The 57,671-nt window shown below is 44.4% G+C and carries 62 protein-coding genes and 3 pseudogenes (2 of these 65 cut by a window edge); 56 read left to right on the plus strand and 9 right to left on the minus strand.

Features of this window, described 5'->3' with window-relative positions; translation table 11 throughout:
- From tssB to HGT71_RS05785, 18 genes and pseudogenes are all read left to right on the plus strand, one after another.
- Positions 1-75: the 3' portion of a type VI secretion system contractile sheath small subunit gene (gene tssB / locus HGT71_RS05705; protein WP_092677993.1), read on the plus strand. The gene continues 453 nt to the left of window position 1, outside the view; the window shows 75 of its 528 coding nt (coding positions 454-528); its start codon lies beyond the left edge, outside the window; the stop codon is at positions 73-75.
- A 13-nt stretch (positions 76-88) separates the two neighbouring features.
- Positions 89-1,591, plus strand: a complete 1,503-nt coding sequence (gene tssC, locus HGT71_RS05710; RefSeq protein WP_092677991.1) for a type VI secretion system contractile sheath large subunit — start codon at positions 89-91, stop codon at positions 1,589-1,591.
- Positions 1,592-1,715: 124 nt separating this feature from the next.
- Entirely contained in the window at positions 1,716-2,201 is a 486-nt protein-coding gene (locus HGT71_RS05715; RefSeq protein ID WP_092677989.1) for an Hcp family type VI secretion system effector, read from the plus strand.
- A 54-nt stretch (positions 2,202-2,255) separates the two neighbouring features.
- Positions 2,256-2,804 (plus strand): type VI secretion system lipoprotein TssJ, encoded by a 549-nt coding sequence (tssJ, locus tag HGT71_RS05720; RefSeq protein WP_092677987.1) that lies wholly within the window; start codon positions 2,256-2,258, stop codon positions 2,802-2,804.
- Positions 2,791-4,137 (plus strand): type VI secretion system baseplate subunit TssK, encoded by a 1,347-nt coding sequence (gene tssK / locus HGT71_RS05725; RefSeq protein WP_092677985.1) that lies wholly within the window; start codon positions 2,791-2,793, stop codon positions 4,135-4,137. Before tssJ ends, tssK begins: the two co-directional genes overlap by 14 nt.
- A complete protein-coding gene (gene icmH, locus HGT71_RS05730; RefSeq protein WP_214217320.1) occupies positions 4,137-5,501 on the plus strand; it encodes a type IVB secretion system protein IcmH/DotU in 1,365 nt (454 codons plus the stop codon). The genes tssK and icmH overlap by 1 nt, the downstream gene beginning before the upstream one ends.
- A 10-nt stretch (positions 5,502-5,511) precedes the next feature.
- Entirely contained in the window at positions 5,512-9,288 is a 3,777-nt protein-coding gene (tssM, locus tag HGT71_RS05735; protein WP_214216969.1) for a type VI secretion system membrane subunit TssM, read from the plus strand.
- The gene (locus HGT71_RS05740; protein WP_214216970.1) at positions 9,285-9,971 is read left to right on the plus strand and encodes a hypothetical protein; all 687 of its coding nucleotides are present in this window, start codon (positions 9,285-9,287) and stop codon (positions 9,969-9,971) included. Before tssM ends, HGT71_RS05740 begins: the two co-directional genes overlap by 4 nt.
- A 51-nt stretch (positions 9,972-10,022) precedes the next feature.
- Positions 10,023-12,287, plus strand: coding sequence for a type VI secretion system Vgr family protein (locus HGT71_RS05745; RefSeq protein WP_214216971.1), 2,265 nt, complete (start codon positions 10,023-10,025; stop codon positions 12,285-12,287).
- Positions 12,288-12,335: 48 nt separating this feature from the next.
- On the plus strand, positions 12,336-12,599 hold the full coding sequence (locus tag HGT71_RS05750) for a PAAR domain-containing protein (RefSeq protein WP_092676442.1): 264 nt from the start codon (positions 12,336-12,338) through the stop codon (positions 12,597-12,599).
- A gap of 2 nt (positions 12,600-12,601) precedes the next feature.
- A complete protein-coding gene (locus tag HGT71_RS05755; protein ID WP_214216972.1) occupies positions 12,602-13,405 on the plus strand; it encodes a TagK domain-containing protein in 804 nt (267 codons plus the stop codon).
- Positions 13,406-13,442: 37 nt separating this feature from the next.
- Positions 13,443-13,928: a type VI secretion system baseplate subunit TssE gene (locus HGT71_RS05760; RefSeq protein ID WP_214216973.1), complete on the plus strand. Its 486-nt coding sequence runs from the start codon at positions 13,443-13,445 to the stop codon at positions 13,926-13,928.
- A 424-nt stretch (positions 13,929-14,352) separates the two neighbouring features.
- Positions 14,353-15,414 (plus strand): glycosyltransferase, encoded by a 1,062-nt coding sequence (locus HGT71_RS05765; protein WP_214216974.1) that lies wholly within the window; start codon positions 14,353-14,355, stop codon positions 15,412-15,414.
- A gap of 98 nt (positions 15,415-15,512) precedes the next feature.
- Positions 15,513-15,698: a LysR family transcriptional regulator gene (locus tag HGT71_RS05770; RefSeq protein ID WP_177173130.1), complete on the plus strand. Its 186-nt coding sequence runs from the start codon at positions 15,513-15,515 to the stop codon at positions 15,696-15,698.
- 169 nt (positions 15,699-15,867) lie between these two features.
- Positions 15,868-16,515, plus strand: a pseudogene (locus HGT71_RS05775) (alkylhydroperoxidase domain protein); the annotation flags it as partial.
- A gap of 291 nt (positions 16,516-16,806) precedes the next feature.
- Complete coding sequence (locus tag HGT71_RS15760) at positions 16,807-16,986, plus strand: hypothetical protein (protein WP_241595487.1); 180 nt, start codon at positions 16,807-16,809, stop codon at positions 16,984-16,986.
- Between the two features lie 404 nt (positions 16,987-17,390).
- The gene (locus HGT71_RS15765; RefSeq protein ID WP_241595485.1) at positions 17,391-17,732 is read left to right on the plus strand and encodes a hypothetical protein; all 342 of its coding nucleotides are present in this window, start codon (positions 17,391-17,393) and stop codon (positions 17,730-17,732) included.
- Positions 17,733-17,955: 223 nt separating this feature from the next.
- The gene (locus HGT71_RS05785; RefSeq protein WP_214216975.1) at positions 17,956-18,498 is read left to right on the plus strand and encodes a DUF3916 domain-containing protein; all 543 of its coding nucleotides are present in this window, start codon (positions 17,956-17,958) and stop codon (positions 18,496-18,498) included.
- Positions 18,499-19,272: 774 nt separating this feature from the next.
- Here HGT71_RS05785 and HGT71_RS05790 read toward each other — a convergent pair.
- The 7 genes and pseudogenes from HGT71_RS05790 to HGT71_RS05815 form a co-directional block, all read right to left on the minus strand.
- Entirely contained in the window at positions 19,273-19,719 is a 447-nt protein-coding gene (locus HGT71_RS05790) for a hypothetical protein (protein WP_214216976.1), read from the minus strand.
- A 9-nt stretch (positions 19,720-19,728) separates the two neighbouring features.
- Positions 19,729-20,223, minus strand: coding sequence for a lysozyme (locus HGT71_RS05795; protein ID WP_214216977.1), 495 nt, complete (start codon positions 20,221-20,223; stop codon positions 19,729-19,731).
- Between the two features lie 480 nt (positions 20,224-20,703).
- Positions 20,704-21,069, minus strand: a pseudogene (locus HGT71_RS05800) (winged helix-turn-helix domain-containing protein); the annotation flags it as partial.
- Between the two features lie 399 nt (positions 21,070-21,468).
- On the minus strand, positions 21,469-22,968 hold the full coding sequence (locus tag HGT71_RS05805) for a reverse transcriptase domain-containing protein (protein ID WP_214216979.1): 1,500 nt from the start codon (positions 22,966-22,968) through the stop codon (positions 21,469-21,471).
- Between the two features lie 313 nt (positions 22,969-23,281).
- Entirely contained in the window at positions 23,282-24,442 is a 1,161-nt protein-coding gene (locus HGT71_RS05810; protein ID WP_214216980.1) for an Arm DNA-binding domain-containing protein, read from the minus strand.
- Positions 24,400-24,609, minus strand: a complete 210-nt coding sequence (locus HGT71_RS15770) for an excisionase (RefSeq protein WP_244986423.1) — start codon at positions 24,607-24,609, stop codon at positions 24,400-24,402. Before HGT71_RS15770 ends, HGT71_RS05810 begins: the two co-directional genes overlap by 43 nt.
- Positions 24,610-24,780: 171 nt before the next feature.
- Positions 24,781-25,440 (minus strand): S24 family peptidase, encoded by a 660-nt coding sequence (locus tag HGT71_RS05815; RefSeq protein WP_214216981.1) that lies wholly within the window; start codon positions 25,438-25,440, stop codon positions 24,781-24,783.
- An 85-nt stretch (positions 25,441-25,525) separates the two neighbouring features.
- Between HGT71_RS05815 and HGT71_RS05820 the strand changes: the two genes are divergently transcribed.
- From HGT71_RS05820 to HGT71_RS05870, 11 genes and pseudogenes are all read left to right on the plus strand, one after another.
- The gene (locus tag HGT71_RS05820) at positions 25,526-25,732 is read left to right on the plus strand and encodes a transcriptional regulator (RefSeq protein ID WP_214216982.1); all 207 of its coding nucleotides are present in this window, start codon (positions 25,526-25,528) and stop codon (positions 25,730-25,732) included.
- Between the two features lie 37 nt (positions 25,733-25,769).
- On the plus strand, positions 25,770-26,309 hold the full coding sequence (locus HGT71_RS05825; protein WP_214217322.1) for a YmfL family putative regulatory protein: 540 nt from the start codon (positions 25,770-25,772) through the stop codon (positions 26,307-26,309).
- A gap of 184 nt (positions 26,310-26,493) precedes the next feature.
- Complete coding sequence (locus HGT71_RS05830; RefSeq protein WP_214216983.1) at positions 26,494-26,676, plus strand: DUF4222 domain-containing protein; 183 nt, start codon at positions 26,494-26,496, stop codon at positions 26,674-26,676.
- On the plus strand, positions 26,673-27,548 hold the full coding sequence (locus HGT71_RS05835; RefSeq protein ID WP_214216984.1) for a conserved phage C-terminal domain-containing protein: 876 nt from the start codon (positions 26,673-26,675) through the stop codon (positions 27,546-27,548). Before HGT71_RS05830 ends, HGT71_RS05835 begins: the two co-directional genes overlap by 4 nt.
- Before the next feature lie 1,045 nt (positions 27,549-28,593).
- Positions 28,594-29,031, plus strand: a complete 438-nt coding sequence (locus HGT71_RS05840; protein ID WP_214216985.1) for a hypothetical protein — start codon at positions 28,594-28,596, stop codon at positions 29,029-29,031.
- Entirely contained in the window at positions 29,012-30,214 is a 1,203-nt protein-coding gene (locus HGT71_RS05845) for a hypothetical protein (RefSeq protein WP_214216986.1), read from the plus strand. Before HGT71_RS05840 ends, HGT71_RS05845 begins: the two co-directional genes overlap by 20 nt.
- A 451-nt stretch (positions 30,215-30,665) precedes the next feature.
- Positions 30,666-31,580: an HNH endonuclease gene (locus HGT71_RS05850; RefSeq protein WP_214216987.1), complete on the plus strand. Its 915-nt coding sequence runs from the start codon at positions 30,666-30,668 to the stop codon at positions 31,578-31,580.
- A 131-nt stretch (positions 31,581-31,711) separates the two neighbouring features.
- Entirely contained in the window at positions 31,712-32,380 is a 669-nt protein-coding gene (locus tag HGT71_RS05855; RefSeq protein ID WP_214216988.1) for a hypothetical protein, read from the plus strand.
- Between the two features lie 126 nt (positions 32,381-32,506).
- The gene (locus HGT71_RS05860; RefSeq protein ID WP_214216989.1) at positions 32,507-33,385 is read left to right on the plus strand and encodes an ORF6N domain-containing protein; all 879 of its coding nucleotides are present in this window, start codon (positions 32,507-32,509) and stop codon (positions 33,383-33,385) included.
- A 452-nt stretch (positions 33,386-33,837) separates the two neighbouring features.
- Positions 33,838-34,188 (plus strand): annotated as a pseudogene (locus HGT71_RS05865) (DUF968 domain-containing protein); the annotation flags it as partial.
- Between the two features lie 25 nt (positions 34,189-34,213).
- Entirely contained in the window at positions 34,214-34,588 is a 375-nt protein-coding gene (locus HGT71_RS05870) for an antiterminator Q family protein (protein WP_214216991.1), read from the plus strand.
- A gap of 30 nt (positions 34,589-34,618) precedes the next feature.
- Here the strand turns inward: HGT71_RS05870 and HGT71_RS05875 are convergent, their stop codons facing one another.
- Positions 34,619-35,134, minus strand: a complete 516-nt coding sequence (locus HGT71_RS05875) for a hypothetical protein (RefSeq protein ID WP_214216992.1) — start codon at positions 35,132-35,134, stop codon at positions 34,619-34,621.
- Between the two features lie 17 nt (positions 35,135-35,151).
- Positions 35,152-36,219, minus strand: coding sequence for a hypothetical protein (locus HGT71_RS05880; protein WP_214216993.1), 1,068 nt, complete (start codon positions 36,217-36,219; stop codon positions 35,152-35,154).
- Between the two features lie 570 nt (positions 36,220-36,789).
- Here HGT71_RS05880 and HGT71_RS05885 point away from each other — a divergent pair.
- The 27 genes from HGT71_RS05885 to HGT71_RS06015 form a co-directional block, all read left to right on the plus strand.
- Positions 36,790-37,860, plus strand: coding sequence for a DNA-methyltransferase (locus tag HGT71_RS05885; protein WP_214216994.1), 1,071 nt, complete (start codon positions 36,790-36,792; stop codon positions 37,858-37,860).
- 52 nt (positions 37,861-37,912) lie between these two features.
- On the plus strand, positions 37,913-38,296 hold the full coding sequence (locus tag HGT71_RS05890) for a phage holin family protein (RefSeq protein WP_214216995.1): 384 nt from the start codon (positions 37,913-37,915) through the stop codon (positions 38,294-38,296).
- Complete coding sequence (locus tag HGT71_RS05895) at positions 38,283-38,561, plus strand: phage holin family protein (RefSeq protein ID WP_214216996.1); 279 nt, start codon at positions 38,283-38,285, stop codon at positions 38,559-38,561. The genes HGT71_RS05890 and HGT71_RS05895 overlap by 14 nt, the downstream gene beginning before the upstream one ends.
- Before the next feature lie 3 nt (positions 38,562-38,564).
- Positions 38,565-39,176, plus strand: coding sequence for a glycoside hydrolase family 19 protein (locus HGT71_RS05900; RefSeq protein ID WP_214216997.1), 612 nt, complete (start codon positions 38,565-38,567; stop codon positions 39,174-39,176).
- Between the two features lie 3 nt (positions 39,177-39,179).
- The gene (locus tag HGT71_RS05905; protein WP_214216998.1) at positions 39,180-39,719 is read left to right on the plus strand and encodes a hypothetical protein; all 540 of its coding nucleotides are present in this window, start codon (positions 39,180-39,182) and stop codon (positions 39,717-39,719) included.
- A gap of 209 nt (positions 39,720-39,928) precedes the next feature.
- Positions 39,929-40,468 (plus strand): Rha family transcriptional regulator, encoded by a 540-nt coding sequence (locus HGT71_RS05910; protein ID WP_214216999.1) that lies wholly within the window; start codon positions 39,929-39,931, stop codon positions 40,466-40,468.
- Positions 40,469-40,723: 255 nt separating this feature from the next.
- Positions 40,724-41,221 carry a DUF1441 family protein gene (locus HGT71_RS05915; RefSeq protein WP_214217000.1) on the plus strand — a complete coding sequence of 166 codons (498 nt, stop codon included), beginning with the start codon at positions 40,724-40,726 and terminating at the stop codon, positions 41,219-41,221.
- Positions 41,222-43,342 carry a phage terminase large subunit family protein gene (locus HGT71_RS05920; protein ID WP_214217001.1) on the plus strand — a complete coding sequence of 707 codons (2,121 nt, stop codon included), beginning with the start codon at positions 41,222-41,224 and terminating at the stop codon, positions 43,340-43,342. It begins immediately after the preceding gene.
- On the plus strand, positions 43,339-43,554 hold the full coding sequence (locus HGT71_RS05925) for a hypothetical protein (RefSeq protein ID WP_214217002.1): 216 nt from the start codon (positions 43,339-43,341) through the stop codon (positions 43,552-43,554). The genes HGT71_RS05920 and HGT71_RS05925 overlap by 4 nt, the downstream gene beginning before the upstream one ends.
- A gap of 8 nt (positions 43,555-43,562) precedes the next feature.
- Positions 43,563-45,083 (plus strand): phage portal protein, encoded by a 1,521-nt coding sequence (locus HGT71_RS05930; RefSeq protein WP_214217003.1) that lies wholly within the window; start codon positions 43,563-43,565, stop codon positions 45,081-45,083.
- Positions 45,031-47,076, plus strand: a complete 2,046-nt coding sequence (locus tag HGT71_RS05935; protein WP_214217004.1) for a ClpP-like prohead protease/major capsid protein fusion protein — start codon at positions 45,031-45,033, stop codon at positions 47,074-47,076. The genes HGT71_RS05930 and HGT71_RS05935 overlap by 53 nt, the downstream gene beginning before the upstream one ends.
- Before the next feature lie 72 nt (positions 47,077-47,148).
- Positions 47,149-47,499, plus strand: a complete 351-nt coding sequence (locus HGT71_RS05940) for a DUF2190 family protein (protein ID WP_214217005.1) — start codon at positions 47,149-47,151, stop codon at positions 47,497-47,499.
- On the plus strand, positions 47,499-47,858 hold the full coding sequence (locus HGT71_RS05945; protein WP_214217006.1) for a head-tail joining protein: 360 nt from the start codon (positions 47,499-47,501) through the stop codon (positions 47,856-47,858). Before HGT71_RS05940 ends, HGT71_RS05945 begins: the two co-directional genes overlap by 1 nt.
- Position 47,859: 1 nt before the next feature.
- A complete protein-coding gene (locus tag HGT71_RS05950; protein ID WP_214217007.1) occupies positions 47,860-48,516 on the plus strand; it encodes a hypothetical protein in 657 nt (218 codons plus the stop codon).
- A gap of 12 nt (positions 48,517-48,528) precedes the next feature.
- On the plus strand, positions 48,529-49,068 hold the full coding sequence (locus HGT71_RS05955; RefSeq protein WP_214217008.1) for a hypothetical protein: 540 nt from the start codon (positions 48,529-48,531) through the stop codon (positions 49,066-49,068).
- Positions 49,061-49,678, plus strand: a complete 618-nt coding sequence (locus HGT71_RS05960; protein WP_214195415.1) for a phage baseplate assembly protein V — start codon at positions 49,061-49,063, stop codon at positions 49,676-49,678. The genes HGT71_RS05955 and HGT71_RS05960 overlap by 8 nt, the downstream gene beginning before the upstream one ends.
- A gap of 36 nt (positions 49,679-49,714) precedes the next feature.
- Complete coding sequence (locus HGT71_RS05965) at positions 49,715-51,178, plus strand: phage tail sheath C-terminal domain-containing protein (protein WP_214217009.1); 1,464 nt, start codon at positions 49,715-49,717, stop codon at positions 51,176-51,178.
- On the plus strand, positions 51,178-51,684 hold the full coding sequence (locus HGT71_RS05970; protein WP_214195413.1) for a phage major tail tube protein: 507 nt from the start codon (positions 51,178-51,180) through the stop codon (positions 51,682-51,684). The genes HGT71_RS05965 and HGT71_RS05970 overlap by 1 nt, the downstream gene beginning before the upstream one ends.
- A gap of 54 nt (positions 51,685-51,738) precedes the next feature.
- Positions 51,739-52,044 carry a phage tail assembly protein gene (locus HGT71_RS05975; RefSeq protein WP_214217010.1) on the plus strand — a complete coding sequence of 102 codons (306 nt, stop codon included), beginning with the start codon at positions 51,739-51,741 and terminating at the stop codon, positions 52,042-52,044.
- 93 nt (positions 52,045-52,137) lie between these two features.
- The gene (locus HGT71_RS05980) at positions 52,138-53,919 is read left to right on the plus strand and encodes a hypothetical protein (RefSeq protein WP_214217011.1); all 1,782 of its coding nucleotides are present in this window, start codon (positions 52,138-52,140) and stop codon (positions 53,917-53,919) included.
- Positions 53,919-54,392 carry a phage tail protein gene (locus HGT71_RS05985; protein ID WP_214217012.1) on the plus strand — a complete coding sequence of 158 codons (474 nt, stop codon included), beginning with the start codon at positions 53,919-53,921 and terminating at the stop codon, positions 54,390-54,392. The genes HGT71_RS05980 and HGT71_RS05985 overlap by 1 nt, the downstream gene beginning before the upstream one ends.
- Positions 54,367-54,582: a tail protein X gene (locus HGT71_RS05990; RefSeq protein ID WP_214217013.1), complete on the plus strand. Its 216-nt coding sequence runs from the start codon at positions 54,367-54,369 to the stop codon at positions 54,580-54,582. The genes HGT71_RS05985 and HGT71_RS05990 overlap by 26 nt, the downstream gene beginning before the upstream one ends.
- Positions 54,573-55,694, plus strand: coding sequence for a contractile injection system protein, VgrG/Pvc8 family (locus HGT71_RS05995; RefSeq protein WP_214217014.1), 1,122 nt, complete (start codon positions 54,573-54,575; stop codon positions 55,692-55,694). Before HGT71_RS05990 ends, HGT71_RS05995 begins: the two co-directional genes overlap by 10 nt.
- A 34-nt stretch (positions 55,695-55,728) precedes the next feature.
- Positions 55,729-56,079, plus strand: a complete 351-nt coding sequence (locus HGT71_RS06000; protein WP_214195407.1) for a GPW/gp25 family protein — start codon at positions 55,729-55,731, stop codon at positions 56,077-56,079.
- On the plus strand, positions 56,063-56,962 hold the full coding sequence (locus tag HGT71_RS06005) for a baseplate assembly protein (RefSeq protein ID WP_214217015.1): 900 nt from the start codon (positions 56,063-56,065) through the stop codon (positions 56,960-56,962). Before HGT71_RS06000 ends, HGT71_RS06005 begins: the two co-directional genes overlap by 17 nt.
- 7 nt (positions 56,963-56,969) lie before the next feature.
- On the plus strand, positions 56,970-57,521 hold the full coding sequence (locus tag HGT71_RS06010) for a phage tail protein I (protein WP_214195405.1): 552 nt from the start codon (positions 56,970-56,972) through the stop codon (positions 57,519-57,521).
- Positions 57,514-57,671: the start of a phage tail protein gene (locus HGT71_RS06015; RefSeq protein WP_214217016.1), read on the plus strand. It continues 1,570 nt past the right edge of the window; the window shows 158 of its 1,728 coding nt (coding positions 1-158); the start codon lies at positions 57,514-57,516; the stop codon falls past the right edge of the window. The genes HGT71_RS06010 and HGT71_RS06015 overlap by 8 nt, the downstream gene beginning before the upstream one ends.

The raw sequence follows: 57,671 nt of genomic DNA on the forward strand, positions 1-57,671 counted from the left end.
AATGCGTTACTACAGGCTCTGGCTGCAGAGCCAAAGAAAAAAAACGATGCTGCTGAAATACAGCAAGAAGATTAGTTGAGAGGGAAATATGTCAGAATCTCAAAATGAAACCTGGCAGCAGGCGGCTGCAAAAGATATTGCCTTTGATGATTTTAATCACTTATTAACCAAAGAGTTTAAGGCAAAATCTGAGCAGACTAAATCTGCGGTGGAAGGTGCAGTCAAAACACTGGCACAGCAAGCGCTGGCAAATAGTGTTACGGTATCTGACGATGCTTATAAAAGCATCGCCTCTATTATAGCCGAGATTGACCGTAAGCTTTCTGAGCAAATCAACCTGATTTTGCATCACAGCGAATTTCAGACGCTCGAAAGCGCGTGGCGGGGTCTTCATCATCTGGTGAATAACACTGAGACTGATGAGAAACTTAAATTACGTTTTATGGATATCTCGAAAGACGAACTTCGGCGCAGTATGAAACGCTATCGCGGTATTGCCTGGGATCAGAGTCCGCTGTTCAAGAAGGTTTATGAAGCGGAATATGGTCAGTTAGGCGGGGAACCTTATGGCTGCTTGGTGGCAGACTATTTCTTTGATCACACCGCGCCCGATGTTGACTTATTAACCTCGATAAGCAAAGTGGCTGCGTCAGCACATGTGCCGTTTATCGCCGGTGCATCACCCAGCGTGCTGCAGATGGAGTCGTGGCAAGAGCTGTCTAACCCGCGCGATTTAACCAAGATCTTTACTCAGAATCTTGAATACGCAGCATGGAATGCACTGCGTCAGTCCGAGGACTCGCGTTATATCGGCTTAGTGATGCCGCGTTTTCTGGCTCGTCTTCCCTATGGTATTAACACTAATCCCGTTGACAGTTTCCATTTTGAAGAAACGACTGATGGGTCAGATCACAGTAAATATGTCTGGTCAAATGCCGCCTATGCGATGGCAGTTAACATCAACAGGTCTTTTAAAGACTACGGCTGGTGTACGCTGATCCGCGGTGTGGAAAGCGGTGGCGTGGTGGATGGCTTACCTTGCCACACCTTCCCAACCGATGATGGTGGCGTTGATATGAAATGCCCAACGGAAATCGCTATTTCGGACCGTCGAGAAGCAGAGCTGGGTAAAAATGGATTTATTCCATTGGTACACCGTAAAAATAGCACTCATGCTGCCTTTATAGGCGCGCAGTCGCTGCAGAAGCCAATGGAGTATTATGATCCTGATGCAACCGCCAACTCAAACCTGTCAGCACGCTTGCCTTACCTCTTCGCCTGCTCGCGTTTTGCACATTATCTGAAATGTATAGTGCGCGACAAAATTGGCTCATTCAAAGAACGCGAAGAGATGCAGCGTTGGCTTAACGACTGGCTGATGAACTATGTTGATGGCGATCCGGTTAACTCCTCTATACAGACTAAGGCCCGCCGTCCACTGGCAGCCGCAGAAGTGATGATTGAGGATGTTGAAGGTAATCCCGGTTATTACCAAGCTAAATTCTTTTTACGTCCGCATTTTCAGTTAGAAGGGCTGACCGTTTCGCTGCGCATGGTTGCTAAATTACCTTCAGTGAAGGACGTTGCCTAAAGTAATTATTTTTTTGATTTACCTATAGCAATATCGCTATATCCGCGAGTTTCCTTATTTATTAAGGAGAGTTTGTCACGTCCCTTACTGTTAAGTATGGGTTATTAACCTTAGGAGAATTAAAATGTCACAGGATATTTTTATTAAAATTGATGGTATTGAAGGTGAGTCTTTAGATTCAGAGCACAAAAATGAAATCCAGGTGCTTTCTTGGAATTGGGATGTCTCTCAACGTTCAAATATGCACAGTGGATCCGGTGGTGGTTCGGGTAAAGCCAGCGTTTCTGATTTCTGCTTTGAACATTACACTGACAAAGCAAGTCCAAATTTACTGAGCTACTGTCTATCAGGAAAGCATATTAAAAATATTAAGTTCGTTATTCGTAAAGCGGGAGGAGATCCTCTTACTTATTTAACCATCACATTTACCGATGTAATTATTACTGGCGTTGATATGGGGGGCTGTGCTGAAGACGAGGCTCGTCCACGTGAACGCGTGCGCTTCTCCTTTACTAAAATGTCTAACGAATACGTAATGCAGAATGCTGAAGGCCATAAATCTGGCGTTATTTCTGCGACCTACGATATTAAGGCCAATCAGCTGGGGTAATCCTGGCTTGTAACTAGCCTGCTGCCGATGCAGCAGGTTTATTAGGGTTAAATAGTGACGAATTCAATATTCAATTTTATGAGGCAGGGCGGCGTTCTCTGCTCGCTGCTGTGTTTGGCGGCATGCTCATCGTCAGCCCCAGAAACTCCCCCGGCAGAAAATTTTGTCGTTGAACTTCAGGCTGGCGATGACATTAATCAGAATGAGCAGGGTCAGGCGAATCCGTTAAGCGTGACTCTTTTCCAACTCAAACAAACTGAAGCATTTGTGAATAGTGATTATTTCGCCCTTGTTGAAACGCCTTCATCAGAACTCAAAGCGCAAAGTAGTAAAGCCGGAGCTTATATCCTTAAACCGGGAGAGCATCAGCGCATTACTCTGACGGCAAAAGAGGGGGTTAATTATATCGGTGTGGTAAGCGGTTATCGGGATATTTCTCACGCTACTTGGCGAACAGTATTTCCATTACCGAAAAACCCACCCGATAAATGGTATTCATTTTTTTGGTCAGCTAATAAAACAACGCTGCCCTCTGTCACGGTTTATATGGACAGACAAGCGACGACAATCCGAAAGGGAATAATAGAAAGTGAGAACAAATAAAGTCGTATGGAGTGAAGGCCTGTTTTTGCGACCACAGCTTTTTCAGCAGCAGGAGCGCTATCTTGAGTATTACGCTCACAAGCGTGCGTCAACCATTACGCCATTTTATTGGGGATTTTCCCATTACGAAATAGACCACGAGGCACTCTCTTACGGCAAACTGGTGCTTCGTTCAGGCTGGGGCGTGCTGCCCGATGGCACACCGTTTGATATTCCAGGCCATGCCAGCAGTCCTGAACCGTTAACCATTACCGCTGAGCATCTCAATAAAGTGATCTACCTAGCGGTACCGCTGCGTCTGGATAACACCGATGAGACCATCTTTGATGACGCCGACCAAAGCTCACTGGCCCGTTTTTGTGCCTTTGAAACAGAATTGAGCGACACGAATGTTATTCGTCAGGGGCCGAAACCGGTACAGCTGGCCTCGCTACGGCTAGCGCTGGTCTCCGAAAGCGAAATGACAGCCTCATGGATTGGCCTGCCGCTGGTACGCGTGCGTGCGATACAACCCGACGGCAGCATACTGCTTCATACCGACGACTATGTGCCGCCAGTCACCGCTTGTGCGGCCAACCCGCTGTTGGTTGAATGGCTCACCCATCTTAATGCACTGGTTAAGATGCGCGCGGAAACGCTGGCTGCCAGACTCTCTAATAGCGACGGTCGGGCCAGTGCCAGTGCCGAAATCGTCGATTATCTGCTGTTGCAGATATTCAATAAATATGAAACTGTGCTGGATCATCTGCGCCATATTCCAGAACTCGCGCCGATAGCGTTTTATGAATCGCTGGCTACTTTTGCCAGCGAACTCTCTACTTTTGTGCGGACCAAGACTCGCCGCCCGCGTGCTATTCCCGGCTATAACCACGCTGACCTTTACGCATCACTGCGCCCTCTGGTGGACGATATTCATGAAATGCTTAATCAGATTCTGGTCCGCGCCGGGCAGACTATTCCCCTAGAGTTACGGGGTAATGGCGTATGGTCGGCGAGCATGTTGCCGCGTGAGTTGCTTGATTTCTCAGGGTTGGTGCTCGCCGTTCATGCGCAGATGCCGCTTGACGTGCTGCGCCACCAGTTCGCGCTTCAGGCCAAGCTTAGCGCTCCTACACAGCTCCATGATCTTGTACGTTCGCATCTGCCGGGGTTGACTCTGCGTGCTTTGCCGGTACCGCCAAGACAGATCCCCTATAGCGCCGGATATGTCTATTTCGAGTTAATTACTAGCGGTCCGTTCTGGGACAAAATTGCCAATACGGGGGCCCTTGCTCTGCATGTCGCGGGTGACTTTACTGAGCTTAAAATCGAACTATGGGGTATCAGAGACTAATGAGTGCTAGCAGTGATCTCGACCCAATGGATGACTTTTCCTTTTTAACAGGCGGAGAGAATACAGCAAGCGATCAAGCATTAGGGCATTTCCTGCTGGATGAGGCGTTGCCTGCTGAATCGCTCTCTGCGGATAAACTGAAAGTTAACTCTACTCCCGGCGCACAGTTGCGTTATGACGCTACACAACTTCGCACGGAAAGCGTTCAGCAACGCGTCGCCACGGTGACGGCCGCGAGCGAACCGCTGCTAGAAGCAGCCCAGCCGCTTCTGCGTGTACTGAGCGAAATGCCGGAAACCCTCGACAATCGTGAACAAATGCTGCTATTGAAGGAGGGACTCAAAGCTGAAATTTCCTTGTTCGGCGTAGTGTGCGATGAGGTGGATATCTCATGGAAAAAGATGGCCATAGTGCGCTTCTGTCTCTGTACCGCGCTTGATGAGGCGGCCTTGGCAAAAGCGTGGGGGCAGGAGTATGGCTGGTCCCACAATAATCTGCTGAACCATTTTGAAGGTGACAGCGACGGCGGAGACAAATTTTTTCTGCTGGTCGGCCGTCTTTCCATGACGCCTCATGAATATGCTGACGTACTGGAGATTCTGCTGCGCATTCTCGGGCTCGGCTTCGAGGGTCGTTATAGCATTATTGAGAACGGTGATCGCCATCTAACCAAAATTCGCCAGCGTATGCTTACGCTATTGCAAAGTACCCGGGACAGCATTCCGGCCGCACTCGCTTCACATGTTCTGCCACTGCGCAACCCTAAAAAACGCCGGTTGACGATTATTCCGGTGCGCGTATCGCTGCTGCTGACGTTGGTACTGTGTATTGGTAGCTTTATAGGGTGCAAATATCTGCTGCTAAAGCCTGAAAGCCACGAGCTATCCAGGATGACTGTATTACAGCACTCCCAGCAAAACGCTGCGCTCACCACCACTGACCTTCGCCTTAGCGATCTGTTGAAAGATGAAATTGCCAACCGGCTGGTTCAGGTCAAAGAGCAGGCGCATCAGGGCATCGTTACCCTGCCGGGTGATGCGAATTTCGCCGTCGGTGCAGCGGAGATTATGCCTGCAAGAGTTGAATTGCTGCTGAAGATTGCCCGTGCGGTCCAACGGCTTAACGGCAAAGTACGCATTGTTGGCTACACCGATGCTATGCCAATCAGTCGTCCCGGCGTACCCGACAATCAGGTGCTGTCAGAAAAGCGTGCCGATAGCGTGGCACAGATCTTTTTAAAAAACGGCTTATCGAAAGCGGATGTTCAAAGTGCGGGGGTGGGCGATCGCAATCCTGTCGCCAGCAATCGTAACCCGGCTGGGCGTGCTCAGAATCGCCGTGTAGATATCTTTGTAAATTATTAATGGATACACCATGTCAGTGTTAAATCGTTTGTTTTCTGGGGTTATCTGGCCACGGGTGTTACTGATCACACTCTGTGTGTTACTGACCGCGGCCTGTTGGTTACTCGGCCCTTGGTTGGGATTTGGTGAGGCTAGGCCTCTTGAACCGGTATCCTCCCGTATTATCGTGGTCGTCATGCTGGCTTCAGTACTGATGGCATACTGGCTGCGCTTACCTCTGTTTATATCGCTGACGCTGGTAGTGCTGGCGCTTATCTGGGTTGCAGGTCCTTGGCTACTGGTCGGTAAGGGCTATCCGCTTAGGCTACCCGGCCATCGCCTGCTTCTGATGGCTGTGGTGGCGTTCGTGGCGCTGACTTACGGTGTCTGGCGTTTATTACAGGCCCTAGCACGTAACCCAGCACTGCTAAGCCGGTGGATAAAAAAACCATCCTCTACGCAGAAGAATGCCGCGCAAGCAAATACGGCTATTCACACGGCAGTGGCCCGGGGTATGCAATATATGCGCCAGATACAGCAGGTAATCCCTCGCTGGCAGCGCTTTTTTGGGCTGCGGCGCGCCACGCTTCCGTGGTTTTTAATGTTGGGCGCGCCGTCTGCAGGCAAGACAGCGCTGCTACTCTCCTCGGGTCAGGATTTTCCCTTACCTGAGCAGCTGTCACGTAAAAACAGTGAGGCTCCGCCAACCGGTAGCTGTGAATGCCTGTTTACTAACCAAGCTGTTTTTATTGACACGGCGGGCCGATTCGTCAGTGAAACGAACGACGGCGAAGAGGAATGGAGTAGTCTGCTGTCTGCGCTGAAAAAAAGTCGTCCTACTCAGGGGATTAATGGGGCGATTGTCACGCTATCCGTTGAAGATATTCTGCACAAAACCCAGACTGAGCGTCTGGCGATGGCTGCTGCACTGCGTGGAAGGATCAGCGAAGCCCGCGAAAAGCTTGGCGTACGTTTCCCGATCTATGTAATTGTAACGAAACTCGACCTACTTAACGGTTTTACAGATTTTTTCCGCAATCTGACGCTCGCTGAAAGAGAGCAAATATGGGGAGTCACACTCGACTGGGAAAAAGCGTTGCCGCACGCCTCACAAAATCTCCATCACCAGCTCAAGCAGGAATTTGACCTGTTGCATCATCGTCTGAGTAGCGCGGTTTATCTACGTCAGCAGGAGGAGTATGACTTGGGCGATCGCAAGCGACTGTATGCCTTTCCCGATGATTTTGCCCAGCTTGCTAGCATAGTCAACGAGATGGTCAATAATATCTTCTTTGCCTCACGGTATGATGAAACTGACGTTTTTTCTGCGCTGCGTGGCGTCTATTTCACTAGCAGTTGTCAGCCACAGAGCTTTTCACTGTTTAATAATCAAACGCTATTACAACGCTGGCATCAGTTGGTTCGCGACGGAAAGTTGTCCTCTTTGCCTTCTGATAAACGATCGCTCAGTGAAGAGCAGGTGCTTCTAAGCGAAAATGCCTGGAGCAAACACTATTTCCTGACGCAACTTTTCGGCGAAGTGATTGGCCGCGACGGCGATCTGGTCCGCTATAATTTGCAGCGACATGCAGCCAGCCGTCTGAAAAATCTGTTTGGGCATCTTGCCTGCTGGGGAGGGGCGATATGGCTTACGCTCGCACTGTGCAACAGTTATCAGCTTAACCATGGCTATCTTAATGCGTTGGATAAAAAGCTTAGCCGGATGGCGCTTCAGCTGGAAAATTACACAGATGAAAAAGCCGTAAATAAGCTAATGCCTCTGCTTAGCACAACACGGGCGCTAGCAAAGTACCCTGGTTTGAACCTCAACGATCCTGATCAGCAGTGGCGTTATGGACTTTACACCGGGTATTCCATTGCTGCGGGGGCTGATTCACTCTACCACTTCGTATTACAACACTATCTGCTCCCTGAACTGGTTAAAAAGGCACACGACGATTTGCAGCTTGCGCTGAACTCCTCCGACGACCAACGTGTCTGGACGGCGTTAAAAAGCTATCTAATGTTAACCCGGAGCACCAAGGGGGATTACGCTTGGCTGGTCAGTCAATTAAGTGATAGCTGGCTACAAAGCCGTACGTTTAGCGGCGTGGTCGATGTTGAACCTCTGCAGAGCTATCTTAACGATCTCTTTAACCTTAAAACCTGGCAGAAATCGCTATCACCTGCGGATGACACCTTAATTACTCGGGCGCGGGCGCGGCTGGGTGAAAAGGATGAAAGCGCGCGCCTCTGGCAGCGCATAGAACATGACAGCGCAAAAAGCGCGCCAGCGAATCTGACGTTGCAGGCGATAACCGGCTCTGAGTCTCCGCAACTCTTTTATCTTAGCGACAGCGAACTTAACCAGAAGGGGATCCCTGGTCTTTATACGCACGCTGGCTGGGAGCAAGTGGTTAAAAAAAAAATGCTGACGTCACTACTGTTGTTACAGCGTGAAGATAGCTGGGTTATGGGAGAAACCACAGGCTTGAAAAGTCTGGCAGATCTCCATAACCGTGTGCTGACCCAATACCTGCAGAACTATGCGACTTACTGGCAGCGTTTTCTCGATAATTTGCAGCTGATCTCACTGGAGAAGGGACAATCTGGTGGGGCGAACGATATTGCTCTCAACATTGCGTTGTTACGCACAATGGTTAGTGACCATTCTCCCTTAACCACTGTTTTTCAGCGCGTGGCCAATGAGACAGTGCTGACCAGCGGGTCTTTGCCGGGAAATAATAAACTGAGTACGGTAGTGAATAAGGGATTTGCCGACCGGTCGCTGATCAAACAGCTGCTCGACGATCGATTCGCTGCTCTGCGCACCTTCGTACTGGGTGACACGACGAAAGAGAGTGGGCCCACAGAGTTTCTTCAGGCTCAGGGAAATGGATTGAACGGTGTACTAATGTTGCTGCGCGATCAGTATACGCGCTTTGTGGTCTATAACAGCGCGTTTGCTAATATCGGTGGCCAGCAGATGGCGCTGGAGAGTGCGCAAATGGGGGCTCAGGAAGATACCTGGCCCGCTGCGGTCAGAAATGTGGTCTCCCCACTGCTATCAGCCACCTTCAACAAAGTGCAGCAGCAAGATATTGCACGCAGTACAGCGGCGATTGGTGACGGATTGGGGGAGGTCTGCCGCCGTAGTTTTCAGGGACGCTATCCCTTTGCTGACAGCAAGCGTGAAGTTTCTGTGCCAGATTTTGTCAGGTTCTTTGCCCCGGGCGGCATCGTCGACAGCTGGTTCAAGCAGAACCTGGCAGAAAAAGTGGATACTTCACATTACCCGTGGCGTTTCAAAGGCACCAGCAATACTGAGGGGCTTGCTTTTTTTGAGCAGGCAGCCGCGATTCGTGCTCTGTTCTTTTCTGGCGATGATAACCAAAAACCGGCGCTGAATTTCTCTGCCACGGTACGCTTTCTCGCGCCTGAGGTCAGGGAGTTTATTCTTAGTTTCAACGGTGAAGCGCTGAAATATGCCCACGGTCCATTAACGGTGCAAGCGTTGAACTGGTCTGCGGTACGTCAGGGGAGTGAAATTAGTATGGCACTGCGTGAGGATCAGGCGGGTGCATTACCTGATTTGCACTGGCAGGGTCCTTGGGCGCTACTGCACTGGCTGGATGCGGCCGAAACAATTCGCGATACGCCTGATGGTAATCTACTGCTGCAGTGGGGTAACGGAAAAAAACGCGTCGAACTGCAGCTGGACGGACTGGCGGTAAACGGTGCGATGCCGGGTGATGTGCTGCGCGACTTCCGTTGCCCTGAGACCGGCACACAGGACGATGCCTTATGATCAAGCGCCTATTTTTCCCTGTGCGTATTATCGCATGGCTGAGCGGGCCGCCAGCCTTAATACGCCTGATACCTTGGCGATACCGACGTGCGCGGAACATCGTTGAGCGCCTCAACACGCTGATTACGCGTCTGCCTTTACCGCTGGTCGATGCCCGCGAGCTCGAGGGTTATCCCTGGTGCTTTGTCATGCCTGAAAGTGAAAGGCTGTACAAATCCTATATCGTAGGGGCTTTTTTGCCGCCTGTATCACCTAATGTCGGCGTATCGCAACTACTTTACGTACGCATTAGCCATCGGCGTATCCTCAAGCAGTTAGTGTATCCGATCGGCCTGCCGTTCTGGCTTGCCCGGGTGCTATTACCTCTGCTGCACGGCGGCGCAAGTACGTTACAGCGAAAAGAAATCCACGAGGCCTGCTTTATGCTCTCAGGCCTGAAGCAGGTTCAGGTCAATGGCAAGCTTGCTGACTGGCTGCCTGCGCAATCCCCTCTGTTTAGTCAGCTATGCAGCGTTCGCTGTGAAGCGGATGAGTGGCTGAACGAATTACACGGTGTTTGCCATATGCCGTGGTTTAACTGGCCTCGCTGTACGGCCAGCGATATGTCTGTCTGGTTTTGGCGTCAAAGCCGCTTTGGTAGGGTGCTCGATTCTCAACACTATCAGAACGGTACGTCCCATTGATGAAGTGCGATAGTTGCACTTTGCGATATTCACAGGTTAGTAGGTAACACTATGTCGCGAACAATTATGTTACATAGCTCGGCCATCCCCAGGTTAGTAAACCAGCCTGCGTTAGTGCTGACAAAACTTGAGGGTGAAGAAGCATTCTCCACGCTCTACACTTATACACTGACGGTGAAAACACCTGACGACCCTGATATTCCTTGGCAAACCGCGTCAAATATTGATCTGAAAGCGCTGATCGGTAAGGAAATGACGATAACTATTGAGCTGGATGGCAATGGTTTAGGTACTTCGCGTGGAAAGGGAAAAAGTATTCGGGAAATTTCCGGTCTGGTAGAAAAAGCACGCTACGTGGGCCGAGATGCCTCTCAGGCCATGTATGAGATTATTTTACGCCCGTGGCTTTTTCTTGCCGAGCTGACCACCGATTTTAAGATCTTTCAGGCTAAAAATGTCGTAGAAATTATTGATGAGGTGTTGTCCGACTATAATTTTGCTTATGAGCGACGCTTGACGGACGTCTACCCTGCACTCGACTTCCAAGTACAATATGGTGAAACTGACTTCGCTTTCATTCAGCGCCTGATGGAAGAGTGGGGCATATACTGGTTTTTTGAACATCATGACGGTAAGCATAAGTTGGTGCTTGTCGATCACGTCGGTGCACACCGATACAGTGACAGTCAGGCCTACAAGGTTATTCACTATCTACCTGAAACGCCCAAGGCAGATAAAGAATATGTTCGACAATTAACTCATCAAGAAGCCCTGACGAGTGGTCGCTGGGTAACCAATGATTATGACTTTACCAAATCGCGTGCAGACATTTTGGCGATGGACGTCAAGCCTCGCAAAACCCATTTTAATGATATGGAAATATACCAGTGGCCGGGGGATTACGATCAGCCTGATATTGGGGAAAAACTGGCGCGGGTACGTATTGAAGAACTGGGTGCACAGGGATCGCGTGCTTCGGGTAATGGTGAACTACGCGGCCTAGCTTGCGGGATCAATTTTACCCTTAAAGGACATCCAATTAATAAGGCTAACAGGGAATACATGGTTATTTCCAGCCGGTTGATTATTCAGGAAATCGAACAGCGTTCTCAGCAGTGGGATTTCTCGGTTGAATGTGATTTTACCGTTCAGCCGACAACAAAGATCTATCGTCATCCGCAAACTATTGCTAGGCCCCGTACGCATGGGCCTCAGAATGCGATTGTCGTGGGCCCCGCGGGAGAAGAGCTTTGGACCGATAGCTATGGTCGCGTAAAGGTGCGCTTTCTGTGGGATCGATACGGTCAAAATAACGATGGTGACTCTTGCTGGATTCGGGTCAGTCAGGCTTGGGCAGGAAACAGTTTTGGTGGGCTTTATATACCTCGTATCAATCAGGAGGTCATCGTTGATTTTATCAATGGCGATCCTGATAGGCCGTTGATTATTGGCAGCCTTTACAACAATATCACCAGCCCCCCCTGGGACCTACCGGGCAATGCCACTCAGAGTGGGCTAATCAGCCGCACGCTGGGCGGCGGCAAGACCAACTATAATGGTGTTCGTTTTGAAGATAAGCCCGGTATGGAAAATTATTGGGAACAGGCTGAACGAGATATGTCCCGCCTGACTAAAAATGATGAAAAGCATGTTATAGGTGCTAACTCAGTACTGCAGGTCGGTGACAGCCGCAGTGAGGTCATAGCGAAAGATTATAATAAGAATGTGGCAGGGATGAGTATCACGTCGATCGGCGCAGCATCCATGCTAAGCGTTGGCGCGGCCCAAATATCGACTATAGTCGGCGCGCGCGCGGTTAACGTGGGGGGTGTTGATGATAAAAACATTGGTGGAGCTAGTCTGGTCAACGTTGGCGGCTATCATGCTATGTCTGTAGGCGGAGCTTGGCAGAAGGAGATTGGCGGAGCTGCCTCCTTAATCAGTGGCGGACACCTTGAGTTTGGTACCGGTGGGGAGCTGATTCTGACCGGAAAGGTGATCAAAATTATCGGTCAGGAACGAGTGGTTATACAGTCTGATTCGGTTGAACTGAATCCCGGTGACGACGATGAGTGCGGTGGCGGTGGCGGCGGTGGCGGTGGCGGTCTTGCGGCCCTGACGTCTCTGGCAGCATTGGTGGCGTTGAAAGGCGCGATAGCCTTACCACTTCCACTGCCTAATTTACCTATCCCCGTTCCTACGCCGACGACAAGCCCAGAGCCGACGACAAGCCCAGCGCCGACGACAAGCCCAGAGCCGACACCGACGCCGACGGACACACCAGAACCATCAGATACCTTTTATCCACCACCCTGAGTAGTAGGTAACTAATTGAATTTAAACATTATATAAAGGAGGTAAACTATGCTACCAGCAGCCAGAGTAGGGGATGCTATTTGCCATGGGGGAGCCATCGCCAGTGGTTCATGTAATGTAACCATTAACGGACTCCCTGCAGCCATGCTTGCCGCGAGCGCTACTGTCTGTGGATTGCATGGCGGTGCGGTCATTGCCAGTGGATCGGGAACGATAACTATCAATGGCTATCCGGCCGCACGTATGGGTGACATTACTGCCTGTGGATCCAGTGTTTTGACAGGTTCAGGCAACGTGTTTATAGGCCAATAACGATGCAGCTGCGTTTAGACTGGCCTCTACCGCGCTTAAGTGGAAGTCCTCAGCCGGTTATATTGCCTGAGAGGACGGGGTACTTCTGTCTGCTCGGTGCAAAATTTATTACCGCCCTCCCCGGAGGGCATCATGACATTTTGCATATTGAACGAACAGAGTTTTCAGTTGTACTGACCTGCCATAGTCAGCGCTATCAATGCCTCGTTAACGAAGTAGCCCTGCAGCCAGATGAACCGGTTACGCTGCGACCGGGGATGATAATTCAGGCCGGCCAATTTCTGTTTAGCGTTAACGCTAAGAATAGGGGCACGGCGCCGGAAGCGGCAAAGGACGAACTCGTAGAGGTAATATCGCTGCTGCCCCATGGCGGACACTATACGGGCTGGCATACGGTAAACAGTAATGATAATAACTTAATAGATAATGATGATATTTTGCGACAGCTAAACCGCGAATATAAATATTATTTACTGTGGGGGGAGAGTGATTCATCCGGAGAAAATAAAAATAAACCGCGACAGGATTACATTCTTAAGAGTGACGACGAGCTGTTTCACAGCATTGAGCAAGTAAAACACAAGACAGTCTCTGAATGTGTTTTGAATACACCAGCCCTCATTAGCCGTATCATTAAGGAGCTGACTGAATCTTCCGACCTGATCGAGCCTGAGTGGGTAGAAGAGTCTTCGCCTGATATTCTTGCTGTGCTAGCACCCGAGCATCTCAAGAAAATTAAGCGCAGTGATATTTCAGAACTTACCTACAGCGAGCTGCATAAGCTAGGACTGTCCAGTCATCTCTAGGGTCGGGATATGATAATTATCTTGAGGTGTAATAATAATGTTAAATAATAAGTCTTACCCGCCGTGCTTACTTCAGCGCTTACTGGATGATGAGCCGCGCACTCTGGCTGAAGCCTGGGGGAAGTTTGAGTTTGATGAACGCAGAATGCGAGCGCTAATTCAGGAAAATATTGCCGATATTTTGAATACAGTGAACAGTGAGAGTGCGGTAAACAGTGAGCGGTATCCCTATCCTGCGGCTTCCGTAGTGAATTTTGGTGTAGCTTCAATGGTGGGAGAGTATTCCATGGCCCAAGGATGGCGTCAGCTTGAACAGCAGATCCGTGAGGCAATTATTCGATTCGAACCGCGTATCGCCGCTGAAACACTGGTAATTTCACTTTTGGGGGATATTCAGTCACCTGCCTGTAATGGGATTATTCACTTTGAAATCAGAGCACTGGTTCAAATGAATTCATACTCTTTTGGCCTGCGTCTTAACGCACATTACGATATCGAGAACGATTCGGCGTTAATAAAATGAGTATGAAAATTTTACTTTTACACTCGACGGTCCAGACTAATTTTTATAAAGGTACTCTACGCTGAGTATCCTTTCGGTGGGATATTACGGTATAGAAACCGAGAAATTGGGTGAATGTTTACTAAATCGATCGATTATCAGGGTGAAAAAGATCTCGGCCTGTTTTTATACTGACCCAGTATCGGAGAATCAGTTCCGAATCTTTAATTTGGAAACTGCAAATAAAGTAGATGACGTAAAATATCATGGTATATATTAACACCCATTGGTAATAACTCCATCGTATCGTCAGTAAGTAAGTACTAACTTTGTAATTGAATTCTACTTTATTAAATGTTAAGTCTCTTAAGGATTAATTTATTTTTTTGTATTTTATATTAGTGAATTTATGTGAAAAATAGCGTAGAGAATATCAGGAATTATTATGACAGTGTGGATTACTAAAGCAGATGTACCAGAAAACTATTACACCATATCGAGTGGGTACATAGCTAATAGAGATATGGCTTATTTTTCTTCGGATCTTGGAGTTAAACCGCTAAAATACAATACTAATTGTATTAGAAATGCGTCTAAAGTTTCAATTGAGGGTATAATCGAAAACGTTCTTTCGCCGATATCACCAGGTGATATCGTTTTTGTCCAATTCCCAACATGGCTAGATTATGGAATTGAAAGTTTATTAATAAAAAAACTGATAGCATTATCTGATGTTAAAGTTTCTCTAGTCTTATGGGATGTTATCGCCTGGCTTTTTGATGACAGTGACAGAGATTTTACTGGAGATAACGAATTTCAATTAATGAACCAATGTCAACTAGTCATTTCGCCAAACGAAAAAATGACTGATCGTCTAGTAAAAGACGGGGGTATAAAAACAAAAATCATCAGCATGGGCCTTTCAGATTATTATTGTGAAGTTCCACCTTCCTTCAAAAAACAATTCAAAAAAGAGCTAACATTTGTTGGATCACTTAATAAAACGGATTTTTCTAATTATGATGGGAGGTTTTTGATAAACTTAATTGGGAATCCAAATGATCTGACAGAAGAGGAAAGGAATAAAAGTAATTTAAATATTATGGGAGAGTTGAATAATAGCGATATTCCTGGCCAGCTTAACGCAGGGTTTGGCTTGGTTTCTTATCATAATAGCAACAAAAGAGTAGAAAAAAGTTATTTTGGTGGCGCTGAAAGATATGGCCAATTCAATAACCCTTTTAAACTTTCACTTTATCTAGCATCTGGGCTTCCTGTTATCGTTGATCGCTATTCACCGCATGCTGAACGTATCAAAAAAGATGGGTTGGGATTGGTAATAAATGAGCTGAACGATATTAATGAAGTAGTAGGTTCTATTGATGAATCACAATATAATCGCATGGTTGAAAATGTCTGGAATTACTCTCTTAAACTAAGATCTGGTTTTTTTTCTAATAATATATTAAGGAAGGCAATACTATATCTTTCAGATGGAGGTGATTAATATTATGTTTTTTGGTAATTAACAGTAGGGGGGCGGATACATTGATTTTTTTAAAAAGTCATGATAAGTGTAAACGTCGTACTGTTAAGGTGCTTTTATTGGAAATACCGGTATCGACGGTGAGCGACCGCGTTGCTATGTTGGAAAAACGCCTCTGGTTGTCGTTGCTTCAGAGAACCACTCGGCAATTACCTCTGACGGATGCGGGTAAACACTATTTTGAGCATGCTGTTAAGGGATTAGTACATATCTTTGATGCGGAATCCTCTATTCTGATGCGATAGGAGAACCTTGTGGTGCATTAAAGGTTTCTGCTCCGTTCGATATTGGTAATCCACTCTTTACCACCATTATCGATGAAATGAATGAACGTTAGCCGTGTTTCAACATGGCAAACTACTGGAACAGGGGAAAACGACCGAGTTGATAAGCCACCGTCAGTACCCGTACACGGCTGGACGTTGGCACATGCAGTCGCGATGGCGTGCTCCCCAAGCCTTCACCCGTAAAGAGCTTAGATGGGAGCCGTGGCTACCGCCTAAACTTTTTGATGCGTTTACTGAACAGCAACAACAGGTACTGATTCGCTTTGGTCATCAACATTCCGACTATTTTCTGTTATTGGGTCATAACCAGCCAGTACTAGAGCAGCGGACGTTAATCGATAAAGGTATTTTCTATACCCCGGGCGGTCTGAGCCGCGCCGAACGTGAGCAGGCGGCAACCGTAGTGAGTAAGGTCAATGGCTGCATTTATTGTGCCTCAGTCCACGCGAGAAAAGCGAGTCAGCTCTCCAAACAACTCGAAGAAATTACGTTACTGTTGCAGGTACAACCGGGGGGTATATTATCCGCTGGACAGTCCGACCGCTGGCAAGCGGAGATTGAGGCCGTCGCCGCATTATCGCTGACGCCGCCGCGTTTAACCCAAGCGCACCTGCACGCATTACAACGCCACTCGTTAACGACCCTAGAAATCACCGATCTGATTCAGTCAGCGGCTTTTTTTGCTTGGGCAAACCGTTTGATGCTGACACTTGGCGAACCCTTTATCCCGGAACAGGAAGCGGTTGAAGGTGTGCAAAAGGTGAAGAGTGCGTGAGGGGAAGACAGTGCCTAATTCGGGAGGATACAGTTTAAACGCGATGATGGGTGAAGAATAAATATTAGCTTGTTTTCTGAGATTGATAGGCACCAGAAAGCCCGCAGGACGTTTAGGCCTTGCGGGCTTTTGCTATTTAGGGGAATTGTTTGCTAAGGGTCTGGTGGGCTAAATCGCACTATAACAGCAAAATGAATTATTATCTGACGTGTCAGGTCAAAATATTAGCAAGACAACAATATTAAAATCGTAAACATGATCCATTCATTGGGATAAAGATAAAGGACGGGCATGGCAGCATACTCAAATAAAGATGCGGAAAGGGAACTACGGGCAGCTTTAGACCAAGCGCCCACTAATGCAGTAAAGGGTGAATGGTTCTTTATAACAGAACAATCAGGGGTATCCTCGAAACAGGGAGTTACCTGTACGCCGATGGAAGCCATATTTTATCTGATAGCCATGCTTTAGAATGTATTCGCGACGTTGTCGACAAACTTGAAGCATCACAAAGACAGTCTTTCAATAAGGTGATTATTCGTTGGAAAAATTCCAGAATACCGCTAATGCGTGGTCGCGTGACGGTTGAAACATATTTTGATGAATCGATTGTCCCACGTGGTCCTGACCATCCGGTATATGAGCTTGCCGCTGCCGCAAGACGCGCATTTTGGATGAGGTATGGCGAACTGTAGGAGAGTTTTATTTCTGGGCTAGAGGAAGCAAATATCTACAACCAGACGAAATGGTTTGGTCCCCATCGTCGGATACATTGTTCAAAAATCAATAACACGCTGACATTAGCAACTGATGGCCTATCAACGCCATGGGCTGGGGTAGCTGAACTTGAAAACGGCGTTGAATGCGAGCTTTTCATGGAGCTAGATTTATCAGTTAATACCGCTCCGCAAATCGATAAATGGGCTCAATTATTAATTAACCTTGGTGATTTGGTTGCTGATAAATATCAAATTGCTACCGAAGTTAAAAAGTATGGGGCGATTCTGTTTTGCTCTCTTACGGATGACTACCAACCAATGACCGACGTCATTCTCAGCGATGATCCGCGTCAGATTGAGGATTTACCTTTTGGTCCCATTGCACTTATCTGTGTGACCCCGATAACTGATATAGAGATTGAACATCATGACCCGTCGGATGAATGGGCATCGAATGCAGCAAGACATGCACTCGCTGCAAGGTGGTTGCATAATTGATAATTACTGTATAGTCATTCGTCCAGTGTGAAGCTGACGCCAAAGTGAAGATTGCAGTAGTAAATTTTTACCCATTGTTCTGGTTTGAGCGACAATTAGATATGCCATCTCTTGGGATGATTGAGAATGGCATAATTGTCGGTATAACGATAAATCAAATGAAAAGGGTGGAGTTCTTTTTGCGTTTTGACCGAAATTTTCTGACTTGATAAGGAAATATATTTTGAGTAGACGACTTAATAGGGACTATCGAACCAAAATTAGAAATATCCCCCGACGCCTAAGAGCGCTTAATCGTTGGGCAGATAGTTTTCATGACCCTGAACGCGGTTACTTTTCAATAAGTGAGCGGTATTGGAATTTTAAAATTCCAGTCGATATTAATCTCGTTCAGGGTAAATACAGCACACTTAAAATCAAAGCAGCTTGTGCTCAAGCATTAGTTAATGCATGTTCAAATCTAATAACCGCTACTAAGGATACAAACTACAGTCCTCGGATTACCGCTGTTGTATGTCTTCCTGATATGTTTACAAGTGAAGTCTGCCTTTATCGATCCGAAGAATATTTTCAAGGCTTCTTAACTGAAGCTCGTACTGAAAATGGAGCTTCAGCTTTAATCAAAGATCGTAGCCTTGCCGCTGAATGGGGAATTGTTCTTCCAGCGAACGTACAAGAGGTAGGCGTTACTCTCGAGTATTATGGAAGTGAAGACCATGATGAGTGGTTCACAGGTGAGCGCTGGTATTATGGCCAAGTGACTTGAAAAATTGCTTTCTTGCGAAATTATTTCCTAGCACTTAGCACCCGGCCCGTGGTTGCACCAATTGCCGCTACAAAAACGTTGCTATGCTGACTTGCTTCACATTCTACTAATCTAATTGGCTGAGTTTAGACCTCGCGAGACAAATTAAAAACACAAAAAAGCCCGCAAGACATACGCCTTGCGGGCTTTTAGGACTTCAGCCAATGACTCTGGAATCATCTTCGAAGAATTTGGTGGGCTGGCGGGAGTTGATTTAATATTTTACCACTATGATATTGATATATTTTTTATTTAATTCAACTTTCATTGTATACCTAAACGTAAACCAATCTATTTCTATCAAGGGCGAAAGTACGAATTGATGAGCTGGATATTCTAAATATAAAATAAAAAAAATTTTTTCTAATGAAAAATCCTACACAGATTTCAACTGTGGAGTTTTATTTATATTTTTTCATATTGTTAAAGGGTGAAGAGTAGAGTGAACAATGATTCTATACTTTTGGTGGGCATGTAAATTATCCGATAGTATCGATGGGAGGGTATTAACTTTTTATAGATTTAGACTATCAATAGATAGTGATTAGCCGGTTTTTATTAAGGTGATATTGAAATGTTGTATGGAAAATAGTTTGATGGAATTCCTACACATTGTCCATTATTTGTTCCTTTTACATTTGAATAACGTAATAAACTAAATTGTAATGATTTTGTTAAAAGTTTAATTCACCAAGTAAACCTTTACTATTCTCTAATGGTCTAGTAAAGGTTTTTTTAATTATTTATTTGCATTATTTTTATTTTAAATTTACTGCAATCACTTACAGTGCATATACCTCCAAATAATATCTCTCCCGATTTACCAATCATGATGCCAGTGTCTTTTATAAATAAATCAGAGTATTTTTGATTAATTATTTTCCCTACTAAATCTTTAGTGAATATTGTATTGTACTCGACAATGAACTCATTTCTATTTTCTATTTCTATTTCTTTATGGCCTACAGTGACAGTAATTGGATACTCTACCATTGATGAAATAGTATTTTTATCATTTATCAAAGCTGATTTCTTCAATTTTTCAAAAAAATTTTGATATTGTTTATGTGTGTTTTTTCCCATAAGAAGATCCAAACGATGGTCAGTATTTTTATCGCTATTAGCTAACACCTGCGTGGAGGTAAAAACTAGAAACAGCAACATTAATATTGATTCTTTCAAGATTTCATCCTATTTAAAAGCAGATGACTCTTCCAGCCTTCTGCTGTAGAGAGCGGGAAGCAGGCGAGGTGGGCCTACTTTCTTTCCATTTTTATCATGGTTAAAAAAATAAACATATTTTAGCATACTTTTACGAACACCATCCATATCACCTCTGTTAGCTAGCTCCATTACAGGTGAAGGATCAGATACATTGTAACTAAATGATATTAACCCATCAAATTGAGCTTGAGTGAGAGGATGCTTATTTACTTTTCTCCTTAGATATCTTTCAAGTTTTTGCACATGCTTAGCCAATGCATTATTAACGTCAGTGCTTGATACCGATCGTTTGAGCTCTTCTTCCGTACAAATCCCAAAATGAGCAAGGGTGCCTACCCCCCAAGTACAATTTCCAGCACGTGGGCCCAAGTCATTGTAGTAATGGTATCGCACACCCTCGCGGGTTCTTAACTGGCTATAACCGGAAGAGCTGAACGAAAGCGAATCATTTATACCAGACATACTGTTATTTTCCCTTAATGTGAAATCTAAATGCGAAAATATTAATCTTCATGCCCTATAGGCCAATGTTTTAAATATCTAAAAACAATCTGTTAATTTAATAATTCCGATGGTATGCAAGACAAGGAAATCATATATATTTGTTTTAAATCTTGATCTATATCAAATTCATTTGATTCGTTCCAATACGATTTGAATTTTAGGATTTTTAATAGATTGGTGATTATTAATTGTCGTTTTTATTCATATATACAAGCCATTTTCTATCGATTAGGGTCAATGTGAATTTATGAGAGAATTTTTTCTGAATGTAAAAGAAAAATTAGTTTTTTTTATGAAAAATCCTACACACTGTACACCTTTGGTGTTTTCTTCTAATTTTTCATATTGTTAAAGGGTGAAGGATGAGGTGAAGAGTGAACAATCATCCTACACCTTTTACAACCGGTATAAAAAAACCGGCTTTCGCCGGTTCGGACACTACAACATGCGTTCATCACATTTCGGCAACCAATCGCCGTTGCTCTCTTCTTTCAAGTCTAAATTCGTCTGTATACCGTTCTTTGTCCGGCGACTGACATACTTAACCCCATATTCTCGCAAGATACTCTCTAATGCTTGGCTAAAACTTTTCATGCTTAACGGATTACGAAAGTTATTTGCTTCCATAAAGGTTAAGTAAGCGTGATAGAGGTAGCGTCTTGGCTGCATCGGTCTAATACTCGCATTGCCCATATAAAGCCCTGTCGCTTCCGGCGTAGAAAAGAGGTAGCCGCAAAAATCATCCATTGGATCGGCTTCACGCTTAATGCCTATCGCTTCCGGTGAGTTTTGGTGATTCTGTAACTATTATTGTAATAAAGATAAAAGAGTTTAATAAATCTATTAAAATTGGATAGCATGGGGTAACAGTACGATATATTTCTCCGTCATATCTGATGAGATTGTTGAGGAAATGGGGGGCTGAAGACAGGCATAAAAAAGCCTTAGACCGAAATCTAAGGCTCTTCTCAAGCTTCAAAACCAAGTGCATTTCAAGTGCAGATTGTTTTCACTTCTCTGTCTTTTCATCGTCCAACCTATTTTACTAAGTTGTTGATTCTTAATGCACTGTCCTGTCGCTGTTCTACTGTATTTGGTGGAGCTGGCGGGAGTTGAACCCGCGCTTTAGTTATGGTTAACTAGTTGTTTTATAATAAAAATAAACTAAGCAAGACTTTAAAGTGTATATTGAGTGTATATAGATTAATAGTCGTAACTATCAGACTTCGAGTCGGTAATTCCTAATATACCTTTCTCTATAAGTCCTTTTTGCATCGCTTTATAAATAATCGTGAAACTTGGGAATTTGAGCAGTCTCATCTTGTTTATTTTTATTTTATTGCATTGAATTAATAGTTCTTTCCTAGATACATTGAATGGGAAAGTATGTGTGCGAGATTGGTGATGGTAAGTTAGAAGTTTTGAGCGTTTTTTTACTGCTTTGAATATAGCATTAACTAACCATCCATCTAGGGATTTCATCTGTAGGTCATTATTAATTAATGGGTAAAAGCTCATTATTCCTTTGAAGAATATCCTATTGCTCCTACCATTCAAATAGGCGGTGATCATATCTTCTGATAAATTACCATACATATATCTTCTTATTTCACATATTGCACTGAGTAAAGCATCATCCTTATTATTTGCGGGTATTTTTAATGCTTTTAAAGGCGTTGATTTCAATGGTTGTATTAGATGTTTGTATAAGATATAGCTTATTTCTCGTTTTATTTTATTCACTGAGGATTCTTTTATAGAAACCTTATCTATAGATATAGAATATCCTAGGAAATCAACGCTATCTTTTCTTTTATAAAATTCTGACTTCATACTTTCTGGACATAATATGCTTATCCCCTCTGATTTATCTGAGTTGATACGCACTCCAACATCCCTAGCAAAAGAGGTAATGATATCTAAAGATTTTGTTATCTTGGAGTAGTCCTGAGACCAAATGATAGTGTCATCAGCATATCGTGCAAATTGCAAACCTTCCTTTTCTAACTGTTTATCCAGTTTCCAACATGCAAGGTTGGCTAAAAATAAAGATATCGAAGTACCTTGAGGGATCCCTTTTTCTCTACCTTCTAAAAAGGATTCTATTACATGACGTTCTTCTTGGCTGATAAAAAAACCATTGTTTTCGAATTGATTAAATAAATAGTCATGAGATATTTCGTCAAAAAATTTCGAAAAATCAAATTCAGCGATGAATAATCTAGAGTTCTGTGATAATTCTACAGCTATGTCTTGTATTGCGAAATGTACATTCCTATCATCACGATAAGCATATGAAAAAGAACTAAAACGATGCTTATTTTTACTTAATAATCTATGATAAAAGAGAGTTGAAATAGCGGCATCAGGGATTTGATACATAGTTACTTCCCTATATCCACCGGACGATTTGGCTATTTTATTTTTCTCTGGTTTGAATGGCTTGTAACTCTGAGATTCTATTTTTTTTGTAATAGAGTAAGCAATCGATTTTGAATGTTTTTTTACGTAAAAAGGATCGAATTTTTTATCCTTTGACCAATGAGGTGGCTTTTCAAGATTTTTAATATTTGAAGGTGATGATGATCGCTGATATTTTCTAGTATTCTCTAAGTGCAATATATTGTGATGGGCGTGATGACGCAGGGCTAGCTTTTTTGCTTCCTTATCAATGTATTCTACTATTTTTTCATATAGTTCCATTTTTTTCCCTTAAAAAAACCCAGCCGAAGCTGGGTTTGATCCACGGACACAACCTACGCAAAAGATAGTCACTACATACGTCAGGCAGATGTTTTATCCACTGATGTCCCTGCTTAGCATAGCTAAGTGGTAAGGGTGCCCGCTCACCTCTATAGGCATTAGTCTAATTTACTAAAAAATTATAAATATGTAAAACATTAGTTTCTTCAATGTTCAATACCAAAACTGTCAACCTAGTCTTGATCAACAATATTCAGTACTAATAATTCTTAAAAGTATACAGATTACTATTGTTAATACTGGGCATTATAAGTTAAATTTTCCGAAGTCTTACATCATAATCAGTTAAATAACTTCCATAATGCCTAAACAGCATCTCAGGTCCTCTGTGTCCCATCTGCGCGGCTAGCCAGAAGAGGTTTTTACCCTGGCTGATGTGTTTTGTGGCAAACGTGTGTCTCGTTTGATAGGGGTTTCTGTATCGCACTTTTGCAAGTTTGAGACTTGGTACCCAAGATTTTTTTCTGATGGAGGCTGAATTAGCCCATGGCTTAGATGTCTTTGGGTCTTCGAAAATATACTCACTTCGCAAACTGGTGAATTCTCTCATCGTGTTCAATGCAGTAATTGCTTGGTCATCCAAGTCAATTTTTCTATTCCCAGAGGTAGTCTTAGTTCCCTTAATAACTCCGACAACACTCGCTTTTTGTACATGAACTGTTTTATGTATGAAATCAACATCACACCATCTCAATGCGCACAGCTCTGAGCTACGCAGGCCAGTATGGAAGGCAAACTGGAAGAGGCATCTCCACTGTACATAACGACATGCATTAAGAATAGCGCCCACTTCTTGTGGAGTGAAAGGATCTATAACGTAGTTTTCTTTGCTATCGGGTACGGTTTTAGGGCGGTATCTTGAAGCGGTAACGAGTGATACCGGATTAACACTGATTAAGCCATCAGTAACAGCCTCATCGATAGCGCTTCGTAAAAACGATAGTAGGTTACGAATCGTTTTAAGCTTAGCATTTTTATTACTAATCCAAGCTTTCATTGAGCTGGCTGATAATTCAGTTACTGGCAGGTTATGCAAATCGACCAAAGAGCCAATACATTTCCGATAGCCATCTATAGTAGAAGGGGAGAGCTGTCGATTAATACAGATTTCAATGTACTCATCTAAATATTCTTTGACCCGCTTACTTTTCTTAACTTCGCCATAAAGTACAGCCTTGTTGGACTTTGGAAAGTAGTCAATGTAAGCAAAAGTTCCCAATGCTATTTTATTCTGTATCTCGCCGAGAAGCCTTGATGCGTACTTTAGGGTCTTGTTGTTTACATCCAGCCTAGAAAGGGATTCTCGGCATAGAATGCCGCGGTAAGTGAAAGTGATTTGAATTGTCTGTCCCGATTTGTGGCATCTTATTGTCACCCCCCTCGGTAATCTTTGATCTTGTTCTTCCTTGCCCATTTGCTGACCTCATCCAGATCGATCCATCGTTCTTTCACACCATCAACTTTCAACACCTGAACGCCCTCATGCCATACGGCTCTTTGGATTCGCTTATTGATAGCGTCAGACGTTTCCCCTGTTTCCTTACAGTAAGTCGAAATTGGTACGCAGTTCAAGCTCAGCATAATTATCTCCACACGTTCTCGCTACAACGAGAGTTTTAAGAGTAGGGGTTTCTGTAAAACCCCTCTATATATTCCCCACACATGAAAGAGTATTGATACTAATGTTATTATGTACCATTTGGGTACATTGTCAAGCAAAAGAATATCCTATCATATGGATACTCTTTCAATTTAGAGTCTGGTTTTACCAGAAAAGATAACTGTCCCCATGATCTTACAATTATCTTCGACAGGTATATATTTTTCAGGCCAATTAACATTTAGGGCCTTCAAATACTTTTTGTTACCTTCCTCAATAAGTCGTTTAAAGGTTGTTTCACCAGTATCTGTAAGTAAAGCGACAACATCATTTCCAGAGGCAGGGGGAACTGATGGATCTACAAAGATAAGTTCTCCTGGTTTGTAGTCATCTGACATCGACTCGCTAACTACTCGTAATACATAAGTAAGCGGTCCGCATGAGATAGGGCAAGGAAGCTTCTGTAGTTTATCTGTATCCATTTGGGTAAGTCCTTTTTCGTTCCACTCACTTACTTTCTCCCATGGAATAACCGGAACAGATCTAAAGTCATTTGACTTGTGAACTGGCTCGAAGGAATTATGTTTTTCTGTATTTTCTCGGTCCTGATCAAGCCAACCCTCAGGTAGATCGAAACATCTTTCAATGTGACGAGCCAAGTCCTCCCCAATATTTTTAGTGGGATTATTACCAAGTATGCGACTAGTTTGGGTTGCTTCTCTATCTATTCTTTCAGCAAAAAAAGAGTTCCCACCCGTTACATCGCGTAAATTTCTCGCGTTGCCGCGCCTAATTTCTTTGATAGTTTTCATAATTCCATTAGATGATTTGTATCTAAATGGTACAAGTTCCTTGAAGGAACTTTTTAAAGGTGTAATATGTTCCTTGGAGGTACATATGAAATGTTATTGGGATTCACTTACAGCTAGCGAACAGGAATCTCTAGCTATGGCTTCTGGCACAAGTCGGCAATATTTGAGGCTGATTTTTAATGGATACAAAAAAGCTGGTTTTCAATTGGCCATATCGCTTGAAAATTTGACCCATGGTCACGTTACAAAGCAGCAGTTACGTCCAGATATTTATGCTCGTTCAAATAGTTGAGTTTAGTAACCACAGATGTAAGGAGGTGGCAGTGGTGATAGGAAACTGGAAAATTCAGAAGCAACCTGGCTGGTACATCAAAGCTGTCAAAAAAACCATAACTGAGTTGGCTGGTGGTTATTCGGAGGCCGCTGAGTGGTTAGGCATCACTCAAAACTCACTCTTTAATCGCTTACGTACTGAAGGCGATCAAGTATTCCCGATCGGCTGGGCACAAGTAATACAGCGCGCCGGTAACACTCACTATGTTATTGATGCGATGGCTCGGGAGGCGGGGTGTATTTGTGTACCTCTACCAGAAGATGAGTTAGTTGGTGTGACAGATATCAACGAGAAACTGCTTGAGGTCTTTGAAGAAGTGGCTCGTTATTCACAGCAGGTCAAAAACGCTATTGAAGACGGCGAGGTCGATCATGAGGAGTTTGAGAATTTGAAAGTGGGTTTATATAGGTCGACTGTCAAAATGCAGGAACATTTAAATCTTGTTAGCCGAACATTTTGTAAGCCCGAAGAGGTGAACGCCCCGAGTTGCAGCTCAGGACGTTCGGTTGCGAAAAACACTTGTGTGGAGAATTAATCGCGTGAGCATTGTAACAGCAGAAGAGAAATTGCCGCAACTGAGAGTGTTGCCGGTCCGCGGGGCCAGTTTCCAACGCTCTACTGCTATACGTTGATGGTATATGGAAAATGGATCCCTGTTCACCACAGTTTTGCCGAATGGATTGTGGGGGAGTTCAATCAAATGGCCAAGGAAGGCGCAAATGGAAAAAGAATTCATTAGGCCCTGGGTGGCACGTTATCGGAATTCCCATGGCGTTGAAGTTCAAACGGTTGGGGTAGATATCATTAACCACCGAGTCATCTATCGGCAAAAAGGGTACCCACACGACTGTGTATGCCCACGTAGAGAATGGTCCAAAAAGTTTAAGAGGGAACCATCATGAGCGTTAAGTTGAGTTCATATGTATGGGACGGCTGTGCCGCTGCAGGAATGAAGTTAACGAGCGTGGCCATCATGGCACGCCTTGCTGACTACAGTAACGATGATGGGGTGTGTTGGCCCAGTATCGAGACGATAGCTCGGCAACTTGGTGCCGGGGTTTCAACCATCCGAACGGCGATCGGCAAGCTTGAGAAAGAAGGGTGGTTAACTCGCCAGCAACGACGTTCGGGAAATCGTAATGCCCCGAATATTTACCGATTGAATGTGACTAAGCTTAGACAAGTTGCTTTATCTCATACGTCAGATTCTGAACCCTCAAATTCTGACGGGTCAAAATCTGACGCATCAGAAGCTGACCGGTCAAAATCCGACGCGTCAGAATCGAGCAAAACAGGCCATTTTCACCCCCCAGAATCTGGCGGGGATCCGTCAGTAAATTCAAAACCAGATCCATCATTAAATTCAAAACCCTTTTGTCAGGTTGCAGCGCAACCCGACGCGCAAGTTTTACTCACAGACCAAGCTAAGCAAGTCCTGAAACACCTGAACTTGACCACAGGATCACGGTTCACGAACTGCAATTCGTCACTGGAGCACATACGGGCCAGATTACGCGAAGGGTTTACCCCTAAAGAACTGCAGCTGGTGACTGAATACAAAACCGAAGAGTGGCGGGGCAGCGAACAGGAGCAGTATTTGCGACCGGTGACATTGTTTATACCGAATAAGTTTCCAGGATATCTGCAGAAAGCAGGCCGGTGGCAAGAGGCGGGTAGGCCAAAGCGGGTAGATGGGAGATGGGTCCAGCTAGATGTTTTCTCTAGAAATAGTACCCTAAGTTACCATATTCCTGCTGGGTTTCGGGGGGAATAATGGTAACCGAAAATAGAGTCTCAAATAAGACTCATGATAAATGTACCGTTATAGGATAGTTAATAATTGAGTACATCTGTGTAATTAATATACTAATTAATGCCGGCCGCATTAGCCGTTAAAAATAAAGCTAATTTCTAGTAAAGGAATTAGCTACTAAAGGCAGAAATATTACTCGTATAATGATGATTAATGATTAAGAGAGAATTTTTGGAATCGCAAAGCATTATATAGCTGAGTTTAGATTTACGGAAAAGTAAACAATTACGTACTATTTAAGTATTTTCTTCAATTTAACTATAATTACATTATTTTTATAGATAGGGGTTGGGGCAGAGCACTTTACCTCAGAAGAGGTTCGTCAAGTCTTGTGTTGGATTTTAAAGTCTAATGAATAAGATAAAAATATACTTATTTTTAAGGAGTTATATAAAGAGTATTTTGCTGTACTGCATGATACATTAATTAAAACTCTCAAATTTTGTGTGCGGAAAATAATTTTTTAATAATATATGGTTCATGATTAATTTCATGATGAATTGAGCATTCATAATCAGTTAATATTAAATAATGTATCCAGGCTTTTTTTATCTTCGTTAATATATAAATATTTTTTTAAGAAAGCCAGTTTATTATCTGATGGTGAAAGTATTATTCACTATGGAAATATTAATATTTTCAGATGGGTATAAAACCGATTAATAAACTCTTCCGTATGTATGCTCAACTGTAGTTATTACATATGGTTGAATTGGTCCTATCTAACGTACTGGTATGGTGCCATTTTTTTATAAATAACCATTTACCCTATAAATAATTTGGTAACAACAGTACGGTTTTATAGATAAATAGATGAACGCCGCTAGGTCAACAAAAAGTAATTCTGGTACTAGGGTAGATGATCACTACAATTTTAACGACTGTAATTTATCCTGAGGTTGTAGAAAATTTTTTGATTGGAACTCAAAGCTACAAGCTTGTATTTGAGATAAATTTTTTGTAAATTGTGGTACTATGAAGAATTAATCAATTTTTGGTGCTGAGAATGAGCGATCATGCAGAGAGCCTGGCTCTAACTTCTAATCAAATGAAATATAAATGTAATCCGAAACATAGAAATGGAAAACCAGAGTCGGACAAGACAATGTGGTTAGTCAACGAACATCAGGAAGAAACTTACTTTTGGGATTCAGTTGAAGAAAATTATGTATGTGATAAAAATTGCTATTGGTGGGTTGATGTTACTATAGGCACGAATGAAAAGAAAATAATCGGACAGACAGATACTAATTATGCATACATTGCAAAATTTAAATCAGACCGTAATAATGAATGGCATGGTTACCCGGTGACGGGAGAAAGAACACCACATGATGTCCCGCATACGACTATTTTGAATGAATGGAAGAATCTTAATTTTTTTTCTAAAAAAGAAGTTACAAATTTAAGAAGGGGGAGAGGTTATGTCAAATCTTGCTCTTGATCTTAAAATAGAGGGGGATTTTATAGACTCCTTTATCTACTCAGGTGTTTTATATCTACTCGATTCTGATTTTATATTTACATCTTATTCTTGGAACTCTCTATGTGATTTCATCTTAAAAAGGAATGGTTTCAAGTTTGATGATGCGAGTATTATATTACAATACGCTAAAGATAATAGAGGCGATAATAAATCTGAGCATACAATAGATACAATTATTACTAAGGGTGAACTTATCTCTTTAGAGAAAGACTCTATATATATTAATACTTGGCCATCCGATATAAACTTGTTTTCAAATAAGCTATATTTTTCTGGCGATGATGGTGTTTATTTTATAGGGACAGAGTATGGGACGGCTAAATTTGAAAAAAGACCTATAAAAAAGGTATTTGGTATGAAGAGTTTCTCTATATCTCCGAATTCAAATAACAGACTCGCTTTGGCTGTTGGTCGTGAAGGTGTGTTTACATCAACTTTAAAAAGTGGAGATAAAATTCCTCAAGAATATAAGGTATCTGATAGCAATAGTATTGATATAGATTGGATGAATGAAAATCTTTTCATAAACTCAGACGAACTAATTGTGGAGGAGTTTTCTAAGATTGATAGTATAAATAAAGTATTATCTAATGATTTATTTATGATGATAAAAAAAGAAATGTCGAAAGAATATAGTGATGATTCTTTATTTAGTCAGAATCTGGATAGGAAAGTTTACAAGGAATATGTTAGAGGGGTTTTAAATACACCCCCTAAAACTTTGTGTTTAAACGATAGTTATAAATATGGTTGGTCTAGTGGTGATTGTGATTTCATTTTAAATAAAGATAATGTTATTTTTGCTCAAAATAATATGTCTGGTGAGAGGGTGAACATTAGTTTAAAGGGGGATGTTTCGGGTTTTATTAAAGTGAGGACATCGGGTTGTGGAACAATTATAGAGTCAAAGGGTGGTGCCTTATATATACTTTCAGAGACTGGCGCTAAAGAAATATCTAATGATTTTGTTTCTTGGCGAGTTTATCCTAGGGCAAGAAATCACGCTAATCACTTACATATAATAAATGATGAAAACATAAACATTAAAGTTTATAATAAAATTAGTTCTATTTTAAACACATATTGCTCTAAAAATCATGAAGATGAATATATATTTAAAATATCTAATTTGATTGGTTAGGTTGTTTTTGTGTAAGTGGTGGTTTTAATTATAACTACCACCTTAATGCAATTTTTAATACGAGATGAGATAATTAATGATAAAGATAAATTCCAATTTCTAATGTATTTTTTTATAAATATACGACTCGTAAAATTACTAATTTTACATTGGTGAGTATGTTGATTTATTTTCTAATTTTATTTACTTAAGTTACTTAAAGTTCTCATTTTAAAAATAATTAAATCTAGCTAACGTTTATATTTTAACAGGTTATCCTTTTTTATATAATTAGTTAGGGGTTGTTATAACTCTACCGGGTTATTGTGTTTACATTACCACTTGAAATAGTTATTTTATTCGTTTGCCGGTGACAGAAGTAGATTAAAATAGCCTACTATGAGTATATTCAGATACTATAACTACACGCCCCCAGTGGAAACATCCAACATAAAGACATAGAGGAATTATTATGAAGCATTGGTGGGTTAATCAGAATCAGACTTTTGCACACGAAGTTGGTGGTGGCTACTTATGGTCACCCAAAAAAAAGGCCGACGGAAGTCGTAACTACTTTTATGATTCGATGACAAGAGTCGATCCTGGAGATTTAGTTTTTTCTTTTTGTGATACATACATCAAAGCGATTGGACGTGTTATTGGCCATCATGAATCAAGATCAAAACCAAATGAATTTGGTGAGGTTGGAGATAGCTGGAGTACTGAGGGGTGGTTTGTTCCCGTCGATTTTATTTTCATAGATAGACCTATCCGCCCTAAAGATCACATAGAAAGTCTATTACCACTACTCCCGCACAAGTACTCACCTCTGCAAGATAATGGTAATGGCAATCAAGGTGTGTATCTAACGGATGTTCCTTTAGATTTAGCTGAGGCCTTACTTTCGCTAATGGGACCTCAAGTCGAGGCATTGATAAATGACTTTAAACAACCTACAACTGAAGTTTCAGAGATAAGCGATATTGTAACTGACAAAGTTTTGCCTGAAACACAGAAGGCACAACTCATCCAAGCACGAATAGGTCAGGGGCTTTTTAGAACTAAAGTTAGCCAGATTGAACCAAAGTGCCGAGTGACAGGCATGACAACCCCACAATTCCTCATTGCAAGCCACATTAAGCCATGGGCTAAGAGTGATAACAGTGAGCGAATAGATGGCAACAACGGACTGTTACTCGCACCTCATATAGACCACCTCTTCGACAAAGGGTACATATCTTTTACAGATGAAGGTGAAATCCTCAAAAGTAGCTCCCTGGACGAAATGGTTTTAGCTTGGTTAGAAAACTCAATCATACCAACACCACTGAATACTAAACAATGTGTCTACATGGAGTATCATCGAATTAATATTTTTAAAGAATAGTCAATCTACTACGACAAACTGTTGGTCTATATTGGTTTTTTGGTGATCACCAATAAGATAATGAATTTATGGAAGTATGTTTTTTCAATTTTTTATTTATATAGGTAAGAGTAAAATAGAGGGGGTTGGTGATGGCTAGCATTGGCATAATAGAAAGAATAATAGATTCTCAATTACTCTGTGCGGTAGTTTCTTCATTGTTTACAATTTTTTTAAAAGATCGATATGATCGTAGGTTTAGACCATTTTTTTCACATTCTTATTCTAAGCAATTAGAAGGCATTAACTTGCTAAAATCTCCACCAGAGCAGTCGAAAGACCCACTTCATTTAGCTGTTCAACAAGCAAAGTTAAAATCATTTGGACTACATCCTAACTGGTTTTTATCACGGCGATTGATATCTTTCTCTACATGTGAGAATGGGTTTAAATCACATACAATCAATACAGTTATCCGTTATTCAGGTGCATACTCAACTCAAGATGGAAAAATCTATATTCACAAAGGAAGTTTTTTGACGCTTTTCGGTCTCCTAATTGCTGTAATGGTAATTTGGATCTCGCCAATTTTTTCTAGAATAAACATTCACTCTCATCGTGATTATTTTTGGGGTTATTTTTTCTGTTTGAATTTTGCTTTGATGGTTTGGTTTTGGATGCTTAAAATAATACTGGATATAAAGATTTTTAGTAGGGAGTTTAATAAGTATGAGTGCGAAATTATCATCGATGGTGTGAATTATTCTTACCCAATTTGTGGAGAGGGTATTGCATTAATCGAGGAAGAAAATACAAACTAGTTTTAAATAAAATTTTCAGTATGATATGAGTCTGGTGTATTTGCAGTATCACCAGAAAAGGTTGGTCCCTTTCATTTGCAGATGATAGGGGCGGGACTGGTTAAAACGAAACGTGTGGAGAATATGATGCTACCTACTAATGGGGTTAATACGCCCAAAAACCGTCTTACGAAAACTGAGTCTACAACTCAGCCTTCTAATCTTCCTGTCCTGGCATATCAAGAACAGCGTGTTGTTACTACTGAGACTTTGGCATATGGCTATGGCACGACGGCGATCCGCATTCAACAGAACCATATTCGCAACTCAAAAAGATTTATCGAAGGTAAACACTATTACCGCCTTACTGGAGATGAGCTGAAATCGTTCCGACTATCTTTCAGCGAGTCGGTTAATAAACATACGACCTCACTGATCCTTTGGACTGAACGTGGCGCATCTCACCACGCAAAAATGTTGGAAACCGATCAAGCCTGGGATTTCTTCGAAAAATTAGAAGACAGTTATTTCAATGTTCGTGAAGTGTATGGAGTAATGCTTCCTATCATTCACGACCCAATACAGCTGGCCAGAGCCTGGGCTGATGCGATGGAAGCAAAACAGCAGGCAGAAGCATTAACCTACCAGCAAGCAGAATATATTGAACAACTCGAAGAGCTCTTTTCCGAAGGATTAACGCCGGTTCAGTTCTGCAAACGGCTAAACGGTGTGAACACAACAAAGGTCAACGCCTGGCTGGAAAGTAAGCACTGGTTATATGATGAAAAGCCTAATAGCACACATGCCTATTTGCGAGTTAAATCCGCTGCTCGCGATAAATACCTTACCGAAAAATCATCACAAGTTTCTCCTAGTCCCTCATTAACTTTCACCACTTACCAACCGGTTCTATTACGGACTGGTGCTGTATGGCTTTATCGTAAATACCTTAAAGAAGAACTCCCAATGAAGATAACTTGGGACGGTGCTTTTACTCATGATAAATACTTGGCGGGAGAACTGTAAATGAGAGGACAAGCGAAAAGTCATCTGTTTGGTTGCAATAGCACGCATAAATTTCGGAAGAGACAACCAGAACTGGATTTAACACCGGAGCAATTCATTGCGCTTGAGGAGACTCAGGCTTACCTTTCAGCACATCCAGAAAGTATCAGTTATGAAGATGGTCAGGCATATCTGTGCCCCTCGTTATGCGACCGATATTTACAGTTATTGGGTAACAAACGGCTGAGGAAGTTATTCCGTCGGAAGACAAAATCATGAGGTTATTACTCACCCCAGACGTAGCACCCCGTTCCGGTACCGTGATATTACGACCGGGCAGAGAACAGTTATCGATGTTTACCCATGGGCGGATTGTTGTTAGTCCAGCCCCATCAGCTTTAAACTTTTTGCCTTCTGGCCCACTCAGTGACGTTGAACAGGACATGATGGCTGGTGGTGATTGTCAGGTACAAGAAGAAATCCAAAAGCAGTTGGTGGCTTTCATGGTGGATCCGGAGTCCCCTCAGTCATTAATGCGAAAGGCTAAACGCCTACTGTGGATTAATGATAAATATACGCGCTGGGTTAAAGCTCAGCGATGTGTGTGTTGTGACCAGCAGGCAGACGATCCGCATCATGTCATTGGTTATGGGCTAGGGGGAATGGCTACTAAGGCACACGACCTGTTTGTGTTTCCGCTGTGCCGGCTGCATCACAATGAGCTGCATGCCGATCTGGCCAAGTTTGAAAATAAATACGGGCATCAGCTGGTGCTGTTGTTCCGATTTCTCGATCACGCGATTGCAGTCGGTGTGATTGGTTAACCCTGAAAGTGGAGATAAGGGCATTATGAAAAGAAATATACCGTTATTAATGGAAAGGTTTGGCGGCTGGGCTGCATCAGATAGTAGTGGGGTGGATTACTCACATATCGCGGCTGGTTTTAAAGGGCTACTGCCACCATCAAAGGGTAGCCATCGACTAAGTTGTTCTGACAGCGATGGACTAATCATTGATGGCTGCATGTGCCAATTAGCCAAGAAACGTCCCGAAGAGCATAAACTATTGGTTGCACACTATATCTATGGAATACCCAAAAGACAGATCGCTAAACGACTAAAAAGAAATGAGAAGTGTATTAGGGTAGATATTCAACTGGGTGAAGGGTTTATTGATGGTTGTTTATCTATGGTTAATCTAGTATTGGATATGGATATAAAATGAATGTCAGAATGGTAGTTGCCTGAAAAATTATTATTCCTCGTCATCTTCTGTCATTTTTTTTAACATCTCTTTTTTTAGCCTTTCATTTTCAGTACGGTGAATTAGTTTGCTTTTGAATTTTTGAATCTCGTCCATAGTAGAATGGATGAAAAAAAATGAATATATGGATGATGAAATCAGTCCTAGAACAATTGTGAACATTTTCATGTAAAGCTTGGAAGAGTTAGGGACGCTTATAAAAAATATTGATATTGTCAATGCAGACAGGATGTAATAGATGAATAATAAAGTTAATCTTGTTTTTTTAACTTTAATAATTGGTCTCAATCTTCGTAGTTCAGTATCAGTTAATGATGGATGTTCATCTGATTCTGGTAATTTGAATAATGCTTGAACGCAATAGCTGGCAGGGAATAAAAGGATTGTAATTAGCAGCCAAGGGGTTGGAGTTTTGTCTAAGGGAAGAAACTTCCCAAATAGATGAGAAAAGGCACAACCTATTAAAAAAGCAAGGACAAATTTAATGACAAAAAATTTGAAATTCATCCTTTTCACCTAATAGTTTACTTTGGTTTAATTTCACCAGCACCTATCTTAGAGTGCAGCCACTTATGCATCTGTAAGTATAAATGATTTTCATCGATTAGTCCATCATTATGCTGTATACTTATCGATCCTGATAGTTTTAGTTCGCCACCTTTTATGGTACCACCTCCTTGAAGGGAAATTTCAATGTCATCATCATCTGAATGTCTAAGAGAGGTCGCAAGAGTATCCATAAGTCTTTGCCCATCTTTATCAGTCTTTCTTAAGTAAGTTATTTCTAAATTTATCTGTATATTACTATCGTCTAAAGAGTCTTCAAGTCTAAGTTCACTAAACCAATTTTCTCCGAATGCAGCCTTTAATATATTGCCTCCTTTTCCAGTAGGCATGAATTTTATTTTTTTTATTTGTGAGTTGTTATTATTAACTGGGTTTACTTCGTTTTTTATTTCGATAGTGTTGTTATCAACTTTATTTTTTACTGGTACGCTCCCTATGTTTATTTTTTTCACAGGAGTGTTCTCAAGCCTTTCGATAGTACTTTCGGTTGGTTTATCTTTTAGTAAAAGAATACTATCATCATTGAATGAATCACTAAAGTTGTGAATGAGCCAGTTTAGATGTGTTTCGAGATCCTTAGAGCGTAACGAATTCGACTGCACCATAACCAAATCATTACCCTGTACACCAAAATATAATATGGAATCTACAAACTCTCTTTTTATTTTCTCTTTTTCTTCCTGAGATATTCCTTCATCTGCTTCTAACTTAATTTGTTGTGAGGTTATAGCATTGATATCGTAAAAATCGACGTCATCGCTTATCGTGAGAAGTGCTTGGCTTTTTCCTTGTTCGAATAGTATAAGCTGGCCAAAAAGAATGCTCTTATAATTATTACTCCGATTGATTAAACGAAACCCACTCGTACTATCAGATGGTGAAATTTGTTCCCTTCTCATACCAACTTTAGGTGCAGTGCCTGTATCCGAAATTATGGAGCCGAGAATTGACTGTAAGTCAAAGCCGCAATTTGAGATAGCCACTCTTTTATAGTAAATTGTTTTATTTCTGTTCTGTCTCAACATTTCAAGCCCTTGAATTATATTGATTAACGTGGTATGAAGAATAAAATACTTCATATGGTCTATTCTACGGATTTTCTATGAAAATGAGATACCAGCTAAAGCATAGAAAATAAAAAAATAGTTACCGCGGTCCGCATTTTATCGTGTAATTTACTCAGAGTGAACTTCTTTGATGAGGTAACCTATGAAAAAATATAAGTTATTTTCATGATTTATCTAAAAATTCCCTAAATATAGACATACATTTCAGTCTACTGTTTTTTTATACAGTTATTTCTGTTTTTTGTATTTCTGTTTCTTGAATGTATTTAGGGTTATGTAGTAATCAATTTAGAAATAGCACCAACTCTACCTATTACTAGAGACTTAGTCTGCATTGTGATCTACTAAATTAATAAAGGTGTAAATGGTCTATCCATTATCAGAAACTTCAACTGTGAAATGGGCGACTGGAAAAGTGTTGGAGTACTTAACCAGTCATCTGCTCATAACTCGGATCACAAGCAAACCAAGGCCCACCGCTTTTGCGCGAAAGCGTAGTGAGCTTATCAAGGCAAAGCTTATTGATCTATGAAAAGCATTTCACAAGAAAACACATTTGCGATGTATCACGCAGATTGCCTTCAGGTCTTATCTTCATTGTCAGATAATTCCATCGATCTGATTGTTACCGACCCACCTTACTTTAAAGTTAAGCCCAATGGATGGGATCATCAATGGAAAGGAGATAGTGACTATCTATTGTGGCTCGATAAGTGCTTAGCTGAGTTCCAAAGAGTGTTGAAGCCAGCAGGGAGTCTTTATTTATTCTGTGGCCATCGCTTGGCGGCAGATATCGAAATCATTATACGTCGTCGTTTTAATGTGCTGAACCATATAATTTGGGCTAAACCATCAGGTCGCTGGAATGGCTGTCATAAAGAAAGTCTACGCAGCTATTTTCCGGCTACTGAACGTATTCTGTTTGCTGAGCATTATTTGGGACCCTATACAGGTAAGGACACCGGATATAGGGCGAAATGCGATGATTTAAAGCGTCATCTTTTGACCCCACTCATTGATTACTTTCGTCAGTCGAAGGCATCGTTGGGGATCAGTGCCAAGCAGATAGGTGAAGTAACGGGTAAGCCAAATATGGTTTCCCATTGGTTCGGCAGTAGCCAGTGGCAGCTACCAAATGAAGATGACTATGCCAAGTTGCAGCAGCTGTTTATGGATGTTGCCCAACAAAAAGGGCTCAGTAATCCGTTAAGCTCGTTTCATTCACCTCTTGTAGCTAATTATCAAACACTCTCTAAGCAATATCTCGAGCTGGTGGACGAATACAAATCACTGAGACGTTATTTTGGCGTTTCAGTCAATGTGCCCTACACCGACGTATGGCAGCACAAACCGGTTCAGTTCTATCCAGGAAAACATCCCTGTGAAAAGCCAGCCGACATGCTCAAACATATCATTGAAGCCAGTAGCCGTCCCGGTGAACTGGTCGCTGATTTCTTCATGGGTTCGGGATCTACTCTGAAAGCTGCGCTTCTCTCTGGGAGAAGGGTGCTTGGGGTAGAGCTTGAAGAAGATCGCTTTAACTTAACGGTTGAAGAGATTCAGAATCTACTCTCCGCACACCACCCAGACTCTGGGTAAGTCATCCCCTCATTCGAGCGGGAGAGCATCATCCGCATATTGAGGGGGCATAATGTCCGAACCACTATCCGGTACCGGAGCTGCTGCAACAGCTCTGGCCGGAGTTAGTTTGTATGGCTTGTTGGCAGGTACTGATTACGGTGTTGTATTTGGTGCTTTTGCTGGGTCAACGTTTTATATCACTACCGCAAATAACCTTGGCTATTTCAAACGTATCGCGCTCTTCGTTGTTTCGTTCATTTCGGGCGTGCTTTGTTCTGGACTGGTCGGTGCGAAACTCTCGGAGTGGACTGGCTACATAGAAAAGCCATTGGATGCGCTTGGTGCTGTAATTGTTTCAACGCTTGCCGTGAGATTACTCACCGTATTGAGCAATTATGATTTCACCAGTCTTCTTGAACGTCTACGAAGAGGGAATGGGGATGCTAATAAATGAATATGCTGCATGTGTTAATACTCTCCTCAGTACTCTAATAGTCCTGGCTATTTCACTTTATCGACGTGGTTATTCTACTTACCGACCGGCTATATCGTGGTTAGCATGGTTAGTGGTGATCACCTACGGCAGTATCCCGCTTAGATATCTAACAGGGCAGTACGAAGCTACACACTGGGCAGTAGTATTAGCCAACTTATTTATATGCATCATGATTTTTAAGGTGAGAGGGAATCTCGCTCGGATCATCGACTTCAGGTTTTAAACTATGAATAAAAAACAATTTCAACAGGCGGCTAAATTAAGCGCCGGCCTGACTACGCGTTGGTTTCCGGTGGTAACAGCTGCGATGGATGAATTTGGTATCACTGCACCATTGGACCAAGCAATGTTTATTGCCCAAATAGGGCATGAGTCAGAGGGTTTCACCAGGATAAAAGAAAATTTTAATTACACACCGGTGGGATTACTTACAACCTTTGGTCGACGGCTTAGTCGTCAGCAAGCTTATGCACTTGGTCGCAGTGAGGGACAGAAAGCTCAGCCACAGGCGATCGCGAATTTGGTGTATGCCAATCGGCTGGGGAATAAAAAACGAAACGACGGATGGCTTTATCATGGGCGGGGATTGATACAAATCACCGGTAGAGAAAACTATGCAAAATGCGGGGCTACTTTAGGCGTCGATTTGATCAGTGAACCTGAACTTCTAGAAATTGACAGTTATGCGGCGCGCTCGGTAGCTTGGTTTTTTACCCATAAGGGATGCATGTTGCACAGTGGGGATATTAAGCGTGTGACACTCATTATTAATGGTGGAACGAATGGGCTAGCCGATCGGGCTCGGCGCTTCAATTTAGCTTGTTCCTTTTTGGTGTAGAGAATGAAAGTGACCACATTATGGATTGTTACTCTTATCATGTTCTTCATGATCAGTAGCGGTATTTCAGGTGTATTAGCTTATCGTTACAAAGCGGCACTGGACCGCGCTGAGCAGGCAGAAGGGCAGATAGCTCTGCAAGGTAAGGTGATTGAAGCACAGCAAGATCAGCAACGGGTCGCAAACGAACTCTCCCACAAAACGCTTCAGGCCAATCAACGTACTCAAGCGAATGCTGAACGGATCCTCATTCAATATCGAGAGGTGCTGAAACATGAGAAAACCTGTGATTTTGCTGTGCCTGCTGATATCGCTCACGGCTTGCTCGAGTACACGGACAGTTTACGTACCCGCGCATTGTCAGGCACTACCAGCCGACTTAATCGCACCAGTACTGCCTCCACTACCACCGGGCAGTTAACCTATTGTCAGGCTGTGTTATGGATCCATCCTCTCTTGTCTGCCATTGCACAGGCTAATGAGCAATTGTTGGCTATTCGTCAGTTTGAACAACAGGTAATAGCAAATCCACCAGTCGATTGATTTACCAAAACTACGAGGATCACTGTAGTTCTTATTACCTATATCTTCTGCAACCAAGCCCATCTTAGCCGATGGGCTTTTTTATATGCGTATCACACGCTCAACTTAACGCCACAGAACCTTATAGAAAGCGAACCTGAGAAATAATGATATTTCTGTGGGTCGTTATTTCTGTGTGACAGGTTCGCTTTCTATGAGGAAATAACGATATGTATTATCCAACTGTAGTAAACGGTATTGATTTTAAAGATTTGGTTTATTTAACAGGAAACGAATCCTCTACTGACACCATGAAAGTTGCAGTGGCTTTTGGAAAAGAGCATAAAGATGTTTTGCGAAAAATGAGGAAAGTCCTTAGCCAATGTTCACCGGAATTTGCAGAGCGCAATTTTACGCTTTGCCATGAAAACAATGAGTTACAAAATGGTAAGCCTCAACCTTTTTATCGGATGACACGGGATGGTTGGACCATGCTAGTGTTCAGCTTTACAGGACAGGCAGCAATGGTATTCAAAGAAGCTTACATAGAGGCGTTTAACTGGATGGCTAATATGATCAAGCTGGGTAAAACCAACCTCGACGCTGAACGCAACGCCTTGATGCTTGAATTTATGAAAGAGAAAGATGTTGCCAGCATGTCGGGGCGCCTACTCAATCGATGGGGTAGAGTAAAGAAGCCGTCACTACTGACTAAACTCGAACGTCTGGCTAAACAATCGCAAATTTCACTTCCTGGGTTGAATGAATGAAGATTAACAGCATATTTGAGCCATTTTCAACGGGTCCTTCCTTCGGATTCATTCACCGAGGGGGGCAGCACACGCGGAAAACGGCTAGTTTTTGAATTTTCATGCTGTCAGCAGCAGGTGTCTTAACTCTCTGTTTATTAAGAAGTAAACAATATTTCAGGTGACAAAATTAATTTTCGGTTGTCACCTCTACCCTCATTAACCTACTGAATTTAATAACTTAAAAGCAAAACCACCTGACAGCGAGAGGTGACGATGTCCAACGTCAGTAATCTTGGCGATGCCTATCACTGGAGCGTCGCAAAGATTGCTGAGGCATTCAGCCTAAATCGCGGCACGGTGCGAAAGCGCTTGCTCGATGCCAACACCCCGATAGCCGCAATGGTGAGAGGAAATCCTGTTTATGCCCTTAAAGATATTGGTCCGGTGCTTTTTACGGTACCGACACTCGATGAGGTTAACGATTTTCAAGATCCCAATAAGATGCCTCCAAAAGAGCGTAAGGATTGGTTTCAGTCGGAGAACGAACGTATCAAACTTGAAACCTCGCTCAAACAACTGGTACCGGCAAGCGATGTGCATCGTGAAATGGCCATGATGATAAAGCTTATCACCCAGGTGTTAGATACTTGGCCGGATAAGCTCGAGCGTGATCGCGGATGGAAACCTACGCAAATCGCAGAGGCACAGAAAGCGGTCGATGAAATCCGTGAAGCGTTATCGGCAGAGTTACTAGGTGCAGAGGACGAATGAATGTACGCATCGGTCGGTACAATACGGCGGGATGTCGCTGAGCTCTTAAAAGCACCTAGGCGGATGCCGGTTGCGGAAGCTGTTCAAAAATATATGCGGGTTCCTTTAGGGGGAGGGAGTTCGTTACCTTGGGAGGCAACATTAACCCCCTATATGATCGAACCGATGAATTGTCTCGCCTCACGAGAATACGATGCGGTGATCTTCGTTGGCCCCGCACGTACTGGGAAAACAGTCGGTCTGATTGATGGGTGGATCGTTTACACCATCGTCTGCGATCCGGGTGACTTCCTGCTTATCCAGATGACCGAAGAAAAGGCAAGGGAGCATTCCAAGAAGCGTCTAGATAGGACCTTTCGTGTCAGTCGAGAAGTCGCGAGAAGAATGAGCCCACGGACCAACGATAATAACGTTCACGACAAAACATTTCGTGCCGGTAACTACTTAAAAATAGGCTGGCCATCCATCAACATCATGTCCTCATCAGATTATAAAAGCGTCGCGCTTACTGACTATGACCGATGGCCTGAAGATATTGACGGCGAGGGTGATGGGTTCTCTTTGGCTTCCAAGCGGACCACCACGTTTATGTCATCCGGGATGACGCTGGTGGAAAGCTCTCCTGGGCGTGAGGTCACCGATACTAAATGGCGTCAAACCTCACCTCATGAAGCGCCCCCTACAACGGGGATCCTCTCGCTCTATAACCGAGGTGATCGTCGTCGTTGGTACTGGCCTTGCCCTGAATGTGGCCACTATTTTCAGCCAGCAATGCCGGTGGTCGAGGGATATCGAAATGATCCTGATCCGGTCAAAGCCAGCGAGTCCGCCCATATCCGCTGTCCGCACTGTTCTTCAATCATCGGCGCGCACAACAAACGGGAATTAAATGGGCGGGGTGTCTGGTTACGGGAGGGGGAGCAAATTGATTGCCGTGGCGTTATCTCTGGAAAAGGAAGGCAATCACGTATCGCTTCCTTTTGGATGGAAGGGCCGGCAGCGGCATATCAAACGTGGGCTCAATTGGTCTACAAGCTGCTGACAGCCGAAATAGAGTTCGAGACAACCGGCAGTGAAGAAACCTTAAAGGCCGTAATTAACACGGACTGGGGATTGCCCTATCTGCCTAAGGCTGCTAGTGAGCAGCGACGTAGTGAGCAGCTTCTCTCGCGTGTTGAAGATTATGAAAAGCGCAGTGTGCCTGAACCAGTCCGTTTTCTACTGGCAGCTGTGGATATTCAGGGTGGTAAAAAGCGTCGATTTGTGGTGCAGATTGTTGGTTATGGCCAGAGCGGTGAGCGCTGGCTGATTGATCGCTATAACATCAAATACTCTTTGCGTTGTGATGAACACGGCGAGTCATTACCGATTCATCCTGGGGCTTTTATTGAGGATTGGGACCTGCTTCTTTCAGACGTCTTACAGAAAAACTATGTGCTCGCAAGGGACTGCAGTAGGCGGATGCCGGTATTGGCGATGGCCGTTGATAGTGGCGGCGAACAAGGGGTCACGGATAATGCCTATAAATTTTGGCGCCACTGTCGTAAAGAAGGGCTACATAAGCGGGTTTACCTGATTAAAGGCGATAGTACGCGCCGGCAAAAATCGATAACGAAAACCTACCCTAACAACACGGAGCGTAGTGATCGCCGTGCTGATGCTCGGGGTGATGTTCCTGTTTACCTACTCCAGACCGATACCTTCAAAGACCAGCTCAATAATACTTTGGCGAGGGACATGCCAGGGGCGGGATATATTCATTTCCCGAAATGGCTGGGGGACTGGTTTTTTGATGAACTAACCTACGAGGAGCGCGGCACTGATGGGAAATGGCGTAAACCGGGTAAAGGAAATAACGAAGCGATGGATCTGTTTTGCTATAGCCATGCTATCGCCACATTGCGAGGTTACGAGCGTATTGACTGGAGCAAACCGCCCGCTTGGGCTGAGTCTCAGGAATACAATCCCAATATTTTTAACGAAGGAACTACTCCGGGGACGGTCATCGTGACAACCATGAAACGAAAAGTTCGACCACAAGAGCCTCCCTCATCGGATAGTCAGATTTTATCCGGGGCAGGGTGGCTCAGTGGAGGTTCCAAAGGCGGGGGATGGATATGACACGAAACGAAATCGAAACCATGTTAGACAAAGTTCGACAGGCCTACCTTGATGCGCTGGATGGGAAAGCTGTCTCATTCACGGGTATCAATGGCCGTGCAGTCACGAATCATGATCCGATAGCGATCCGCCGTGAATTGGACTATTGGGAGCAACGCTACCGTTTGGCATGTGGGCATTCATCTGGCCCCAAACTCGCCAATTTTTTATAGGAGCCACTATGAATTGGCTAGAGAAGGGCATTGCGCTCTTAGCACCAGGATGGGCGCTCGAACGCTCTAAACAACGTCACATCATGAATGCCTATGAGGCGGCCAATCCCTCACGGCTACATAAAGCGAAACGCTCTGGTGGCGGTGCAGATAATGCAATATTCGCCTCAGGTGTCTCATTACGTGAGCAAGCGCGCTGGTTAGATGAAAACCATGACATCGTCATCGGTATTCTCGACAAACTTGAGGAACGCGTTATCGGGGCGCGCGGCATACAAGTGGAACCTCAGCCGTTAACCCTCGATGGGAAGTTACATGAAGAGTTCGCTACCGAACTCGCTAAGCTCTGGTCTGAATGGTCAATACGGCCTGAGGTGACGGGGATGTTCACGCGTGCGGAGATGGAGCGTTTATTACTCCGCTCCGCGCTTCGAGACGGGGAGGTCTTTAGCCAGCTTGTTCGCGGTCCGGTATCTGGCTTAAAGCACGCGACACAGGTGCAATTATCCATTGAAATGCTTGAGGCTGACTACGTACCGATGTCACTTAATCGCACTGGAACTACTCAAATCTGTCAGGGTATAGAGTTAAATACGTGGGGCCGACCTACCGCCTATAACGTTTATAAATACCATCCGGGCAATACCCTGCGTTTGGTGACACAGACGAAACGTATCCCTGCTGAAAACATGCTTCATCTCGCCATGCGAAAGCGCCTGCATCAACTACGGGGCGTAAGCCTACTTCATGGAGTGATTACACGATTAAGTGATATCAAAGATTATGAAGAGTCTGAACGTGTTGCTGCGCGTATCGCTGCCGCCTTGGGGTTTTATATCAAACGAGGTGAAGCCGCCAGCTATCAAGAAAATGAATTTGAAGAGCCTGACAGCAAATATCAGATGTTCGATATTGGCCCTGGGATGATTTTTGATGGACTAAAACCGGGTGAAGATCTGGGGATGGTGGAATCAAACCGACCCAATGTGCATCTCTATGAATTTCGTAATAGCCAGTTACGCGCCGTTGCCGCTGGAACGCGTGGTAGTTACTCAAGCATCTCTCGGGACTATAACGGCAGTTATTCCAGCCAGCGACAAGAGCTGGTGGAGGGATTTGAGGGCTACAACGTGTTGCAAAACTGGTTTGTAGGGCAGCATAGCCGCCCCATCTACCGTGCTTGGATAGATATGCTCAAGCTCTCTGGAATAACTATCCCCGACGATGTCGACCCTTCTTCCTTGTACAACGCCTTGTATCTTGGGCCGGTCATGCCATGGATCGATCCGATGAAAGAGGCCCAAGCGTGGAAAGGGATTGTACGCGGCGGAGCGGGCACCGAATCAGAATGGATCCGCGCGCGAGGCCAGTCCCCACAAGAAATCAGACATCAACGTCTGCGTGAAATCGAATATAACCGCGAACGGCGGCTGATTTTTGACTCAGACGCCGCTAACGATAAAGGAGGTCCATCCAATGAACCAGAAGAGCATTCTCCGCAACCCGCAAGCAAATCTGAACACACATAAAACGCCAGAATCTTGGTATCACATCAATGCCGCAGCACAAGCGACCGACCCAGTAATTATTTATCTTTACGACATGATTGGTCACTGGGGGATCACCGCACAGGCATTTCTTCGCGATTGCCGTGAGGTGGGTGTCTTTGATGCCTCAGCGATTGAACTGCACATCCATAGCCCCGGTGGCGATGTCATGGATGGATTTGCCATCTTCAATTCATTTTCCAGACTGGCTGCTAAGGTGGATATCTACATTGATGGCCTTGCCGCCTCCATGGCATCGGTACTGGCTTGTCTTCCTAATGCCACAGTACATATTCCCGAAAATGCTTGGTTGATGGTACACAAACCTTGGGGTGGGGTGATGGGGGATTCTGACGAAATTCGTGAATATGCCGAGTGGTTAGATCGTAACGAATCGCTCTTATTATCGGCTTACGCCAATAAAACCGGTCTTAGCCACGAAGAGATAGCGGCCATGCTTAAAGAAGAAACTTGGCTAGAGGGTGCCATGGCCATTGAAAAAGGCTTTGCGGATGTGCTCGAGGCTCCTCTAAGCGCTGCCGCACTGATCAATTCGAATAAAATGAAGGAGTTTCATAATATGCCTAAACAGGTTAAGGCACTTATCACACCGCATGCGGCGGCGGAGCAAAATACTTTACCAAATAACAAAGCCCAGACCACGCAGACCCCGAGCGGCTCCACTGTCGATATGGAACAGCTTGCTCAGAGCATTAGCCAGCAACTCCTTGCGGCAAATACTGAGCGGGTGACTGCGATTAAAAATGTGTTCAACCCATTCCCTGCCTTTGCTGCACTGCAAACAGAATGCATCAGTGACCAAAGCTGTACGGTTGATTCGGCGAGAAATCAGTTATTGGCAGCTCTTGCTTCGGGGGTTACCCCTTCAACCGGTTATGCGACTCATCTGCATGCTAGTAATGGCAATGTAGTCGGCGACTGCGTTCGTGCGTCTATTCTGGCCAGAGCAGGGTACGATGAAATCCATAAAGATAACGCTTACAACGGATTAACCCTAAGGGAGCTAGCTCGCGCATCGTTGGCAGATCGCGGTATTGGATTATCAGGACTCTCTCCTATGGCGATGGTGGGCATGGCCTTCACTCATACTCAATCTGATTTTGGCAGTATCTTAATGGATGTTGCACACAAAGCCGCACTGCTAGGGTGGGATGAAGCCGAAGAAACATTCGATCGCTGGACTCGCAAAGGGACATTAACCGATTTTAAAGTTTCCCATCGTGTCGGCTTAAATTCGCTGGCAGCACTTCGAAAAGTACGTGATGGTGCCGAATATAAATACATTACGGTCGACGATAAAGCTGAACCGATCGCACTGGCAACTTATGGCGAACTCTTCTCACTCACCCGGCAGACAATCATTAACGACGATCTGGATATGTTAACCCGAATTCCCGCTGCAATGGGCGGGGCCGCGCGAGCGACGGTCGGCGACTTGGTCTACGCCATCCTAACCGGTAACGGTAAATTGAGTGACGGGCATACCTTATTTAGCGCAGAGCACAATAATGTGATTAAGGCCGCCATGGATATTGAGGGTCTCGATGCAGCACGCAAAATGATGCGCCTGCAAAAGTCTGGTGAACGTGCACTTAATATCCGCCCAGCCTATGTACTCACACCGGTGTCGTTAGAATCACGGGCAAATCAACTCATCAAGTCAACCAGCGTTCCCGGAGCAGAGAGTAATAGCGGTATCAATAACCCAATCCAGAATTTTGCTGAGGTAATTGCCGAACCTCGCCTCGATGCAAGTAGCTCCAAAGCTTTCTACCTCACCGCGGCACAAGGGCGGGATACGATCGAAGTCGCTTATCTCGATGGTGTCGAGGCGCCCTATGTTGAACAGCAAACCGGTTTTACCATCGATGGTGCAGCATTCAAGGTACGAATTGATGCTGGCGTCGCGGCGCTCGATTATCGAGGGCTAGTCAAGTCAACGGGCAGTAACTAAACCGTCTTAGTCAGGCGGTTTTTTTATATCAGAGGGTGGCACACAACTCTCAACTATAATGGAGAATTAGCGATGGCAAAGAACTACTTTCAAGACGGGACAACTCTCGATTGGTGCAATGATACGGGTAAGAAAGTGCTATCAGGACAGGCCGTCATCGTGGGTAACATCGCGGGGGTAGCACTGGGTAATATAGCCGTTGGCGAATGCGGGGTACTGAAAATGACAGGTGTATTCTTATTGAATGCCATACGCGATGAGCCTTGGGGCCAAGGAGTAAAACTCTATCTGACTCAAGAGGGATTACTTACGGCTAAGTCCGACGATGGCGAGAAAGCAGCGGTGAAATATTGCTACGCCGGGGTAGCGTGGACCGATCACCAGATAGGAGAGGAACGCTCGGCAGTTAGGTTAGCTTACTAATGAGCCGTTATGGACAGCGGCTAAAGCGAGCAGATGCCGCGGTCGATCGTGTATTCTCTGAGACTGAGCGAATCGTATTACTGGTCGGTACGGAGAGCAGAGTAATTACTGCTGTACTGGAAAAGCCGGATGGGGAAAGCCAACTTAACGGTGGGGGAAATATTAAACATCTTTCCCCAGCACTCAGTGTGCATACCTCAGATATAACCGGGCTTTTAAAGCGGCATGAGGTACTCATTGGTTCAGAACATTATTGGGTATCTCAAATCGGTACGGATGAAATGGGGCGAACACGTCTTACCTTAGCAACGGGGGACCCAAATCAACCCGTAGCCGATATTACAAAGTGGAGCGGGTGAGATGGCCAGAAAACGCCGTTTACAGCGTGACATGCTGGTGGATATTGATACCCAAGCCTTGTTGAGTATTGCGGTCGCTGTAGGGGCCAACCATAAACAGTATCGTAGTGCTTATTCACGCGCGCTGCAACGCACAGCGGTAACCCTGCGTAAACAGGCGATGGCCAATATAAAAATGGGTCTGGCACCGAGAAGTTTAACATTGGTACGCCAGCGTTTACTGTCTTTTCGATATTCGCGTGGGGCAACGCTGGACGAAGCGAAACTCTGGTTTGGTCTAAATGCCATCAAAGTGAAAGACCTCAAAGGGCGTATTCGAGGCCGTATTCGCCCCCATCATAGCCTACGCGATCCCAAGACGGGGCGTTATAGCCCAGCACGGCGTTCTTCTAATACCGATGTCGGGTTTGAACCTAAAGGCTCATTACTTGAAAGTGCTACCTTTCTAAATGGCGAGGTAGCCCGTGCTCGCGGTAATAACCGGCGAACGGTAGTCATCCGTGATCCACAAACGCGCCGAACTAAAGAGGCCGAGGTCGATATCTACGCGCCTATGCTCGACTACATTGAAGACAATGCGTTTTCTGGAGTGGTGGATATTTTCATGCATCACTTTCAGTCCGATATTAAAGGTCGTGTAAAGGCGAAAATCAGTTAATAAGGAGGTGATATGGCCGATCCTCTCTCACTGGCTGTTTATCACCATGCTGTTATTGAGACATTACGCCAATTACCCTGGGTAGCCAATGCGGACACCTACCCTGAGAACAGAACACAGCTGGTCACACCAGCGATTTATCTCTCTGTCGATAGTTGGAACCCTTGTAGCAATACTAGTGGCCAGCCCAGCGTCACATTATCTGTTTCACTTTTCATCGTGGTTGATCGTTCCAGTGCCACCATTACCAAACCGGATATTTATATTCGTAGCGCGGCTGCAGATTTAACTCAGTGGTTGGATGGGCAACAATTTGGCTTACCTTATATAGAGGGGGCCGAATTTATCTCGGCAGAAGCCGATGCTTTCGATCCTCAATTCGATGATTACTTGGTTTGGCGTATTAGCTTTGAGCAACAAGCGGCTTTTGGTGCCGATCCGTTTGCACAATCTGGGTCGTTACTGAGGGGCGTATGGTTAGGAAAAGCCCCCGATATTGGTATGGGACATGTGATGGATTACCGCAAAATTTATGAGGTAGCTGATGAGTAGCGAGGTGGTAGGTGATTTACAGCGGCGTCTTGCGAATATTGTCCGTCGTGGTGTTATTGAGTCGATTAAGCATGGTGACATCCCTAAATGTCGAGTATCGATAGGTGCACTCATTACGGATTGGTTGCCTTTATGCCAGGGCTTTTCAGGACAATACCGGTCTGATGTTAATCCCTGTTGTATCGGTGATGCCGTAACGGTTTTATCCGAAGCGGGGGATTTAAATAATGGTCGGGTGTTTCCCGGTTGGGCCACAGGAAACAGACCTGTGCCACAGGGTAGAGAGTGTGAGCATATTACTGTGTATGAGGACGGTACCGAAGTTCGCTATAACAGAGAGAGTCATGCCCTCACTATCACCCTGGCAGAGGGCGGAACTTATCGTATTGTCGGCAATGGGACCCTCGATGGTCCAGTACAAATTACCGGCAAATTAACAGTTAAAGGTAAAACCGATCTATTGGCCAATACTCATATCGAAGGAAATCTCACAGCATCGGACGAAATCTCTGATGCCAAAGGAAAGATGAGTGCGATACGAACTACCTACAATGGGCACACGCATCGAGAAACCAACAGTACGACGCGAAAGCCTGATCAACAAATGTAGCCCGCGATAGCGGGTTTTTTTATGCCTGGAGAAATTATGTCAGAACTTCATGGTGTTGAAACCATTGAGCTCACTGCCGGTACTATGGCGGTTACCACAATAAAAACGGCAGTGATTGGCTTAGTCGGTACAGCCCCCGATGCCTCATTCGGGACCTGCGCACGGATCACCGTGGGAACGGAACTCCTTGATAACCTATTGTCATTTGAAGCGGATCAGCCTGGGCGTATTGGTAATCAGTACAAAGTGATCGCCGTAGCCGCCGTACCTGACAACAATATGTCTGAACCGGTCGAATCGTCGGCAGATTATCACTCAGGGATCCTCACACTGACGCTAGGATGTGATGCCGAGGGTGTGGTGACGGCTAAGGCCTGTGAAGTGGTACCGCTGGTGGCTCAGCTCGCTAATAGCAAAATACGCCTATTACCTACTAACGGGCAGGGAGTAGTGATCCCCTTTAGTGTTGAACTTAGCGGCGGAGAGGATGAACCTTATCCGTTAAATACGGCAGTCGTTATGGTAGGCACAAATCAATTACATCGACTGGGAGAGTCGGGAACACTGAAACAAGCCCTAATGGATATTAACGATCAACGTGCTGCGCTAACGATTGTAGTGCGTGTCGAGCAGGACAATGATAAATCGAGACAACGCGCCGCAATACTTAATGGGATGAGAGTATGGAGCCAGAGTGCATCAGTGACGGACTTAACACCTAGGGTACTGATTGCCACCGGCTTTAGCGAAGACGATGCAGTGGGTAAGGGGCTCGAGGCTCAGGCGAATAAACTGCGTGCGGTCGCTTATGTGGATTGCGCCTCAATGGTATCGGCACAAGAAGTCGTACAACGTCGCCAGTTATACGGCGCGCGCGTGGAATTACTCCGCCCCAGAGTATTGGTCACTGATAAAAATGGTGAGAATCGCTATATGCCTTATTCAGCACGAGCAGCAGGTTTACGCGCGAGGATCGATGTTGAAAAGGGCTGGTGGTGGAGTAAATCAAACCAAGATATCTACAACATTATCGGGGTCGAGCAGGCTGATGAATTTATTCTAGGGGAGCCCAATTGCCAAGCCAATCTTCTGAATATGGAAAATATCAGCACCATCATTCGTCGTAACGGATTCAAACATTGGGGTAACCGGCTTTGTACCGTTGATCCGCAATGGCGATTTGAATCAGTGCGCCGTTCAGCTGATGTCATAGAAGACAGCATTCAAGAAACGGTATTGTTGTACAGCGACAGACCCCTCGATCGCGATATCGCAGAGGATATCATTGGGACCATCAACGCTTATATGCGCCAGCTCATTGGGCTAAAAGCTATTTTTGGGGGCGAAGCTTGGCTTGATGAAGAGCTGAATACCCGAGAATCCCTCGCGGCTGGCCAACTGTATATCAATTATGACTTTGGTCCGAAATCGCCGACGGAGCGTATAACCTTACGTGTTCGCGTCAATAAGGATTATGCTATTGAGGAGATGACCAGCTGATGGGAAGCAAAAGCACGTTACGTACCTGGACCTTTTTCGCAAAGGGCATACGTATTCAAGGAGCACATGAATACACTCCACCCGAGTTGAGTATTCAGGTCGCAAACCTTCGAAGCGGGGCACAAGATGCCCCTACGCCGGTAGATGATGGCATGGAGGCGTTAACCTGCCAGGTCAAATTCTGGGGCATTGACACAGATATGCTCGCGCAACTGGGATGTGTTACGGGTCAAAAGTCACGCTTTACCGCCTACGAGGGATACATGAGTAATGGTACCGCGTTGGGCACTACTGAGGAACTCGAAGGATTTATCTCGAAAGTGACTCGAGATGCTCGTTCCGGAGAATCATTGTCAGAAGTCTCGGTTACAGTAGATATAGCACTCAACTACTACAAACAGATGCTGGAAGGACGAGCGCTTATCGAAATAGACACTGAGCGGTTTATTCGTCGGATTAACGGCGTGGATCAGCTAAGCGGGCTGGCCACTAAAATTCGTCTTTAACTAAGTCATTCATATCACTAACGGCCTGAGGGCCGTTTTTTATTGGAGCTGATTATGTACCCAAGTAGTTCGCAAACCATCATCTTGTATACCCCTCTAACGTTAGCTAACGGCGCGCAGTTAACCGAAATAGCGTTAAGAGAACCCACCGTTCGTGACCGTATCCTCCGTGAGAAAGATCGGGGTAGCGAGGGAGAAAAAGACGCTCGCATGCTGGCCTTGCTATGCAACATGAACGAGGAGGATATCTATGCCTTAACGGCAGCCGATTACTTACAGCTCGAGGAGGCGTTTAACGTTTTTATGCTACCGCCAAGCAAGCGTCCGAAACAGAGATCCTCAACGGACTCCGCTTCTTAGGCAAGCATTTGCATTTTCCAATGAGTGATTATCTAGAGATGCCCTTTAATACATTTAAAGACATCCTGTTAGATGAAGTGGAGGCTATGAAACGTGGCGCTCAATCAAAAATTTAAAGCGGTCATCACCTTTGGTGGAAATCTAGATAGCAGTTGGAAACGCTCTACTCAAGGTATCAATAAAGGGATCAAGGATGTTGAAAAGCAAACCCAGAAGCTGACTAAACAGCAACAGACTCTCTCGGCGGAGATCAAAAAAGGTAAACTGGCTGGTAAAAATATCAGCTCACTCAAACGGGACTACAGTACCGTCACGCAAGAGATCAAGAAAACAACACAAGCTCAAGAAGCCCTTAATCGTAAGTTAAAACGTGCTGAGCAATTCAAGCATATTCAAGGTTTAGGTAAAGGACTCTTCTCTAGAGCTAGCCGGATGGCAGGCGCTCTTATTCCAAGTGGTTTAGCATTAGGTGGCGGTAGTCTCATTGCAAGTGCGCTCGGCACGCTCATTACTCCCGCCATACGTAATGCGAAAACTGCTGAGCGAGCAGGGGTTGCTCAGCGTTATGGTGTAGATGTTGAAACGTTTAATGCCTGGGACACAATAGGCCGGGATTATGGTCTCAACGGGGAAAGCTTTGGTTCTATGTTTGAGGAGTATTTGCAAAAAGCGGGGCAGTACAAACAGACCGGTAAGCAGAGGGGGTTAGAAGAAGCGTTTAAGGCACTAGGCTTTAAAGCAGGCGATTTTGCTGGCCTGAAAGATATGGATCAATTTAATAAAATTATCGAGCGCGCGCTGACGTTGGAAGACCCAATGGTCGCCTCCTTTGCCCTCGATAAGCTATTGAGTGGTGAAGCAAGTAAAATCCTCATGCTACTCAAGCAGTCAGGGAAAAGTTATCGTGACGTTATGGAGGAGCAAAAACGTTACCAAATGGTGACCGAGGCCGGTACTCGAGGAGCACAGGAAGGCCAGCAAGCGATATCTAATTTGCAAACGGTGATGTCGTCGGCATTGGATGAAATATCGGGGCAACTGGGTGATCAGCTTTCTCCAAAAATTAGAGCGCTGACGGATGATCTAGCCGATTGGTTCCGAAATGGAGGGATCAATAAAATCGTTCATTTTATGAAGAACGAAATGTATCCCAGCGTACTGAAATTTGGAAGCGGCGTCCTTTTGGTGGGTAAAGTTCTCTATGCTGCGGCGAAAAAACTTTCGTGGTTGTTACCCGACGATATAGGTAATAAAAAACGCTTATTGCAAGCAGTGGCGACCGGAACTCCATTAAAAATTGCCGAAATTCAAGCCAGAGAGGCAGGGTTGGGGGACTGGTTTGCTCAACGGGTTAACTCACCGAAGGTAGTCGATTTCCTGACAAACCAATGGGCTCAAGCCGAAGAGAAGGCAGGATGGCGAGTCACTCGAAATCCCTTCAAAAACGGAGAATTCCAAGAGAGCACAAGCCAGCTATTGCTCGAGTCCATCGATGGTAAATCTAAAAGTGAGCCTTTACCCCTCAGTTGGTTAAGCGAATCCTCCCTAATTCAACCTGAATTATCACCCGCACCTTTCCCTACTCACCATGACAAAACCGCTATTACTGAAGATAACCGCCCAGGGGGTGATAACGATGCTTCCTCAGTAGAAAGAGCTTCTTGGGCGACCTTGATGCAGCATATTACTCAAGCAGAGGGTGCGCCAAAAACTACGGAAATAACGGATCGACGCAAACAGGAATTGAAGATTGAAATCAATGTCAGTGATGAGAAAACCGGTGTATCAATCGCTGACGAAGTGGTTAATCGAGTCAAAGCTGCCGATATTTTTAACGGTAATAACGCGATGTATGACAAAGGAGAGCTTTGGTAATGAGTGGATTCTCTGTACCCGCAGCGGTTGAATATCAGGCAATGACAGCTAAGCGCGAGAGAGTCAGTAATCACTCTAGGGTGATGTTGTTACTCGGTGATTTTGAATTCTCGATTGATATGCTGACTTACAACCAATTAGCGCGTGAGGCCAATTGGCGTTGGAGTGCGCAGGAACGTATAGGGCGTCCAGATCTTTTACAGTACACAGGCAAAACCCGGCGCACAGTGACTCTTCAAGGAGAAGCCCATGCTTTTCTTCACCGTGGTGTGAACGCAATCGATGATCTCTACGAGCTTGCAGATAAAGCTACACCGCTATTGTTGGTCAGCGGAGCCGGTGATGTTCTCGGATATTGGGTAGTGGAGAAATTCAGCGACAGTACCACAAGATTTTTACCTGCAGGGGCTCCGCGACATAAAACCTTTTCGATAGGAATTCGACATTATGGTGACGATTTATCAAACCCGTGATGGGGATATGCTAGATGCCATTTGTGCCGAGCGATACGGTTCAGTTCATCTTGGTAAAACACTCATATTAGTCTTACAAGCCAACCCGGGATTGGCCGATTTAGGCGCAGTCTATGCAGCCGGCGTATCGGTCGTATTACCGGAGCTTCCAGCACAAGCGTCTATCCCGAGTTTCGTGTTATGGGAGTGAAAATTGAAGAAGAGTTCCGACCGGAGTTCAGCATTACTGCAGAAGGAAAGGATATTACTGTTGCAGTCAGACAATGTTTGCAGGAGCTAACCTTAACCGATAATGGCGGTGCTACGGGTAAAGCCGATGAATTACAGATCACCCTAGTCTCTGAATCGCTGACTTTACCTATAAAGGGTGCACGCTTGCAGCTGGCCCTCGGATTTAATGGGGAGTTAGTTAACAAAGGGTGGTTCGTGGTAAGTGGCGTATCGAGCAGTGGCCCACCGCGCAGAATCGTGATTTATGCGACTGCTGCACCGATGAATTCCCAGAAGCACGCCGGTGACGTGCAAAACACTAAAACACGTAGTTGGGATAGTGTCACGCTAGGCGACATTGTGAAAACAGTCGCCTCCGACAATGGTCTATTTCCTAAAGTAACTCATAAATTAACGGATATCGCGATACATCATCTTGATCAGGTGTCGGAATCTGATGCTAATTTCATGACGAGACTTGCCCGAAGTTATAACGCTGTGAGCAAAACTACCGGAGGCTACTGGTTGTTTCTGGAGCAAGGTGCTGCACTAACGGTCAGTGGTAAATTCGTGCCGGAAATAACGTTGCTCCCCAGCCAAGTGACGCATTGGAGCTACAGTGAGGGCCAGAGAGGGGCTACTACCGGTAACACAGTGGCTGGAGATAAAGCAAAGCAAGGAAAAATCGGTGTTAATTACTATGACGAAACGACCGGTAAAACTGTACTGAGCCACACTGAGCATGAGGGGCCCGATCTTGAAAATCCTTACACCCAATCCCACAACGCTCAAGCTGTTCAACAAGCCAATGCGAAAAAAATGCAAGTTAACCGTAATGCACGACGAATGAGTATCTCTGCGCCATGCCATCCAGCACACTTGCCATTGACCGCTGAAGTTCGGCTTATGACTCAAGGTTTTGGGGAAAGAGAAGATAGGTCCTGGGTTATTCAGTCAATAATTTATAGTCTGTCCTCAACAGGGTTATCGGTGGCATTTGAGTTAGTGAAAGACATACAGTCGAAAAGCTCGACTAAGAAGAGCCCTACGACAACCACTGGTATTGATTATTTTAGTAAAACGATAAGTTAGCCCGCCTCGGCGGGTTTTTTTATGAGGAAAATTTATGCAGGGTGTCGATGCTAAAACAGGTAAACGGCTATCGGGGGATGAACATTTACGCCAATCAGTCATTGATATTCTAAGTACCCCTAAAAATAGTCGAGTTCTACTGCGTGAATATGGCTCTGACATTATTGACCTGGTAGATAACCCTCAAGACGAAAGAACACGTATCAAAATCATCTCGGCAACAGCCTCAGCACTAGCAAGGTGGGAGCCTAGACTCAGTGTGAAAAAAATCCAATTAACAGGCATTAGCGAAGGGCACTTTGACTTAACAGTTGAAGGAGTTAATACCGAAACTGGCCAGCAGGTCGTATTTGAGAGGTTAACTATTTATGGCCATCAGTCCTAATCTTATCGATCTTTCCGCCGTGCCGGTACCCGATGCGGTTCAAATCCCAGACGCTCAACATATTTTCGATAATTGGCTCAATAAATTGCGGAGTCTCGATACCATCTATGATGCATTAGTCGAGTCAGATCCTGTTTTTAAGCAAGGCGAAGCAAATACTTATCAAACGGTTCTTATACTGCAGCGCATTAATGATGCGGTCAGAGGAGTATTGCTCGCGAGTGCAACGGGAGCTGATTTGGACCAAATAGGGGCTGGATTTAATGTGTTGCGTAAAGTTATCACTCCTGCAGATCTTAATACTATCCCTCCCACAGCCGCGGTTATGCAAGATGACGAAGAATATCGAGCGCAAATACAGCTTTCGTGGTCACAGTTGAGTACAGCAGGTGCCAGAAATGCCTACCGTTTCTATGCTAAGTCAGCCGATCCAGAAATTTTGGATGTTGAAGCTTATGGACCTAAAGTTCATGGCCGGCCAGGAGAAGTCGATATTTATGTTCTTTCCCGGGCGGGTAACGGTGTTGCCTCCCCACAATTATTAGAAAAGGTTCTTCAAAAATTAAATGAAGATGAAACTAGACCCCTGACAGATTTTGTTTCGGTGAAGAGTGCCAATATTGAGGAGTTCGAGGTCGAAGCGAAGCTCGATATTCCTGATGGACCTGATGCCAAGACAATTTTAGAGTCAGCAAAAAAGGCTCTTGAAAGTTATGTTGCGAAACTTCACCACATTGGTGGTGTGGTCCCCCTTTCAGGTCTCTATCGCGCATTACATCAACCTGGTGTGAGTCGTGTTCATCTAACCCAGCCTACCTCAGATAACGAAGCTCAGCTTGGTACGGCTCCTTATTGTCGGGCAATTTATTTATCATCTTCGTGAGGTGTTAATGTATAAAACCTTACTCCCTCCCAATGCGACAGTGACTGAACGCGCGCTCGAACAAGCCAATGCGGAACAGATCCTCACCATTCCAATTCCTATCAAACAAGCTAAGGATCCAGCCAGTTGTCCGGCTCATTTACTGCCTTGGCTCGCTTGGGAATACGCGGTGGATTATTGGGATCCTAACTGGGAAGAACATCAAAAAAGGCAGGTTATCGCAGATGCTGCCTACGTTCATCAACATAGGGGAACCGCAGGGGCGGTCAGACGTTCGCTAAGTGCCATAGGACTACCGACCACAATTGTAGAATGGTGGCAGGATACACCACGACAACTTCCCTACACATTTCGAATTGAAGTGTATAGCACTGAAGCAGTAACTGCGGAGTTATATGAAACCATTCACAGCCTCTCTGAAAGAGCCACTAATCTGCGTAGCAGCTTAAGCAATATTAGCGTTATTACTGACGTGGGGTCCGAGGGGGTGTTTTATATTTCTGGAGCTGTAACTACGCATATCGACATTGATATTTATGCAGGAGACTCGCATGGATGACTTCTATAGCATTATTACTAACCTAGGGAAAAAGCTCGAAATTGAGGCATTAGCGAGTGACTCAACAATTCGCCTCACTCAGTTTGTCATCGGTGATGCGAGCGGGAAGGCGATAGCTCCTAATACAGCTCAAACCAAACTCATCAACGA

Origin of the sequence: Rosenbergiella epipactidis, from assembly GCF_018494055.1 — a bacterium.
GTDB classification, from domain to species: domain Bacteria; phylum Pseudomonadota; class Gammaproteobacteria; order Enterobacterales; family Enterobacteriaceae; genus Rosenbergiella; species Rosenbergiella epipactidis.

Excerpts from the sequence above, each read along its gene's own strand:
- HGT71_RS05960 (WP_214195415.1), top strand. The coding sequence starts at position 49,061 with ATGAGTAGCGAGGTGGTAGGTGATTTACAGCGGCGTCTTGCGAATATT.
- HGT71_RS15760 (WP_241595487.1), top strand. The coding sequence starts at position 16,807 with ATGGCAGCATACTCAAATAAAGATGCGGAAAGGGAACTACGGGCAGCT.
- HGT71_RS15765 (WP_241595485.1), top strand. The coding sequence starts at position 17,391 with ATGGAGCTAGATTTATCAGTTAATACCGCTCCGCAAATCGATAAATGG.
- HGT71_RS05820 (WP_214216982.1), top strand. The coding sequence starts at position 25,526 with ATGAAATGTTATTGGGATTCACTTACAGCTAGCGAACAGGAATCTCTA.
- HGT71_RS05995 (WP_214217014.1), top strand. The coding sequence starts at position 54,573 with ATGGGAGTGAAAATTGAAGAAGAGTTCCGACCGGAGTTCAGCATTACT.
- HGT71_RS05895 (WP_214216996.1), top strand. The coding sequence starts at position 38,283 with ATGCTAATAAATGAATATGCTGCATGTGTTAATACTCTCCTCAGTACT.
- HGT71_RS05860 (WP_214216989.1), top strand. The coding sequence starts at position 32,507 with ATGCTACCTACTAATGGGGTTAATACGCCCAAAAACCGTCTTACGAAA.
- HGT71_RS05830 (WP_214216983.1), top strand. The coding sequence starts at position 26,494 with ATGGAAAAAGAATTCATTAGGCCCTGGGTGGCACGTTATCGGAATTCC.
- HGT71_RS05745 (WP_214216971.1), top strand. The coding sequence starts at position 10,023 with ATGTCGCGAACAATTATGTTACATAGCTCGGCCATCCCCAGGTTAGTA.
- HGT71_RS05920 (WP_214217001.1), top strand. The coding sequence starts at position 41,222 with ATGTACGCATCGGTCGGTACAATACGGCGGGATGTCGCTGAGCTCTTA.
- HGT71_RS05855 (WP_214216988.1), top strand. The coding sequence starts at position 31,712 with ATGGCTAGCATTGGCATAATAGAAAGAATAATAGATTCTCAATTACTC.
- tssC (WP_092677991.1), top strand. The coding sequence starts at position 89 with ATGTCAGAATCTCAAAATGAAACCTGGCAGCAGGCGGCTGCAAAAGAT.
- HGT71_RS05850 (WP_214216987.1), top strand. The coding sequence starts at position 30,666 with ATGAAGCATTGGTGGGTTAATCAGAATCAGACTTTTGCACACGAAGTT.
- HGT71_RS05985 (WP_214217012.1), top strand. The coding sequence starts at position 53,919 with ATGAGTGGATTCTCTGTACCCGCAGCGGTTGAATATCAGGCAATGACA.
- HGT71_RS05795 (WP_214216977.1), bottom strand. The coding sequence starts at position 20,223 with ATGTCTGGTATAAATGATTCGCTTTCGTTCAGCTCTTCCGGTTATAGC.
- HGT71_RS05885 (WP_214216994.1), top strand. The coding sequence starts at position 36,790 with ATGAAAAGCATTTCACAAGAAAACACATTTGCGATGTATCACGCAGAT.
- HGT71_RS05940 (WP_214217005.1), top strand. The coding sequence starts at position 47,149 with ATGGCAAAGAACTACTTTCAAGACGGGACAACTCTCGATTGGTGCAAT.
- HGT71_RS05930 (WP_214217003.1), top strand. The coding sequence starts at position 43,563 with ATGAATTGGCTAGAGAAGGGCATTGCGCTCTTAGCACCAGGATGGGCG.
- HGT71_RS05835 (WP_214216984.1), top strand. The coding sequence starts at position 26,673 with ATGAGCGTTAAGTTGAGTTCATATGTATGGGACGGCTGTGCCGCTGCA.
- HGT71_RS05975 (WP_214217010.1), top strand. The coding sequence starts at position 51,739 with ATGTACCCAAGTAGTTCGCAAACCATCATCTTGTATACCCCTCTAACG.
- tssM (WP_214216969.1), top strand. The coding sequence starts at position 5,512 with ATGTCAGTGTTAAATCGTTTGTTTTCTGGGGTTATCTGGCCACGGGTG.
- HGT71_RS05805 (WP_214216979.1), bottom strand. The coding sequence starts at position 22,968 with ATGGAACTATATGAAAAAATAGTAGAATACATTGATAAGGAAGCAAAA.
- HGT71_RS05935 (WP_214217004.1), top strand. The coding sequence starts at position 45,031 with ATGAACCAGAAGAGCATTCTCCGCAACCCGCAAGCAAATCTGAACACA.
- HGT71_RS05925 (WP_214217002.1), top strand. The coding sequence starts at position 43,339 with ATGACACGAAACGAAATCGAAACCATGTTAGACAAAGTTCGACAGGCC.
- HGT71_RS05900 (WP_214216997.1), top strand. The coding sequence starts at position 38,565 with ATGAATAAAAAACAATTTCAACAGGCGGCTAAATTAAGCGCCGGCCTG.
- HGT71_RS05765 (WP_214216974.1), top strand. The coding sequence starts at position 14,353 with ATGACAGTGTGGATTACTAAAGCAGATGTACCAGAAAACTATTACACC.
- HGT71_RS06010 (WP_214195405.1), top strand. The coding sequence starts at position 56,970 with ATGTATAAAACCTTACTCCCTCCCAATGCGACAGTGACTGAACGCGCG.
- HGT71_RS05875 (WP_214216992.1), bottom strand. The coding sequence starts at position 35,134 with ATGAATTTCAAATTTTTTGTCATTAAATTTGTCCTTGCTTTTTTAATA.
- icmH (WP_214217320.1), top strand. The coding sequence starts at position 4,137 with ATGAGTGCTAGCAGTGATCTCGACCCAATGGATGACTTTTCCTTTTTA.
- HGT71_RS05990 (WP_214217013.1), top strand. The coding sequence starts at position 54,367 with ATGGTGACGATTTATCAAACCCGTGATGGGGATATGCTAGATGCCATT.
- HGT71_RS05810 (WP_214216980.1), bottom strand. The coding sequence starts at position 24,442 with ATGGGCAAGGAAGAACAAGATCAAAGATTACCGAGGGGGGTGACAATA.
- HGT71_RS05915 (WP_214217000.1), top strand. The coding sequence starts at position 40,724 with ATGTCCAACGTCAGTAATCTTGGCGATGCCTATCACTGGAGCGTCGCA.
- HGT71_RS05950 (WP_214217007.1), top strand. The coding sequence starts at position 47,860 with ATGGCCAGAAAACGCCGTTTACAGCGTGACATGCTGGTGGATATTGAT.
- HGT71_RS05945 (WP_214217006.1), top strand. The coding sequence starts at position 47,499 with ATGAGCCGTTATGGACAGCGGCTAAAGCGAGCAGATGCCGCGGTCGAT.
- HGT71_RS06000 (WP_214195407.1), top strand. The coding sequence starts at position 55,729 with ATGCAGGGTGTCGATGCTAAAACAGGTAAACGGCTATCGGGGGATGAA.
- HGT71_RS05840 (WP_214216985.1), top strand. The coding sequence starts at position 28,594 with ATGAGCGATCATGCAGAGAGCCTGGCTCTAACTTCTAATCAAATGAAA.
- HGT71_RS05760 (WP_214216973.1), top strand. The coding sequence starts at position 13,443 with ATGTTAAATAATAAGTCTTACCCGCCGTGCTTACTTCAGCGCTTACTG.
- HGT71_RS05905 (WP_214216998.1), top strand. The coding sequence starts at position 39,180 with ATGAAAGTGACCACATTATGGATTGTTACTCTTATCATGTTCTTCATG.
- HGT71_RS15770 (WP_244986423.1), bottom strand. The coding sequence starts at position 24,609 with ATGCTGAGCTTGAACTGCGTACCAATTTCGACTTACTGTAAGGAAACA.
- HGT71_RS05815 (WP_214216981.1), bottom strand. The coding sequence starts at position 25,440 with ATGAAAACTATCAAAGAAATTAGGCGCGGCAACGCGAGAAATTTACGC.
- HGT71_RS05890 (WP_214216995.1), top strand. The coding sequence starts at position 37,913 with ATGTCCGAACCACTATCCGGTACCGGAGCTGCTGCAACAGCTCTGGCC.
- HGT71_RS05740 (WP_214216970.1), top strand. The coding sequence starts at position 9,285 with ATGATCAAGCGCCTATTTTTCCCTGTGCGTATTATCGCATGGCTGAGC.
- HGT71_RS05965 (WP_214217009.1), top strand. The coding sequence starts at position 49,715 with ATGTCAGAACTTCATGGTGTTGAAACCATTGAGCTCACTGCCGGTACT.
- HGT71_RS05955 (WP_214217008.1), top strand. The coding sequence starts at position 48,529 with ATGGCCGATCCTCTCTCACTGGCTGTTTATCACCATGCTGTTATTGAG.
- HGT71_RS05750 (WP_092676442.1), top strand. The coding sequence starts at position 12,336 with ATGCTACCAGCAGCCAGAGTAGGGGATGCTATTTGCCATGGGGGAGCC.
- HGT71_RS05970 (WP_214195413.1), top strand. The coding sequence starts at position 51,178 with ATGGGAAGCAAAAGCACGTTACGTACCTGGACCTTTTTCGCAAAGGGC.
- HGT71_RS05845 (WP_214216986.1), top strand. The coding sequence starts at position 29,012 with ATGTCAAATCTTGCTCTTGATCTTAAAATAGAGGGGGATTTTATAGAC.
- HGT71_RS05880 (WP_214216993.1), bottom strand. The coding sequence starts at position 36,219 with ATGTTGAGACAGAACAGAAATAAAACAATTTACTATAAAAGAGTGGCT.
- HGT71_RS05910 (WP_214216999.1), top strand. The coding sequence starts at position 39,929 with ATGTATTATCCAACTGTAGTAAACGGTATTGATTTTAAAGATTTGGTT.
- HGT71_RS05715 (WP_092677989.1), top strand. The coding sequence starts at position 1,716 with ATGTCACAGGATATTTTTATTAAAATTGATGGTATTGAAGGTGAGTCT.
- HGT71_RS06005 (WP_214217015.1), top strand. The coding sequence starts at position 56,063 with ATGGCCATCAGTCCTAATCTTATCGATCTTTCCGCCGTGCCGGTACCC.
- HGT71_RS05755 (WP_214216972.1), top strand. The coding sequence starts at position 12,602 with ATGCAGCTGCGTTTAGACTGGCCTCTACCGCGCTTAAGTGGAAGTCCT.
- HGT71_RS05870 (WP_214216991.1), top strand. The coding sequence starts at position 34,214 with ATGAAAAGAAATATACCGTTATTAATGGAAAGGTTTGGCGGCTGGGCT.